Annotated in this window: 62 protein-coding genes (1 of these 62 running past the window's edge); 31 read left to right on the plus strand and 31 right to left on the minus strand. The window is 63.5% G+C overall.

Going from position 1 to position 53,283, the window contains the following annotated elements:
* On the minus strand, nt 1–50 hold the start of the coding sequence (locus ACVMIM_RS18365; RefSeq protein ID WP_476113718.1) for a GFA family protein. 391 nt of this gene lie to the left of the window's left edge; the window shows 50 of its 441 coding nt (coding positions 1–50); it begins with the start codon at nt 48–50; its stop codon lies off the left edge, out of view.
* Nucleotides 51–498: 448 nt separating this feature from the next.
* Nucleotides 499–660 carry a Thivi_2564 family membrane protein gene (locus ACVMIM_RS18370; RefSeq protein WP_278050620.1) on the minus strand — a complete coding sequence of 54 codons (162 nt, stop codon included), beginning with the start codon at nt 658–660 and terminating at the stop codon, nt 499–501.
* Nucleotides 661–801: 141 nt separating this feature from the next.
* Here ACVMIM_RS18370 and ACVMIM_RS18375 point away from each other — a divergent pair, with 141 nt between their 5' ends.
* The 3 genes from ACVMIM_RS18375 to ACVMIM_RS18385 all read left to right on the plus strand — a co-directional run bounded on the left by ACVMIM_RS18375 (nt 802) and on the right by ACVMIM_RS18385 (nt 3,036).
* Nucleotides 802–939 (plus strand): hypothetical protein, encoded by a 138-nt coding sequence (locus tag ACVMIM_RS18375; protein WP_278050619.1) that lies wholly within the window; start codon nt 802–804, stop codon nt 937–939.
* 94 nt (nt 940–1,033) lie between these two features.
* Complete coding sequence (locus ACVMIM_RS18380; protein ID WP_082045228.1) at nt 1,034–1,198, plus strand: DUF3309 family protein; 165 nt, start codon at nt 1,034–1,036, stop codon at nt 1,196–1,198.
* A 614-nt stretch (nt 1,199–1,812) separates the two neighbouring features.
* The gene (locus ACVMIM_RS18385) at nt 1,813–3,036 is read left to right on the plus strand and encodes an anion transporter (RefSeq protein ID WP_476113719.1); all 1,224 of its coding nucleotides are present in this window, start codon (nt 1,813–1,815) and stop codon (nt 3,034–3,036) included.
* Between the two features lie 47 nt (nt 3,037–3,083).
* On the opposite strand, the gene ACVMIM_RS18390 is transcribed toward ACVMIM_RS18385, so the two are convergent.
* The gene (locus tag ACVMIM_RS18390) at nt 3,084–3,674 is read right to left on the minus strand and encodes a TetR/AcrR family transcriptional regulator (protein ID WP_041002619.1); all 591 of its coding nucleotides are present in this window, start codon (nt 3,672–3,674) and stop codon (nt 3,084–3,086) included.
* Nucleotides 3,675–3,756: 82 nt separating this feature from the next.
* On the opposite strand from ACVMIM_RS18390, the gene ACVMIM_RS18395 reads away from it, so the two are divergent.
* A complete protein-coding gene (locus ACVMIM_RS18395; RefSeq protein ID WP_041001209.1) occupies nt 3,757–4,629 on the plus strand; it encodes a crotonase/enoyl-CoA hydratase family protein in 873 nt (290 codons plus the stop codon).
* An 11-nt stretch (nt 4,630–4,640) separates the two neighbouring features.
* Here the strand turns inward: ACVMIM_RS18395 and ACVMIM_RS18400 are convergent, their stop codons facing one another.
* The 5 genes from ACVMIM_RS18400 to ACVMIM_RS18420 all read right to left on the minus strand — a co-directional run bounded on the left by ACVMIM_RS18400 (nt 4,641) and on the right by ACVMIM_RS18420 (nt 8,991).
* A complete protein-coding gene (locus tag ACVMIM_RS18400) occupies nt 4,641–5,720 on the minus strand; it encodes an HPP family protein (RefSeq protein WP_476113721.1) in 1,080 nt (359 codons plus the stop codon).
* A gap of 320 nt (nt 5,721–6,040) precedes the next feature.
* Entirely contained in the window at nt 6,041–6,349 is a 309-nt protein-coding gene (locus tag ACVMIM_RS18405; protein WP_476113722.1) for a cupredoxin domain-containing protein, read from the minus strand.
* A complete protein-coding gene (locus ACVMIM_RS18410) occupies nt 6,346–6,870 on the minus strand; it encodes a DUF4142 domain-containing protein (protein ID WP_476113724.1) in 525 nt (174 codons plus the stop codon). Before ACVMIM_RS18410 ends, ACVMIM_RS18405 begins: the two co-directional genes overlap by 4 nt.
* A 108-nt stretch (nt 6,871–6,978) precedes the next feature.
* Complete coding sequence (locus ACVMIM_RS18415) at nt 6,979–7,677, minus strand: RNA polymerase sigma factor (protein WP_476113725.1); 699 nt, start codon at nt 7,675–7,677, stop codon at nt 6,979–6,981.
* Between the two features lie 141 nt (nt 7,678–7,818).
* Nucleotides 7,819–8,991 carry a cystathionine beta-lyase gene (locus ACVMIM_RS18420; protein ID WP_476113727.1) on the minus strand — a complete coding sequence of 391 codons (1,173 nt, stop codon included), beginning with the start codon at nt 8,989–8,991 and terminating at the stop codon, nt 7,819–7,821.
* 482 nt (nt 8,992–9,473) lie between these two features.
* Here ACVMIM_RS18420 and ACVMIM_RS18425 point away from each other — a divergent pair, with 482 nt between their 5' ends.
* From ACVMIM_RS18425 to ACVMIM_RS18445, 5 genes are all read left to right on the plus strand, one after another.
* Nucleotides 9,474–10,502 carry an amino acid ABC transporter substrate-binding protein gene (locus ACVMIM_RS18425; protein WP_041001199.1) on the plus strand — a complete coding sequence of 343 codons (1,029 nt, stop codon included), beginning with the start codon at nt 9,474–9,476 and terminating at the stop codon, nt 10,500–10,502.
* A 62-nt stretch (nt 10,503–10,564) separates the two neighbouring features.
* On the plus strand, nt 10,565–11,752 hold the full coding sequence (locus tag ACVMIM_RS18430; RefSeq protein ID WP_476113728.1) for an amino acid ABC transporter permease: 1,188 nt from the start codon (nt 10,565–10,567) through the stop codon (nt 11,750–11,752).
* Nucleotides 11,753–11,756: 4 nt separating this feature from the next.
* Complete coding sequence (locus tag ACVMIM_RS18435; RefSeq protein WP_476113729.1) at nt 11,757–12,914, plus strand: amino acid ABC transporter permease; 1,158 nt, start codon at nt 11,757–11,759, stop codon at nt 12,912–12,914.
* A 78-nt stretch (nt 12,915–12,992) separates the two neighbouring features.
* A complete protein-coding gene (locus ACVMIM_RS18440) occupies nt 12,993–13,796 on the plus strand; it encodes an amino acid ABC transporter ATP-binding protein (protein ID WP_052457670.1) in 804 nt (267 codons plus the stop codon).
* Between the two features lie 102 nt (nt 13,797–13,898).
* Nucleotides 13,899–14,564, plus strand: a complete 666-nt coding sequence (locus ACVMIM_RS18445) for a TIGR02117 family protein (RefSeq protein WP_041002615.1) — start codon at nt 13,899–13,901, stop codon at nt 14,562–14,564.
* Nucleotides 14,565–14,572: 8 nt separating this feature from the next.
* Here the strand turns inward: ACVMIM_RS18445 and ACVMIM_RS18450 are convergent, their stop codons facing one another.
* From ACVMIM_RS18450 to ACVMIM_RS18465, 4 genes are all read right to left on the minus strand, one after another.
* Entirely contained in the window at nt 14,573–14,896 is a 324-nt protein-coding gene (locus ACVMIM_RS18450; protein ID WP_476113732.1) for a BrnA antitoxin family protein, read from the minus strand.
* Complete coding sequence (locus ACVMIM_RS18455; RefSeq protein WP_082045227.1) at nt 14,874–15,173, minus strand: BrnT family toxin; 300 nt, start codon at nt 15,171–15,173, stop codon at nt 14,874–14,876. The genes ACVMIM_RS18450 and ACVMIM_RS18455 overlap by 23 nt, the downstream gene beginning before the upstream one ends.
* Nucleotides 15,174–15,236: 63 nt before the next feature.
* Entirely contained in the window at nt 15,237–16,469 is a 1,233-nt protein-coding gene (locus tag ACVMIM_RS18460; RefSeq protein WP_476113733.1) for an FAD-dependent monooxygenase, read from the minus strand.
* A gap of 15 nt (nt 16,470–16,484) precedes the next feature.
* Nucleotides 16,485–16,730 (minus strand): zinc-finger domain-containing protein, encoded by a 246-nt coding sequence (locus ACVMIM_RS18465; RefSeq protein ID WP_041002613.1) that lies wholly within the window; start codon nt 16,728–16,730, stop codon nt 16,485–16,487.
* Between the two features lie 248 nt (nt 16,731–16,978).
* Here ACVMIM_RS18465 and ACVMIM_RS18470 point away from each other — a divergent pair, with 248 nt between their 5' ends.
* Together ACVMIM_RS18470 and ppx are read left to right on the plus strand one after the other, a co-directional pair.
* Nucleotides 16,979–19,174: an RNA degradosome polyphosphate kinase gene (locus ACVMIM_RS18470; RefSeq protein WP_476113735.1), complete on the plus strand. Its 2,196-nt coding sequence runs from the start codon at nt 16,979–16,981 to the stop codon at nt 19,172–19,174.
* A complete protein-coding gene (gene ppx, locus ACVMIM_RS18475; RefSeq protein WP_476113737.1) occupies nt 19,171–20,706 on the plus strand; it encodes an exopolyphosphatase in 1,536 nt (511 codons plus the stop codon). Before ACVMIM_RS18470 ends, ppx begins: the two co-directional genes overlap by 4 nt.
* Here ppx and ACVMIM_RS18480 read toward each other — a convergent pair.
* The 3 genes from ACVMIM_RS18480 to fumC form a co-directional block, all read right to left on the minus strand.
* Nucleotides 20,699–21,154, minus strand: coding sequence for a DoxX family protein (locus tag ACVMIM_RS18480; protein ID WP_476113738.1), 456 nt, complete (start codon nt 21,152–21,154; stop codon nt 20,699–20,701). The two genes, ppx and ACVMIM_RS18480, sit on opposite strands and share 8 nt — an antisense overlap.
* A 195-nt stretch (nt 21,155–21,349) precedes the next feature.
* A complete protein-coding gene (locus ACVMIM_RS18485; protein ID WP_041001185.1) occupies nt 21,350–21,766 on the minus strand; it encodes a DoxX family protein in 417 nt (138 codons plus the stop codon).
* A 209-nt stretch (nt 21,767–21,975) separates the two neighbouring features.
* Nucleotides 21,976–23,373: a class II fumarate hydratase gene (gene fumC, locus ACVMIM_RS18490; protein ID WP_476113740.1), complete on the minus strand. Its 1,398-nt coding sequence runs from the start codon at nt 23,371–23,373 to the stop codon at nt 21,976–21,978.
* A gap of 286 nt (nt 23,374–23,659) precedes the next feature.
* Here fumC and ACVMIM_RS18495 point away from each other — a divergent pair, with 286 nt between their 5' ends.
* Entirely contained in the window at nt 23,660–23,815 is a 156-nt protein-coding gene (locus ACVMIM_RS18495) for a hypothetical protein (RefSeq protein WP_476113742.1), read from the plus strand.
* Between the two features lie 81 nt (nt 23,816–23,896).
* Here ACVMIM_RS18495 and ACVMIM_RS18500 read toward each other — a convergent pair whose 3' ends face one another.
* Nucleotides 23,897–24,118, minus strand: a complete 222-nt coding sequence (locus ACVMIM_RS18500; RefSeq protein WP_476113743.1) for a cupin domain-containing protein — start codon at nt 24,116–24,118, stop codon at nt 23,897–23,899.
* 103 nt (nt 24,119–24,221) lie between these two features.
* On the opposite strand from ACVMIM_RS18500, the gene ACVMIM_RS18505 reads away from it, so the two are divergent.
* Nucleotides 24,222–25,193, plus strand: coding sequence for a LysR family transcriptional regulator (locus ACVMIM_RS18505; protein ID WP_476113745.1), 972 nt, complete (start codon nt 24,222–24,224; stop codon nt 25,191–25,193).
* On the opposite strand, the gene ACVMIM_RS18510 is transcribed toward ACVMIM_RS18505, so the two are convergent.
* Complete coding sequence (locus tag ACVMIM_RS18510) at nt 25,178–25,951, minus strand: SDR family NAD(P)-dependent oxidoreductase (RefSeq protein WP_476117287.1); 774 nt, start codon at nt 25,949–25,951, stop codon at nt 25,178–25,180. The genes ACVMIM_RS18505 and ACVMIM_RS18510 overlap by 16 nt on opposite strands.
* 78 nt (nt 25,952–26,029) lie before the next feature.
* Nucleotides 26,030–26,680 carry a choline-binding transcriptional repressor BetI gene (gene betI, locus ACVMIM_RS18515; RefSeq protein ID WP_476113747.1) on the minus strand — a complete coding sequence of 217 codons (651 nt, stop codon included), beginning with the start codon at nt 26,678–26,680 and terminating at the stop codon, nt 26,030–26,032.
* Nucleotides 26,681–26,756: 76 nt separating this feature from the next.
* Between betI and choX the strand changes: the two genes are divergently transcribed.
* Both choX and ACVMIM_RS18525 read left to right on the plus strand, forming a co-directional pair.
* Nucleotides 26,757–27,695 carry a choline ABC transporter substrate-binding protein gene (gene choX / locus ACVMIM_RS18520; RefSeq protein WP_476113748.1) on the plus strand — a complete coding sequence of 313 codons (939 nt, stop codon included), beginning with the start codon at nt 26,757–26,759 and terminating at the stop codon, nt 27,693–27,695.
* Nucleotides 27,692–28,519, plus strand: a complete 828-nt coding sequence (locus ACVMIM_RS18525) for an alpha/beta fold hydrolase (protein WP_476113749.1) — start codon at nt 27,692–27,694, stop codon at nt 28,517–28,519. Before choX ends, ACVMIM_RS18525 begins: the two co-directional genes overlap by 4 nt.
* On the opposite strand, the gene ACVMIM_RS18530 is transcribed toward ACVMIM_RS18525, so the two are convergent.
* Nucleotides 28,520–29,278 (minus strand): NIPSNAP family protein, encoded by a 759-nt coding sequence (locus ACVMIM_RS18530; RefSeq protein ID WP_476113751.1) that lies wholly within the window; start codon nt 29,276–29,278, stop codon nt 28,520–28,522.
* A 272-nt stretch (nt 29,279–29,550) separates the two neighbouring features.
* Between ACVMIM_RS18530 and ACVMIM_RS18535 the strand changes: the two genes are divergently transcribed.
* Nucleotides 29,551–30,177 (plus strand): TetR/AcrR family transcriptional regulator, encoded by a 627-nt coding sequence (locus ACVMIM_RS18535; RefSeq protein ID WP_476117289.1) that lies wholly within the window; start codon nt 29,551–29,553, stop codon nt 30,175–30,177.
* Nucleotides 30,178–30,201: 24 nt separating this feature from the next.
* Here the strand turns inward: ACVMIM_RS18535 and ACVMIM_RS18540 are convergent, their stop codons facing one another.
* Complete coding sequence (locus tag ACVMIM_RS18540; RefSeq protein WP_476113752.1) at nt 30,202–30,789, minus strand: hypothetical protein; 588 nt, start codon at nt 30,787–30,789, stop codon at nt 30,202–30,204.
* A gap of 153 nt (nt 30,790–30,942) precedes the next feature.
* On the opposite strand from ACVMIM_RS18540, the gene ACVMIM_RS18545 reads away from it, so the two are divergent.
* Nucleotides 30,943–32,073, plus strand: coding sequence for a metallophosphoesterase (locus ACVMIM_RS18545; protein ID WP_476113754.1), 1,131 nt, complete (start codon nt 30,943–30,945; stop codon nt 32,071–32,073).
* 15 nt (nt 32,074–32,088) lie between these two features.
* Here the strand turns inward: ACVMIM_RS18545 and ACVMIM_RS18550 are convergent, their stop codons facing one another.
* Complete coding sequence (locus tag ACVMIM_RS18550) at nt 32,089–32,268, minus strand: CsbD family protein (RefSeq protein WP_041001166.1); 180 nt, start codon at nt 32,266–32,268, stop codon at nt 32,089–32,091.
* A gap of 476 nt (nt 32,269–32,744) precedes the next feature.
* Between ACVMIM_RS18550 and ACVMIM_RS18555 the strand changes: the two genes are divergently transcribed.
* The 5 genes from ACVMIM_RS18555 to ACVMIM_RS18575 all read left to right on the plus strand — a co-directional run bounded on the left by ACVMIM_RS18555 (nt 32,745) and on the right by ACVMIM_RS18575 (nt 36,210).
* Nucleotides 32,745–33,065 (plus strand): ArsR/SmtB family transcription factor, encoded by a 321-nt coding sequence (locus ACVMIM_RS18555; RefSeq protein ID WP_278050596.1) that lies wholly within the window; start codon nt 32,745–32,747, stop codon nt 33,063–33,065.
* Nucleotides 33,065–33,844 (plus strand): SRPBCC domain-containing protein, encoded by a 780-nt coding sequence (locus ACVMIM_RS18560; RefSeq protein WP_476113756.1) that lies wholly within the window; start codon nt 33,065–33,067, stop codon nt 33,842–33,844. Before ACVMIM_RS18555 ends, ACVMIM_RS18560 begins: the two co-directional genes overlap by 1 nt.
* A gap of 206 nt (nt 33,845–34,050) precedes the next feature.
* The gene (locus ACVMIM_RS18565; RefSeq protein WP_476113758.1) at nt 34,051–34,806 is read left to right on the plus strand and encodes an SDR family NAD(P)-dependent oxidoreductase; all 756 of its coding nucleotides are present in this window, start codon (nt 34,051–34,053) and stop codon (nt 34,804–34,806) included.
* 229 nt (nt 34,807–35,035) lie between these two features.
* Nucleotides 35,036–35,440: a YkgJ family cysteine cluster protein gene (locus ACVMIM_RS18570; RefSeq protein ID WP_476117291.1), complete on the plus strand. Its 405-nt coding sequence runs from the start codon at nt 35,036–35,038 to the stop codon at nt 35,438–35,440.
* Between the two features lie 158 nt (nt 35,441–35,598).
* Nucleotides 35,599–36,210 (plus strand): LysE family translocator, encoded by a 612-nt coding sequence (locus ACVMIM_RS18575; protein ID WP_041002601.1) that lies wholly within the window; start codon nt 35,599–35,601, stop codon nt 36,208–36,210.
* Here the strand turns inward: ACVMIM_RS18575 and ACVMIM_RS18580 are convergent.
* On the minus strand, nt 36,207–37,232 hold the full coding sequence (locus ACVMIM_RS18580; RefSeq protein WP_476113760.1) for an AraC family transcriptional regulator: 1,026 nt from the start codon (nt 37,230–37,232) through the stop codon (nt 36,207–36,209). The genes ACVMIM_RS18575 and ACVMIM_RS18580 overlap by 4 nt on opposite strands.
* Nucleotides 37,233–37,422: 190 nt before the next feature.
* Here ACVMIM_RS18580 and ACVMIM_RS18585 point away from each other — a divergent pair, with 190 nt between their 5' ends.
* Both ACVMIM_RS18585 and ACVMIM_RS18590 read left to right on the plus strand, forming a co-directional pair.
* Complete coding sequence (locus ACVMIM_RS18585) at nt 37,423–37,848, plus strand: GFA family protein (RefSeq protein ID WP_476113761.1); 426 nt, start codon at nt 37,423–37,425, stop codon at nt 37,846–37,848.
* Nucleotides 37,849–37,899: 51 nt separating this feature from the next.
* Nucleotides 37,900–38,415, plus strand: a complete 516-nt coding sequence (locus tag ACVMIM_RS18590) for an OsmC family protein (protein WP_476113763.1) — start codon at nt 37,900–37,902, stop codon at nt 38,413–38,415.
* A gap of 77 nt (nt 38,416–38,492) precedes the next feature.
* On the opposite strand, the gene ACVMIM_RS18595 is transcribed toward ACVMIM_RS18590, so the two are convergent.
* From ACVMIM_RS18595 to ACVMIM_RS18605, 3 genes are read right to left on the minus strand one after another with little or no spacing between them, the layout of a single operon-like run.
* Nucleotides 38,493–38,879 (minus strand): nuclear transport factor 2 family protein, encoded by a 387-nt coding sequence (locus tag ACVMIM_RS18595; protein WP_476113764.1) that lies wholly within the window; start codon nt 38,877–38,879, stop codon nt 38,493–38,495.
* Between the two features lie 17 nt (nt 38,880–38,896).
* On the minus strand, nt 38,897–39,331 hold the full coding sequence (locus ACVMIM_RS18600; RefSeq protein WP_476113766.1) for an OsmC family protein: 435 nt from the start codon (nt 39,329–39,331) through the stop codon (nt 38,897–38,899).
* A gap of 37 nt (nt 39,332–39,368) precedes the next feature.
* Nucleotides 39,369–40,379 carry a zinc-dependent alcohol dehydrogenase family protein gene (locus tag ACVMIM_RS18605; RefSeq protein ID WP_476113768.1) on the minus strand — a complete coding sequence of 337 codons (1,011 nt, stop codon included), beginning with the start codon at nt 40,377–40,379 and terminating at the stop codon, nt 39,369–39,371.
* A gap of 112 nt (nt 40,380–40,491) precedes the next feature.
* Between ACVMIM_RS18605 and ACVMIM_RS18610 the strand changes: the two genes are divergently transcribed.
* On the plus strand, nt 40,492–41,100 hold the full coding sequence (locus ACVMIM_RS18610) for a TetR/AcrR family transcriptional regulator (RefSeq protein ID WP_476113769.1): 609 nt from the start codon (nt 40,492–40,494) through the stop codon (nt 41,098–41,100).
* Between the two features lie 151 nt (nt 41,101–41,251).
* Here the strand turns inward: ACVMIM_RS18610 and groL are convergent, their stop codons facing one another.
* From groL to ACVMIM_RS18625, 3 genes are all read right to left on the minus strand, one after another.
* On the minus strand, nt 41,252–42,904 hold the full coding sequence (groL, locus tag ACVMIM_RS18615) for a chaperonin GroEL (protein ID WP_476113771.1): 1,653 nt from the start codon (nt 42,902–42,904) through the stop codon (nt 41,252–41,254).
* A 62-nt stretch (nt 42,905–42,966) separates the two neighbouring features.
* Nucleotides 42,967–43,263, minus strand: a complete 297-nt coding sequence (gene groES / locus ACVMIM_RS18620; protein WP_010915433.1) for a co-chaperone GroES — start codon at nt 43,261–43,263, stop codon at nt 42,967–42,969.
* Between the two features lie 220 nt (nt 43,264–43,483).
* Nucleotides 43,484–44,293 (minus strand): class I SAM-dependent methyltransferase, encoded by an 810-nt coding sequence (locus tag ACVMIM_RS18625; protein ID WP_476113773.1) that lies wholly within the window; start codon nt 44,291–44,293, stop codon nt 43,484–43,486.
* 77 nt (nt 44,294–44,370) lie between these two features.
* Between ACVMIM_RS18625 and ACVMIM_RS18630 the strand changes: the two genes are divergently transcribed.
* On the plus strand, nt 44,371–45,222 hold the full coding sequence (locus ACVMIM_RS18630; protein ID WP_476113774.1) for a hypothetical protein: 852 nt from the start codon (nt 44,371–44,373) through the stop codon (nt 45,220–45,222).
* Here the strand turns inward: ACVMIM_RS18630 and ACVMIM_RS18635 are convergent.
* Entirely contained in the window at nt 45,219–45,980 is a 762-nt protein-coding gene (locus ACVMIM_RS18635; protein WP_476113776.1) for an SDR family NAD(P)-dependent oxidoreductase, read from the minus strand. The genes ACVMIM_RS18630 and ACVMIM_RS18635 overlap by 4 nt on opposite strands.
* A 106-nt stretch (nt 45,981–46,086) precedes the next feature.
* Here ACVMIM_RS18635 and ACVMIM_RS18640 point away from each other — a divergent pair, with 106 nt between their 5' ends.
* Nucleotides 46,087–46,983: a LysR family transcriptional regulator gene (locus tag ACVMIM_RS18640; RefSeq protein WP_476113777.1), complete on the plus strand. Its 897-nt coding sequence runs from the start codon at nt 46,087–46,089 to the stop codon at nt 46,981–46,983.
* Nucleotides 46,984–46,989: 6 nt separating this feature from the next.
* Here the strand turns inward: ACVMIM_RS18640 and ACVMIM_RS18645 are convergent, their stop codons facing one another.
* Entirely contained in the window at nt 46,990–47,616 is a 627-nt protein-coding gene (locus ACVMIM_RS18645) for a TetR/AcrR family transcriptional regulator (RefSeq protein ID WP_476113779.1), read from the minus strand.
* 119 nt (nt 47,617–47,735) lie between these two features.
* Between ACVMIM_RS18645 and ACVMIM_RS18650 the strand changes: the two genes are divergently transcribed.
* From ACVMIM_RS18650 to ACVMIM_RS18665, 4 genes are all read left to right on the plus strand, one after another.
* Nucleotides 47,736–48,920 carry an MFS transporter gene (locus ACVMIM_RS18650; RefSeq protein WP_476113780.1) on the plus strand — a complete coding sequence of 395 codons (1,185 nt, stop codon included), beginning with the start codon at nt 47,736–47,738 and terminating at the stop codon, nt 48,918–48,920.
* 14 nt (nt 48,921–48,934) lie between these two features.
* Nucleotides 48,935–50,215: a D-arabinono-1,4-lactone oxidase gene (locus ACVMIM_RS18655; protein WP_476113781.1), complete on the plus strand. Its 1,281-nt coding sequence runs from the start codon at nt 48,935–48,937 to the stop codon at nt 50,213–50,215.
* Complete coding sequence (locus ACVMIM_RS18660) at nt 50,212–51,348, plus strand: alanine racemase (protein WP_476113783.1); 1,137 nt, start codon at nt 50,212–50,214, stop codon at nt 51,346–51,348. Before ACVMIM_RS18655 ends, ACVMIM_RS18660 begins: the two co-directional genes overlap by 4 nt.
* Before the next feature lie 125 nt (nt 51,349–51,473).
* A complete protein-coding gene (locus ACVMIM_RS18665; RefSeq protein WP_041001131.1) occupies nt 51,474–52,409 on the plus strand; it encodes a bifunctional helix-turn-helix transcriptional regulator/GNAT family N-acetyltransferase in 936 nt (311 codons plus the stop codon).
* Between the two features lie 32 nt (nt 52,410–52,441).
* Here ACVMIM_RS18665 and ACVMIM_RS18670 read toward each other — a convergent pair whose 3' ends face one another.
* A complete protein-coding gene (locus ACVMIM_RS18670) occupies nt 52,442–53,275 on the minus strand; it encodes an AraC family transcriptional regulator (RefSeq protein WP_041001129.1) in 834 nt (277 codons plus the stop codon).
* Nucleotides 53,276–53,283: the final 8 nt, after the last annotated feature.

Genomic DNA, 53,283 nt, shown 5'->3' on the forward strand with positions numbered 1-53,283 from the left:
AACTGCACGCCGCCACATAGGCAACTGCCGCTGCGCGCGATTTCAGGCATTGCCGTTCCTCCTGCGGTTATGCACGGGGCCAAGTGTCTCTCTCGCGCCCGGCAAGCCCCATTGCCGGCTGCTAAAACCCGCAAAAGGTTGCAATGGTTCCGCGCCGGCGCAAGAAGCAAGGGTCAGTCGGGAAGGTTGATCGGCTCTTCGCACGATAGACGCGGCACCCGCCGTCCTTGGTCGGAACCGTCGTCGAGACTGGCACTTCCGGCCAGTCGCACCCGTTGCCGAACTGCCGAACGAGCCGGTCATAGGTGTTCGGACCCGTGGTCAAGACAGCGGCATGATCGCTCTGATCAGCGCCTGCGTCTGCGCGCAGGTCATCGCGCGCGTGTCGGGCCGGGCCGTGGCGGCGCTCACGCTGCAGCCATTGTGCCGGCCAACGATATTTTGCCGGCAGTAAATGCGATCGACTGAGTTCTCATGGGCGTCGAATGTGGATCGCGGCTAGAACACTGCAAGATATTTGAGCAGCGAAACAATTCCGATGATGATGACGATGATCTGCGCGATCTGGCGCGCGCGGGCATCGAGCGGAAGGCGTTGCACGAGATACAGCACCAGGATCACAACCAGGAAGGTGATCAGTATGCCGATAAGAGCGCCCATATGCCTGCCTCCGTTTACCAAGGTTGCCCGGATCGGGCTGCCTCAAACGGGCGGGCGGGAGAATGGTTCCACGAAGGTAAAGTGGAACAGGAGACTTGGCGAACACGTTGTTCAGCATCTTTGAATATTAAGGATAGGAACATGAAGGACGTGTTCAGCACCGCTACTGTTATCGTCTCAATCGCTATCGCCATCGCGCTTATGTTTTTGGTCCCCATCAAACTTGAAGCCAACCCTGGACAGCCGATGGTGTCGTCTTACTCGGCCAGTCCCCAGTAGAATCGGCCCGGAAGTGAGCGGAACATGCGCGCCGCTTGCGAGTTGACTTGGTCATAACGGCGCCGGGGTAGCGCTTCAGAAAGAGGAAAAGGTCATGGGTCTCGGCACAATTCTTATTATCATTCTTATCCTTGCTCTGCTTGGCGGGTTTAGCGGCATAGGCGGTGGGCCGTTCTACGGCACTGGCTACTACGGCGGCGGTGGTTTGGGGCTGGTTCTTGTTATTGTCATCATTCTGGTTGTGCTCGGACGGATCTGATCGCCGCCCCGGCAATTAAGCCGACGCATGCTCAGCTTCGCTGCGAGTTGTTCCAGCGTGGACGGTTTTGGCGATGAACTGCACATAGTGGTCGAGCACGCGTTTTGGCGCTCGGAGCGCCCTGCGCCGTAGCAGCGCCCTGGGCGCGACGGCTGCGGCGCTTGGCAGCCCACCGGCACTGCACGGGTCTCGCTAACGCTCGCGCCCACTGCATTCGAGGCAGACGATGCTATGCCCCGGGCAGCTCAGCCGATGCGTGCCCTCCGGGCAGCAATGGCCGTTCGAGCTCAGCCAGCGCTCGCAAACGAAAACCTTCTTCGCCCCGTGGCAGCGGGAGCATTCCTGTGGACGCGTCGATCCTTCCCGCGACTCGACGCGATGTTCCACTTCAACGACCGTGTTCATCCGTCAGTCCCCCAACGCCTGGATTATCGGTCACATAGGTTAATTCACCGTTCTTTACATTAGTGTTTATGAATGTGAAGCCCACGAAAGCGTTATCGCGCTTCATGCGCTTGTGCGCTTTCCCTTTGCGCTGCCCTTGCTAAATGTGGGGCCGCTCCATGCGACGGCAGATTCTGCCGGGCAGGGCAGGCAACGGGGACCTTCTTGCAATGACATGGACCGGCGCGGGTGCGCTTTTCATCCTCGTAGCCACTTATGCCGGCGTCGCTGTCGGCCGCATCCCGGGTCTTCGCCTCGACCGCGCCGGCATCGCGCTGCTGGGGGGCGCCGCCATGATCGCCATCGGTGCGATCGGTATCGAGGACGCCTACAAAGCCATCAATTTCGACACCATCACTCTGCTGCTCGGCATGATGATTGTGGTCGCGCATCTGAAGGTGTCGGGCGCGTTTCGCGCGCTTGGCGGCTTTGCCATCGAGCATGCCCATGCGCCTTTCATGCTTTTGGTCATGGTGACTCTGTTGACCGGCGTGCTCTCTGCCTTTCTGGTCAACGACGCGATCTGCCTGGTGATGGCGCCGATCGTCGTCCACGTCACACGGGTGATCAATCGCAACCCGGTGCCTTACCTCATCGCCACCTGCACGGCCTCGAACTGCGGCAGCGTGGCCACCATCACCGGCAATCCGCAGAACATGGTGATAGGCGCGCTGTCGGGCATTTCCTATCCGGCCTTCACGCTGGCGCTCGCGCCGGTGGCGCTGTTCGGCCTGCTCTGCGTCATCGTTATCGTGCGTTACGTCTACCGCGCCGAATTCTCCCGCCCCGCCGAACTCAGCCCGGAAGTCTATCGCGGCCGCATGCTGCCTGGGCAGGTGCTGAAGGCCACCATCGTCTGCGTGCTGCTGGCGCTGGCTTTCTTTGCCGGCGTTCCCGTCGCCAAGGCGGCGCTGATCGCCGGCGCCTTCCTGCTGGTCACCCGGGCGATCAAGCCACGGCGCATCTACCGCGAGATCGATGGGCCGCTGCTCTTCATGTTCGCCGGCCTGTTCGTGGTGGTTGCGGGCGCCGAGCGCACGCTGCTCACCCCGGATATGGTCGCCTGGGCGAAGGACGTCGGCCTCAACGATGTCTGGCGGCTCTCCGGCTTCACCGCGGTGCTTTCCAACATCATGAGCAATGTACCGGCGGTGCTGGCGCTCCGACCCTTCATCCCCGGGTTGGAAAATCCGGAGCGCGCCTGGCTGGTGGTGGCGATGAGCTCGACGCTTGCCGGCAATTTCACGCTGCTCGGCTCGGTCGCCAATCTGATCGTCGCGGAGCAGGCAAAGGCGGCCGGCAAGGAGCTTTCCTTTTCCGCCTTCTTCAAGGTCGGCCTGCCGCTGACGCTGGTGACGCTTCTCGCCGGCACGGCTTGGTTGGCATGGTCCTGAGGGTGCTCTTCCCTGCCGGACCGCATCAATCGGGACGGCCCCGCCGGCTAGGCGGCGTCCTTACCGGCCATCCTCGCCCGTATCAGGGTCGCGGCGGCATGACCGGCGGCGTTAACGTAGTCGGGATTGTGGTGGATCAGCATGCTGGAAAAAGCACCGTCCATCAGAAGCACGATCTCGCGCGCCAACATCTTGGCCTGGCCGACATTGTGGTCTGAAAGTGCGCCGGCCAGCCATTTTTCGAAATTGGTCTTGTGGCGCGCTCCGGCCTTGACCGCCGGATGCCCGGGCATCGCCGCCAGCTCGGCCGCCGTGCGCAGGAAACCGCAGCCCTTCCATTTTGGGTGACGCGCCACCCTCGCCAGGTTGGTGAAGATTGCCTCGACCTTCTTGTCCGCGCCGCCCTCCGCCGCGTCGAACCAGCCGGCCATCTGCTCGAGATTGGGCTGGTCGCGCCCGTCGAGATAGGCAGCGATCAGATCGTCCTTGCTCTTGAAATGGTAGTAGAGCGTGCGCTTGGTGAGCCCGGCTTTCTCGGCCACGGCATCAACGCTGACGCGGCCGATGCCTTCGGCGTAAAAGAGCTTGGTCGCCGCGTCGACGAGGCGTTTTCGGGTCGGGTTGGCTTTCTCGTTCATCATATAAGTATACCGACTAGTGAATATACAAGCAATCGCAAGTCTGCTCCTTATCCGGCCGAACTGCCGGAAAGGAAAGGTCATGACCGAACTTGTGCTGAGCGAGACGCGCGACCGCGTCGCGATTCTCACCCTCAACCGCCCCGACAAGCTGAATGCGCTGAATTACGCGCTGATTGACCGACTGCTGTCGCTTCTCGACCGGATCGAGACGGACGACGGCGTGCGCGCCGTCATCCTTACCGGGGCAGGGGAGCGAGCGTTTTCCGCCGGCGCTGATATCCACGAATTCTCGTTGAGCGTGGCCGAAGGCACCGATGTCGCGCTACGCGATTTCGTGAGGCGCGGCCAGCGTCTGACGGCGCGGCTAGAAGCCTTTCGCAAGCCGGTCATCGCCGCCGTCAACGGGCTGGCTTTCGGCGGCGGTTGTGAGATCACCGAAGCGGTGCCGCTGGCGATCGCCAGCGATCGCGCGCTGTTCGCCAAACCGGAAATTAACCTCGCCATGCCGCCTACCTTCGGCGGCACGCAGCGCCTGCCGAGGCTTGCCGGGCGCAAGCAGGCGCTTGAACTGCTTTTGACAGGCGAGGCGTTTTCGCCGCACCGCGCCGCCGAGCTTGGGGTTGTCAACAAGGTCGTGCCACATGCCGAATTGATGCCGCAGGCGGAAGATCTCGCTCGACGCATCATTGGCCATTCGCCGGCTGCCGTCGCCGCTATCCTCACCTCGGTCGCCCGCGGCATTGATCACAGCATTGCCGAGGGCTTGCTCGTCGAGGCCGAGCAGTTCGCGCGCATGGCCCCCACGGCAGATCTGCGCGAAGGCCTGAGTGCCTGGATCGAGCGGCGCAAGCCGGTCTATGATGGCGCATGGACGCATGTCACCCGGCCAGCAGAGACAAGACGAGCGGCGCGGTGGCTTGATCGAATGGCGAGCGGGGATAGGCCCGGGTGATCGGTGTGGCTCTATGCTACCGCTTTGAGCGGCGGCGGTACCTGCACGCGCGCGGCCGCCGCCAGCAGGTCGGTCTGGGTGATCAGTCCGAGGATATGCCGCTCGCTATCGACGATCACCACGGCATGGCTGCGGCCGTCGGTCAGCACCGGCAACAGGCTCATCGCCGGCGTATCGGGCGAGGCTGTGCCGGCCTTCGACATCACCCCTTTCACGGTTTCGCTGGCTCGTGTCAGCTCGCGCAAGCCGACCGCGCCGGTGAGACGGCCGCTCGCGTCGATCACCGGCAGGGTGCGAATATTGTGGTCGATGAGCTGTTTACGCGCCTCGTCGGCAGAGGCAGATTCCATCACCGAGATCACATCGCGGGACATGATGTCCCGGCAAAGCAGCGTGCGCTGCGAACGCACCGTCGCCTGCAGTTCGACCTGCCGCAGCAGGCGCTCCAGGTCGTCACGGTCGATGTCGAAGGTCTCGTCGAGCGCCGAGAGCGCGGCGTCGACATCCTCGGGCCGGAAGCCCACGCGCTCGGCCGGCGGCCGGTCGGCAGTGCCGTGTCCGCTGGCGGCGGGCACATGCACATGCGGATAGTTGCGCCGAGACAGCTTATGGAAGAGGAAGCCGAGCGCGACCAGGATGGTCGAATTCAGCGCCACCGGCACGAAGGGGAACAGGAAGCCCGCGGCGGTAACCGCCGGCCCGCCGAGCACGCCGGTGAGTGCCGCGGCACCTCCCGGCGGATGCAATGAGCGCGTGAACGACATGGCGGCGATCGCCAGCGCTACCGCAAGGCCGGAGGCTATCACCGTGTCATGCACAAAATGCGCGACCGTCACGCCCACCAGCGCCGAAATCGTGTTGCCGCCGACAATCGACCAGGGCTGCGCCAGCGGGCTCGACGGAACGGCAAAGAGGAGCACGGCGGAAGCGCCCATCGGCGCCACCAGCATCGCCACAAGCGGGCCGCTGCCCATGGCAAGCCCGCTGATCATCCCGGTGAGCGCGATGCCAATGGTCGCGCCGATGCAAGCAAGCAGCCGTTCGCGAAGCGTCGCGCCGGCAAGGATCGGAACGAAAAGGCGAAATGCCATGGCCGGCCCTGTCAAACGGGGAATTCTGTGCAATGGGCAATGCCGCCAAAGGCGGAAATTGGAAAGCCAAACCGATCCGTTTCATCGGCGCTGAGGGGAATATTATTGCGCGATGCGGAACCTGTGGCAGGCCACCGACAGCCTCCACTTGGACAATCGCGTCAATCCTTTAGGAAGGTTTGCGGAATCGGTTCGGCAATTCGCCCGAATGTCATGGCCTTGGCGAGGAGTATGCCGGTGCGGGGTGCGCCAACCGGGCATGGGAGGATTGCTGCAAGGTTAGGCGAGGCGCGGATGCGCCTCGCTCTCCGGTAGGGTGATCAAGGGGCTACCTCGATATGGCCCTTCATGTTGGGATGGAAGCGGCAGAAATAGTCCACTGCCCCTGCCGCCTTGAGCGTAACCTTGCCCTTCGACTTCGCCGGGATCATCACATCCCAGCCGCCTTTGACCGTGGCGGTATGGGCGAGAATATCCATGTTCGTCCACTCGATCGTATCGCCGACCTTGGCCTGGACGCTTGCCGGCGAAAAGACCAACTTGTCGATCGTCACCTCGATGGTCGCCGCGAGCGCCGGCGACGCGATGAGCGCCGCCGCCAGCGCTGGCGCAAGAGCCAGCGGCCTCATTTCAGCATGCCGGCGACATGTTCGGCATGTTGCTCATGCCCCTGGAATATCTTGAGGCCGGTCTCCAGCAGGCTCTTCAGCTCGGCATTAGTGGCCGAGGGGATCAGCAAGGTTTCGAGCGCGCTGTCGACCTGCTTGTGATAGGCCACTTCGTTCTCGATATAGGCCTTGTCGAAGGCTGCCCCTTGCAGCTTTGCCAGCTTGGCGCGCTCCTCCTTCGCGGCCTTGGCCAGCGCCTTGCTGGTGTCGTTGTCCTCGGGCGTGACCTTCAGCTTCTTCACCAGGTCGAGCGCCTGCTTGTTCACCGCCGCATGGTCGCGCTCCATGTCCTTGGCGAAGTCGATGATCTCCTTGTTTTTCGACTTCTTGATCGCCAGCTTGGCCGCTTCGATGTCGATCGTGCCGGCCGTATAGGCGATATGGGCGATCTGCGGGTCGGTGGGCTTTTCGGCAGCTAGCGCCAGCGGCGCCGTACTGATCAAAAAAAGGGCGGCGAGGGCGGCAGTCGGTCGCATGAACATGGCATCTCCTTCGCCCGGCGGTTCTGGCCTCGGGCTTCATCTGGTGTTGACTGCCATTGGATGCGGGCAAGAACGAAACGTTCCCGGGAAAAGGGCGGGAGATCGAAATCAGGGCTCGAATCCCAACCTTCTCATCACCGCCTGCGTCAGCCGCTCGCAGCGCCGGCCGGCGAAGGGGAAGGCGTCGAGCAACACCGGGCCGATCTCGTCGTCCAGCGCCTTTCGCACCAGTGTTCGCGCCCGGTGCAGCCTGGTCTTCACCGTCTCGGGTTTCACGCCCAGCAGGTCGGCGGTCTCCTCGACGCTGAGGCCCTCGATGACACGGGCGACGAAGACGGTACGATAGACATCGGGAAGGCTGTCGGTCGCCCGTTCGACAAGCCCGAGGATCTGCCGCTGCGCCATAGTCCGCTCCGGATCGTCTCCTGGATTCAAGTCGTTTTGGTTCAAGGGAAACCGGATGATCTGCGCTTCCGGATTTCCGGGCATCGCAACGATCCGCTTGCGCTTGCGCAGCCGGCCGAGCGCTTCGTTGATGACGATGCGCGACAGCCAGGTCGAAAGCGAAGCCTCGCCGCGAAAAGCGCCGAGATTGGCGAAGGCGCGCATATAGGCCTCCTGCACGATATCCTCGGCCTCGGCGTCGTTGCGCACGACGCCACGCGCGATGCGGTAGAGTCGCTGGTTGTACGTCTTGATGATGGTGCGGAACGCGTCTGGATCGCGCGCAAGCGCCCGGCGCACCAGCGCCATGTCGCCGGCCTCGGCCGGGCCGACCTCGGCGGCTTCCATGGCACGCTTTCTCATCTCGCCCGATCTCCAGACAGTGTTACATCCGCACTGGATGCGCCCGCGGACAAAAGGTTCCCGCGTTAGTTGCGTGGGCCATGCTACAGCTTCGGCCGAGGCCTGTCTGCCGGTCTATGGGAGCTTTCGCCAATCAGCCTCTCATCCGGCGGCAGCCGCCGCGGCCAGGCCGCGGAGAATGTCGGCCTTGAGGTCCTCGACATCTTCCAGCCCGATCTGCAGGCGGATCAGCGAGCCGGCGTAAGCCCCCTTGGCGATGGTGCGGTCGCCGAGGAAGACCGGAACGGCAAGGCTCTCATAGCCGCCCCAGGAATAGCCGAGCCCGAAGATCTTGAGGGCATCGAGAAAAGCGTGCTGCGCCTTCTGCCCGCCGCCCTTGAGCACGACCGAGAAGACACCGCTCGAGCCGCAGAAATCGCGCTTCCAGAGCGCGTGGTCGGGATGGCTGTCCAGAGCCGGGTGCAGCACTTGCGCGACACCTGGCTGCTCCTCGAGCCACCGCGCGATATCGAGCGCGCTCTTGCGGTGCTGCTCGAGCCGCACCCCCATGGTGCGCAGGCCGCGCAGCACCTGATAGATGTCGTCGGGACCGGAGCAGCACCCGAGCGTGCAGAAGCCGTCATAGAGCTTCGTCCAGCAGCTCTCGTTGGCCGAAACCAGGCCGAGCAGCACATCGGAATGCCCGGCCGGATACTTCGTCGCCGCATGGATCGAGATATCGACGCCATGGTCGAGCGGCTTGAAGTAGAGCGGGGTCGCCCAGGTGTTGTCCATCATCACGATAGCGCCGGCAGCATGCGCTGCCTTGGCGATAGCCGGGATGTCCTGCACCTCATACGTGTTCGATCCCGGCGATTCGGTGAACACCACCTTGGTGTTGGGCCTGATCAGAGATGCGATCCCGGCGCCGACGCGCGGTTCGTAATATTCGACCTCGATGCCGAGCCGCTTCAGCATCGTATCGGCGAAGTGGCGCGTCGGGTGGTAGACGCTGTCGACGATCAGCAGGTGGTCGCCCGCGGCAAGGAAGGCGAGCAGCGGCACGGTCACGGCGGCGAGCCCCGAAGGAACGGCGACGGTTCCGGCCGAGCCTTCCAGCGCATCGACCGCGAGCGTGAGCGCATCCATCGTCGGCGTGCCGCGCGTGCCGTAAGTGTATTTCTGGCTGCGCCCGGCCATGGATGCCGCGTTTGGATAAAGCACCGTCGAGGCATGCACGACCGGCGGATTGACGAAACCGAAATAATCGCGCGGGTTGTTGCCGGAATGGGCAAGCAGCGTGTTGATGCCCATTTCTATATCGTCTTTAGCCATGGTTCGTCGCCAGCCAATTCATATAAGGGGTCGAATGATGTCAGGGGACCAGCCATAAAGCGGCGGCAAGGCCCGCGCAACCGCGCCTGGCCCGCCAAAAGCCGGTGTTCCGGTGGGCCAATCCAGCGGCGCACGCGCTCAATAACCTGCAGCTATTGCCGAAGCGGATTTCGTCGCCGGCGATCGATTCGGGACGACGCAACTTGACTGATTTGTTTGCACGGCCTGCCGGTTTCATGGTGCTCTTGTCCGCAATTCACGCATTTGCGGCAATTGGTTTTCAAGCGGGTCGCAATTCGGTCATTTCCCTTGACCTCACAGGAATAATCGCCTTCGATGCGTTTCGTGAATGGGAGGCAGGCATCGTAACCGATGCGGGTCCGGGAGTGGGCCTTAACGTGGGAGCTGCATTCACAAACGAAAAAAGATCAGTGTCGCCTGGCAGCAGGGGGCGCCTGTAACCAGAAAAGGGTCTGTGGGTCATGAAACACATTGCAATCGGCATCCTTGGCGCCGCCGCGCTCGGGTTCATGGCGTCCGCCGCTTCGGCCGGCACGCTCGACACCGTTAAGCAGAAGGGCTTTATCCAGTGCGGCGTCTCGACCGGCCTCGCCGGCTTCTCGGCACCGGACGACAAGGGTGAGTGGAAGGGCATCGACGCGGACTTCTGTCGCGCCGTGGCGGCCGCCGTCTTCGGTGACGGCTCCAAGGTTAAGTTCACGCCGCTCAGCGCCAAGGAGCGTTTCACCGCGCTCCAGTCGGGCGAGATCGACATCCTGTCGCGCAACACCACCTGGACCAGCAACCGCGACAGCGCGCTCGGCCTCGATTTCGTCGGCGTCACCTACTATGACGGCCAAGGCTTCATGATCAACGCCAAGAAGCTGCCGGGCGTGAACTCCGCGCTGCAGCTTTCGGGCGCCGCCGTCTGCGTGCAGAGCGGCACCACGACCGAGCTCAACCTCGCCGACTACTTCAAGAAGAACAAGATGGAATACAACCCCGTCGTGTTCGAGAAGCTGGAAGAGGTCAACGCAGCCTATGACGCAGGCCGCTGCGATGCTTACACCACCGACCAGTCCGGCCTTTACGGCATCCGCCTGACACTGTCCTCGCCGGCCGACCATGTCGTGCTGCCAGAGATCATCTCCAAGGAGCCGTTGGGCCCGGCCGTGCGCCAGGGCGACGACCAATGGGCGCATATCGCGCGCTGGACATATTTTGCGCTGCTCAACGCCGAAGAAGCCGGCATCACCCAGGCGAATGTCGACGAGATGAAGACGTCGACCGATCCGAACATCCAGCGTATCCTCGGCACCGAGCCCGACGGCAAGTACGGCGCCGATCTCGGCCTCTCCAACGATTGGGTCGTCAACATCGTCAAGGCCGTCGGCAACTACGGCGAAATGTTCGAGCGCAATGTCGGCTCGGGCAGCCCGCTCAAGATTGCGCGCGGCATCAACGCGCTGTGGACCAAGGGCGGCTTGCAATATGGCCCGCCGATCCGCTGATTGAAATGTGATCCGGGGGGCAGGTCGTCTGCCTCCCGGTTTCTCTTTTCAGGGGACGGTCCATGGCTTCGCAGGAAATACTTCGCGAGGAGCCGAGCCGCGGCTCCTTCATCAATGACCCGAGAATACGCAGCCTGTTCTTCCAGACGCTGGTTGTGATCCTGCTGTTCGGCTCGATCTGGTGGATCATCAACAACGTCATCGAGAACCTCCAGCGCCTGCACATCGCCTCTGGCTTTCAGTTCCTCAAGAGCAGGGCCGGCTTCGATATTTCCGACACGCCGATCGCCTACACTTCGGACGCGACCTACGGCCGCGCGCTGATCGTGGGCCTTCTCAACACCATCATCGTCGCCGTCGCCGGTATCGTCATCGCCACCATTGTCGGTTTCATCATCGGCATCGGCCGCCTGTCGCAGAACTGGCTGATCCGCAAGATCTGCACGGTCTATGTCGAAATCTTCCGCAACATCCCGCCGCTGCTGGTCATCTTCTTCTGGTATTCGGGCGTGCTCGCCGTGCTGCCGCCACCGCGCGAAAGCATCCACCTGCCGTTCGGCTCCTTCCTCAACCAGCGCGGCTTCTATTTCCCGCGCGCCATTTGGGGGGATGGTTCCTGGCTGATCGGCGTGGCATTGCTGCTCGCCATTGCCATGGCTTGGTTCGTCGCTCACAAGGCACGTCAGCGGCAGAGGGCGACCGGCCAGCAATTCCCGGTATTCTGGACCTCCCTGGCGCTTATTGTCGGCCTGCCGGTGCTCGCCTTCTTTCTCGGCGGTATGCCGCTCACCTTCGACTTCCCGAAGCAGTCGACCTTCAATCTCACCGGCGGCTTCTGGGTCAAGCCGGAATTCCTGTCGCTGTTGCTTGCGCTTTCCTTCTACACGGCCGCCTTCATCGCCGAGATCGTGCGCGCCGGCATCAGGGGCGTGAGCAAGGGCCAGAGCGAAGCGGCGGCTGCGCTCGGGCTGCGTTCCGGTCCGATCATGCGCCTCGTGGTGGTGCCGCAGGCAATGCGCATCGTCATCCCGCCGCTCACCAGCCAATATCTCAACCTCACCAAGAACTCCTCGCTGGCAATAGCCATCGGTTATCCCGATCTCACCGCCACCGCCGGCACGGTACTGAACCAGACCGGCCAGGCGGTCGAGGGCGTGTTCATCATGATGATCGCCTATCTGGTGCTGAGCTTGGTGACGTCCTTCGTCATGAATATCGTCAACGCCAGAATGGCGCTGGTGGAGAGGTAGGGCCATGCAGGAACACGATATGTCCTGGGTGCGCACCGAGATGGCGCTTGCTCAGCCGGCACCGCCTACTGAACATGGCGCCTATGCCTGGGTGCGCAAGAACCTGATCGGTTCGGTCGGCGACGCCATCCTCACCATACTCGGCATTGCCATTGTGCTCTGGATTCTGCCGCAGGTCATCAACTGGGCCTTCATCAATGCCGTTTGGAGCGGGCCGGACCGCACCGTCTGTGCTACCGTTTCGCAAGGTGGCGTCCAGCCCGACGGCTGGACTGGCGCCTGCTGGGCCTTCGTCAACGCCAAATTCGGCCAGTTGATGTTCGGCACCTATCCGATCGAGGAGCGCTGGCGGCCGATCCTGGTCGGCATCCTGTTCGTGCTGTTGCTGGTGCCGATGCTCATCCCGCGCGTGCCGCGCAAGGGGCTGAATGCAATCCTGCTCTTCGTGGCGTTGCCGATCGTCTCCTTCTTCCTGCTGGTCGGCGGCGTGTTCGGCCTGCCGCATGTCGAGACCCCGCGTTGGGGCGGGCTGCTCGTGACGCTCAGCCTCTCTTTCGTCGGCATTGCCGTGTCGCTGCCTTTGGGCATCATGCTGGCGCTCGGGCGCCGTTCGAAGATGCCGATCGTCAAATGGCTCTGCGTCGCCTTCATCGAGACGGTGCGCGGCATTCCATTGATCACGGTGCTGTTCTTCGCCAGCGTCATGCTGCCGCTGTTCCTGCCCGCGGGCGTCACCTTTGACAAATATCTGCGCGCGTTGATCGGCGTGTCGCTGTTTGCCGCCGCCTATATGGCCGAAGTGGTGCGCGGCGGCCTGCAGGCGATTCCCAGGGGCCAGTATGAGGGCGCCGATTCGCTCGGCCTCGGCTACTGGCAGAAGATGGGCCTGATCGTGCTGCCGCAGGCGCTGAAGCTGGTCATCCCAGGCATCGTCAACACCTTCATCGGTATGCTCAAGGACACCAGTCTGGTCCTGATCATCTCGATGTTCGACCTGCTCGGCGTGGTGAAGCAGAACTTTGCCGACCCGAACTGGGCGACGCCCCAGACTCCGAAGTCCGGCCTCATCTTTGCCGCCTTCGTTTTCTGGCTGTTGTGCTTCGGCATGTCGCGCTATTCAATGTACACCGAACGCCGGCTCGACACCGGCTACAGACGCTGATGCATGCCGCCCAAAAGTGTGTAGCGGTTTTGGGGATAACGACATGCATCAAACGCAACGATAAAAGGGGAATTGGCCATGGCCACCGAAAACGCCGTCAGCGCGGAAGACCTCAAGGTCAATGCCGGAAAGATGCATGTCTCGACCACCGATGTCGCCATCGACATCGTCGGCATGCACAAATGGTATGGCGAGTTCCACGTGCTGAAGGACATCAATCTGAAGGTGATGCGCGGCGAGCGCATCGTCATCTGCGGTCCGTCCGGCTCCGGCAAGTCGACCATGATCCGCTGCATCAACCGGCTGGAGGAGCACCAGAAGGGTAAGATCATCGTCGACGGCAAGGAGCTCACCAACGATCTGAAGAAGATCGATGAGGTGCGCCGGGAGGTCGGCATGGTGTTCCAGCACTTCAACCTTTTCCCGCATCTCACCATCCTGGAAAACTGCACGCTGGCGCCGATCTGGGTGCGCAAGATGCCGAAGAAGCAGGCCGAGGAAATCGCCATGCATTTCCTCAAGCGCGTCAAGATCCCGGAGCAGGCCAACAAATATCCGGGTCAGCTCTCCGGCGGCCAGCAGCAGCGCGTGGCGATTGCGCGCTCGCTGTGTATGAATCCGCGCATCATGCTGTTCGACGAGCCGACCTCGGCGCTCGATCCCGAAATGATCAAGGAAGTGCTGGAGACGATGGTTGGCCTTGCCGAGGAAGGCATGACCATGCTTTGCGTCACCCACGAAATGGGCTTTGCCCGCAAGGTCGCCAACCGGGTGATCTTCATGGATCAGGGCCAGATCGTCGAGCAGAACACGCCAGCCGAATTCTTCGATCATCCGCGCCATGAGCGCACGAAGCTCTTCTTGTCGCAGATCCTGCACTGAGCGATCCGACGCCAATTCAAAAAGCCCGGCCGTGAAACGGCCGGGCTTTTTTTGCTATCGGGGGCGGTAGTTGGCTCGATGGGCGGGACCGGTCGCACCTTGATGAGAAAGCTTTGGCGTTTCCTGGCCGTGCTGGTTGCCGCGGTGCTTGTTGCCGCCGCGCTCGGCACGGTGATACCGCGCCCGCTCTGGCCGGCCGCCGCAGAAGGTGAGGGCACGCGGCACATCCTTGTGCTAAAGAACCCGATCCACACCGACATCGCCGTGCCCCTCGATGACGGCGTGCGCCGGCGCTTCGCCTTCCTGGCCGGTGCCGGCCTGCCGATAGAGGCGCCGGGGGCGCGTTTCATTGTCTTCGGCTGGGGCGGCCGAGCCTTCTATCTGGAGACGCCGACTTGGTCGCAGCTGAAGGCCGCGCCGGTTCTGAAGGCGCTGACGCTCGACGCCTCGGTGATGCATGTCGATGTCGCGGGTGCGATCAAGGAGCAGCATCCAGACGTCGCTGGTTTTGATGTCGACGAGGCGCATTTTTCGGCGCTACTCGATTACATCGCCGTGAGTTTTCAGCAGGGGCCGGACGGGCCTGTTGTCATCGAGAACGCCGGCTATTCCAGCTTTGACCGTTTTTACGAGGCCAACGGGAATTTCAACGCTCTGGCCGGCTGCAACACCTGGACGGCGGCGGCACTGCGCATCGCCGGGCTGCGCACTGGCTGGTGGAACCCGCTGCCGGTATCGCTGGGATGGTCATTGAGCCTGTATAATTAGCCTCTGTATCAGCTGGCCTTGCGATCCTGCTTCGTAACATATTCGCGCAATGCCTTGTTGATCGCGCTTTGATAGCCACGACCTTCCGGCGTGTGCTGCTTGAACCAAGCAACGACATCGGAATCGAGACGTAGGGTCAGTTGCTGCTTGACCGGTTTGAAATACGGGTTTCGGGCAGCGCTCTGCCAGAATTCTTCGGTCAATTCGGGGATGTCAGTCGTATCGACATTATTCTCCGAACGCGCCTTCAGCGCAGCGATTTCCGCTTTCTGAGTTTCGGTCAGCGGGGGTGGGTTTGCAGGATCGAATTTATACCGAACGATTTTCCGCATAGCGTCTTCTTTCTCTCGTTGTTGCCCGCCGCGCTGAAATGATGCGGATCACGTCGAAGCCACCTTCTTCTCGATCGGCATGGGCAACCAACAAAACAAGCATGCCTTCGATCACACCTACGGTTTGCCAGCGATACTCATTGCCTTCCACCCTGTCTTGTTCAGTCAAGGCGAACGGATCAGAGAAAACGCGAATGGCTGTCTCAAAACTCACACCGTGCTTGCGCAAATTGGATCTGGCCTTTTCCAGATCCCATTCAAATCTCAATCCTTCCATATGCGTAACCACAAAAATGTAACTACAAATAGCCCCTGCGTCAAGTTGGCTGGTTGCAGTGATTCACCGCCTCATAACGGTCCGCTCCTCCCACCCGTAGAGCCAGTCCAGGTCGGCGGCGAGCTTCTCCGCCGGCCGCGTAGCAAGCACCAGATTGCGGGCAACCGCGACTGGCCCCCTGGCATGCCAGGCCAAGCGATTGAGGGCGCCGCGTTTCAGCACCTTTTCGACGCGCGGGCGCCTGAGATTCTCCCAGACAGTCAGGCTCTGCCTCGGATCACCCGGAAAATCGGCAACGAGATTGGCAAGCGTCGCGGCGTCCTCGATCGCCATGGCCGCCCCCTGCGCCGCGAACGGCGTCATGGCATGTGCGGCGTCGCCGATCAGCGCGATGCCCTCCTGCATCGTCCAGCGCCGCTGCGCGACCGTGTGGATGGGGAAGGCCGTCCACGGCCCGGCAAGCGCCGCCAGCTTCGCCAGCGTTGCCGCCGTGCCGCGCATGGCGGCCGAAAGGATGGCCGGGTCCGCATGGCCGGACCAGCCTTCGGCGATGCGCTCGCCCTTGGTGAAGGCCGCCAGATTGAAGGAGCTGCCCTTGCTCACCGGATAGGCGACCATGTGGAAGCCGGGGTGCAGGAAGATGGTGACGCAATCGGTCGCGCCGATTTGTATAAAGGTCTGGCCGGCGGCGCTTTCCGCCGGGACAGTCGCGCGCCAGGCGAGCTCGCCGGAAAAGCGGCTTGCCACAAAGCCGGCCGTCCGGGCAAGCCCGGCGCGAACCGAGGACCAGACGCCGTCAGCTGCGACCAGCAGGCCGCAAGCGACATCCGTCGCTTTGCCGTCGATCTCGACAGTGGCGGTGACGCCTTGAGGGCCGATGGCGATGTTGGTCACGCGCGCGCCGGTGAAAAGCTCGATGTCGGCCCGTTCCGCCACTGCCGCCATCAGCGCCGCCTGCAGGTCGGCGCGGTGCGCCACAAGATAGGGCGCACCCCAGCGCTTTTCTGCGGCTTCTCCAAGCGGCACGCGCGCAAGCTCGCGCAGGCTCCTTGCGTCCTTTAGCACCACCGCTTGCGGCCGGATCGCCTCGGGCAGCAGGCGACCGAGCACGCCGAGCCGGCGCAGGATGCGGGTTGCGTTGGGAGAAAGCTGGAGACCGGCGCCGGTCGCTTCGAGTTGCCTGGCCTGCTCGAACAATCTTACCGGGAAGCCACGCTCGGCAAAGGCAAGCGCCGCCGTCAGTCCGGCGATGCCAGCCCCGGCGATGACGATTTGCCGGGACCGTGTCTCAGTCATGGTGGCAAAGGACGATCAGGCGGCCTGGTCGACATAGAGGCAGCCGGCCGGCTGCGTTTCCGTCGCCTTCAGCGACTGCGAATAGCGGTAGAGTGTCGAGCAGTAGGGGCAGACCTTCTCGTTGTCGTCGCCCATGTCGAGGAACACATGCGGATGATCGAAAGGCGGGTTGGCGCCCGTGCACATGAATTCCTTGACGCCGATCTCGATAACCGGATGGCCCGCGTCGTTCTGGAAATGGGGAATGCTGCCGCCTGCCATCATCGTCTCCAATTGGGTTCGGCCAGTGGATGTGACCAGCCTGCATCTGGAGCATAACAGGCCAGTTTGCAAGATCGATGAAATCAAACTGTCGCAAAAGCCTGTCAGAGGATAAGTTGAGCCGGTTAAGCGCATAAGGCCGGGCGCGGAGCGATTCCGTGACGATCATGCGTCACAAAGAAGTGCTAGAGCGTCGCCGAACGGCAGTATGCGGCGCGCAGGGACGATTGCGGGCAAGAGCGGAAAACATGAACGAACTGAAGCCGGTGCAGAGCGAGTTCATCACTGTCGAGGCGGCAAGCCCGGAGGGCGGCAATCCCGACCGTTTCGTCAACCGCGAGTTCTCCTGGCTGCAATTCAACCGCCGCGTGCTGGAGGAATCGCTGAACGAGCATCATCCGCTGCTCGAACGCGTCCGCTTCCTGTCGATCTCGGCCGCCAATCTCGACGAGTTCTTCATGGTGCGCGTCGCCGGCCTTGCCGGCCAGGTGCGTGAGGGCATTGCTCTGAAGAGCCCGGACGGCCGCACGCCTGAGCAGCAGCTTGAGCAATTGCTGCGCGAGGTCGAGCGCCTGCAGGAGGACCAGCAGAAGAGCCTCTCGGCGCTGATGACCTTGCTCAACAAGGAAGGCATCGAAAGCATCACCCGCGATGCCCTCACCAAGGATGAGAAGGCCTGGCTGGAAGAGCATTTCCAGGAACAGGTCTTCCCAGTGCTGACGCCGCTGTCGATCGACCCGGCGCATCCGTTCCCGTTCATTCCCAATCTCGGCTTTTCCATCGCGCTGCAACTGCGCCATCGCAAGAACGGCGAGGAGATGAGCGCGCTCTTGCGCCTGCCGGTGGCGCTCAGGCGCTTCATCCGTCTTCCGGACCGCAAGCATCATGTCCGCTTCATCCCACTGGAGGAAGCGGTCGGCATCTATATCGGCAAGCTTTTCCCTGGCTACGAGGTCAAGGGTTCGGGCACGTTCCGCATCATCCGCGACAGCGATATCGAGGTCGAGGAAGAGTCGGAAGATCTCGTGCGCCTGTTCGAGACGGCGCTGAAGCGGCGCCGGCGCGGTTCGGTGATCCGGATCGAATTCGACACGCTGATGCCGGCGGAATTGCGCGATTTCGTCGCCGGCGAGCTCGGTGTCTCGGCGAGCCGCATCAGTGTTCTGACCGGCCCACTCGCGCTCAACCAGATTTCCGAGATCGTCGCCATTCCGCGCGACGACCTGAAGTTCACACCCTACAATCCGCGCTTCCCCGAGCGCATCCGCGAGCATGGCGGCGACTGCCTGGCCGCCATCCGCGAGAAGGACATCATCGTCCACCACCCTTACGAGTCCTTCGACGTGGTGGTGCAGTTCCTGCGCCAGGCCGCCGCCGATCCGGAAGTGGTGGCGATCAAGCAGACGCTCTACCGCACCTCGAATGACAGCCCGATCGTGCGCGCGCTGATCGACGCCGCCGAGGCCGGCAAGTCGGTGACGGCGTTGGTCGAGCTCAAGGCGCGCTTCGACGAGGAGGCCAACATCCGCTGGGCGCGCGACCTCGAACGCGCCGGCGTCCAGGTCGTGTTCGGCTTCCTGGAGCTGAAGACGCATGCCAAGATGTCCTTGATCGTGCGCCGCGAGGACGGAAGGCTGCGCAATTACGTCCATCTCGGCACCGGCAACTATCATCCGGTCACGGCCCGCATCTATACCGACCTGTCCTTCTTCACCACCGATCCGACCATCGCGCGCGATGTCGCCCAGATCTTCAACTTCATCACCGGCTATGCCGAACCGGCCGAGGAGATGCGGCTTGCCGTGTCGCCGTTCACGCTGCGCAAGCGCATCCTGAGGCACATCGCCGAGGAAGTCATCCATGCGCGCGAGGGACGGCCGGCCCGCATCTGGATGAAGATGAACGCGCTGGTCGACCCGATCGTCATCGATGCGCTCTACGACGCCAGCCGCGCCGGCGTCGAGATCGACCTCGTCGTGCGCGGCATCTGCTGCCTGAGGCCGCAGGTGCCGGGCCTTTCCGAGAACATAAGGGTGAAATCGATCGTCGGCCGTTTCCTCGAGCACAGCCGCATCTTCTGCTTCGGCAACGGCCATGGCCTGCCGTCGGACGAGGCGATCGTCTACATCTCGTCCGCCGACATGATGCCGCGCAATCTCGACCGCCGCGTCGAGACCCTGGTGCCCATCACCAATCCAACTGTGCATGAACAGGTGCTTGGCCAGATCATGCTGGGCAATGTCATGGACAATCAGCAAAGTTTCGACGTATTGGCTGACGGCACCTCCCGGCGCGTTGTGCTGGAAGAGGGCGAGGAACCGTTCAACGCGCAGGAATATTTCATGACCAATCCGAGCCTCTCCGGACGGGGCGACGCGCTGAAGTCACATGCGCCCAAGCGCATCGCCCAGTTCAAGCGCCGCAAGAAGAACGCCGCCGCGTGATTGCAGTCTCCCAGGGCCGGCTTCAGGACCGGCGGCCGCTATCGATCATCGACATTGGATCGAACTCGATCCGTCTTGTCGTCTATGAGGGGCTGGCGCGCTCGCCCACGCTTCTGTTCAACGAGAAGATGCTGGCCGGCCTCGGCCGCGGTATCGTTTCGACGGGCAAGCTCGACCCCGAGGCCGTGACGCGCTCGATGGAGGAATTCCGCCGGTTCCGCGCGCTGTCGGATCAGGCGGGCGCCGAGCACATCTATGTGCTGGCCACCGCCGCGGCGCGCGAGGCTGGCAACGGCCCCGATTTCATCCATCGCGCCGAGGACGTGCTGAAGACCGAGATCCGCGTGCTCACCGGCCGCCAGGAAGCTTATTATTCGGCGCTCGGCGTCATTTCCGGCTTCCATCCGGCCAACGGCATCGCCGGCGACCTTGGCGGCGGCAGCCTTGAGCTGATCGACATCAATCGCGAGGCGATCGGCGACGGCATTACACTGCCGCTCGGCGGCCTGCGCCTGCAGGACATGGCGAAGAACTCGCTCGTTCAGGCACAGAAGATCGCGCGTCAGGAACTGGCGCGGGCAAAGCTGCTCAAAGGCGGGCAGGGCAGGGTCTTCTATGCCGTCGGCGGCACATGGCGAAACCTCGCCAGGCTGCATATGGAGATGACCAACTATCCACTTGGCGTCATGCATCACTACGAGATTTCGGCCGACAGCGCGCAGGCTTTTCTGAAGCAGGTGGCCAAGGGCGAGGTCGAGAAGGTGCGCGGCATCGAGGGCGTTTCCAAGAACCGCCGCTCGCTGCTGCCCTACGGCGCGGTCGTGCTGCAGGAGATCATGGCGGCGATGCAGCCCTCGAAGATCGTCGTTTCGGCGCAGGGCGTGCGCGAGGGCTTTCTTTATTCGCTGCTCGACGCCGAGGAGCAGAAATCCGATCCGCTGATTTCGGCTGCCGAGGAACTGGCGCTGTTGCGCTCGCGCTCGGTGCACCACGCGTATGATCTGGTCGAGTGGACTGGCAAGGCGTTCAAGGCCTTCGGCATTGACGAGACCGAAGACGAGGCGCGCTACCGCCATGCAGCCTGCCTGCTTGCCGATATCGGCTGGCGCGCGCATCCTGAATACCGCGGCAGGCAGTCGCTCAACATCATCGCGCATGCCTCCTTCATCGGTGTCGACCATCCCGGCCGCGCCTATCTGGCTCTGGCCAACGCCTATCGCCATGACGGCATCTTCAACGACACCATCGCACCCGAGATTAAGGCGCTGGCGCCGCCGCGCCTGCTCGAGCGCGCCCGCGTGTTGGCCGCGATGATGCGGGTGGTCTACCTGCTGACGGCCGCAATGCCCGGCGTCATGCCGCGGCTGAAATGGGAAAGCCGCGGCAACGGCGCGCTGGCGCTGGTGCTGCCGGCCTCGCTCTCCGATCTCTATGGCGAGCGGCCTGCCGGCCGGCTGGCGCAGCTCGCGCGCATCACCAACCGCCGGCTCGTGCTGGCGGTCGACGGCGGCCCAAGCATTTCCGTCAAGTAGGGTTTTCTGCCGAATAGGTCCGGCTCAGGTCGCCTCGGCGCCGATCCCCGAAGCCACGCCCGTCGGCCGACCATGCGCCGGCGCCGGCCATGGCAAGCGCCAGGAAGCCACCGGCAAGGGCGATGTCCTTCATCAGCATTTGCTGGTGCAGGAAGGCAAGCGTCGCGTCGTCGCCGCCTTGGCCGTAATGGCCGATGAAGCTGGCCACGATGCAGAAGGCGGCAAGCAGAAGCGCCACGATCCGCGTCTGGAAGCCGACGAGGATCAAAAGCCCGGCAACCAGCTCGAACAGGCCGGTGCCCCAGGCGGCCAAGGTCGGCTGCGGCAGCCGGAGCCCGGCGAAATAATTGATCGTGCCGGCGATATTGGTGAGCGCCTGGAAACCCGACGGCACGAAGAGCGCGGCAAGAAGGAGCCGCGAGACCAGAAGCAACGCGTTGCGAAACATGGCACCTCCCTTGCCGGCGCATGACGCTGGCTGCCGGCGCAGTCTACGCCTGCAACGAAAAAGCGGCGCGGAAAATTCCGCCGCCGCTCGCGTTCAAGGCTTGGGAGGCCAAGCAATTCCAGGAAAAGTGTGAAGCGTTTAGGTTCGGCGACTTCGCCGTAACCTTCCGTTCGGAATTGCGTCAGACAAAAAACTTCAGGCGCGCTTGGCGTCGATCGAATAGGCGCCGGCGCCGGACGAGGCGAGCAGGATGAAGCCGCCGGTGATGGCGAGGTTCTTGAGGAACTGGATCATCTGCATCTGGTCGGCCCAGCCGGTATGCGCGACCAAGCCAGTGGCGATCGTGAAGATGGCGAGTACCCAGGCGGCGATGCGGGTCTGGAAGCCTAGGAGGATGGCAAGGCCGCCAAGCAGTTCGATCAGGCCGACGACAACGGCGGTGACGGTCGGCACCGGAAGGCCGAGAGCGCCGAAATAGCCGGCGGTGCCGGAAATGGCGGTGAGCTTGCCGAAGCCGGAAAGCAGGAAGATGACGGCAAGCAGGATGCGGCCGAGCAGGATCGTTACGGAACCATTGGGCGCGGTGCCGGCGACGGAAGAGTTGATGGACATGGCGGTTCTCCGAGTGGGTTGAATGGTCGTCAGATAAACGATGGAGACTGTTCACAAAAAGCCGCCTATGTGGCGACACATTGTTCACAGAACCTATGTCCTACTGGTCTGCGGTTTGCGCGAAATCCATGCCGCGGCAATGAGCGGCGGGAGCAAATTCTCCCACCGCAAAATGTCTCCTCGGCTCCACCCTGGATAGGAAGCGGCCCTCAGCCCGGATGCGTCATGTCCTCCGGCCGCACCAGCCGGTCGTAATCGGCTTCGCTGACCAGACCGGTAGCCAAGGCCTCCTCGCGCAAGGTCGTGCCGTTCTTGTGCGCGGCCTTGGCGATCTTGGCGGCGTTGTCATAACCGATGGTGGGCGCCAGCGCCGTCACCAGCATCAGCGAGCGCTCCAGCGCGGCCTTGATGTTGTCCTCACGCGCCTCGATGCCCACCACGCAATTGTCGGTGAAGGATACGGAGGCATCGGCCAGCAACTGCACCGACTGCAGGAAATTATAGGCCATCAGCGGGTTATAGACATTGAGCTCGAAATGGCCCTGGCTGCCGGCGAAGGTGAGTGCTGCATTGTTGCCGAACACCTGCACGCAAACCTGCGTCAGCGCCTCGCACTGGGTCGGATTGACCTTGCCCGGCATGATCGAGGAGCCCGGCTCGTTTTCCGGCAGCGAGAGCTCGCCCAGGCCCGAACGCGGGCCGGAGCCGAGCAGGCGGATGTCGTTGGCGATTTTGAACAGCGCCGCGGCGGCCGCGTTGATCGCGCCATGCGAGAACACCATGGAATCGTGCGCCGCGAGCGCCTCGAACTTGTTTGGCGCGGTCACGAAGGCGATGCCGGTGATGGCGGCTATACGGTCCGCTACCTTTTCCGCGAAGCCGACCGGCGCGTTAAGGCCCGTTCCGACGGCGGTGCCGCCTTGCGCCAGCTCCTGCAGGCCGGGCAGCGTCTGCTCGATGCGCTTGATCGACGAGGCGACCTGCGCGGCATAGCCGGAAAACTCCTGACCGAGCGTCAGCGGCGTGGCGTCCTGCGTGTGCGTGCGGCCGATCTTGATGATGTGGTTGAAGGCGCGGGCCTTGGCGTCGAGCGCCTTGTGCAGGTGATGCAAGGCAGGGATCAGGTGATGCACGACCCGCTCGGCACAGGCGATGTGCATGGCCGTCGGATAGGTGTCGTTGGACGACTGGCTCATATTGACGTGGTCGTTGGGATGCACCGGCTTCTTCGAACCCATCACGCCGCCGAGCATCTCGATCGCCCGGTTGGAGATCACCTCGTTGGCGTTCATGTTGGATTGCGTGCCGGAGCCTGTCTGCCACACCACCAGCGGAAAATGGTCGTGGAGCTTGCCGTCGATGACTTCCTGCGCCGCCTCGACGATCGCCTTGCCGATGGCGGGATCGAGCCGCTTCATCTCCATGTTTACCTCGGCCGCGGCGCGCTTGACGATGCCGAGCGCGCGCACGATCGAAGCCGGCTGCTTTTCCCAGCCGATCTTGAAATTGCCCAGCGAACGCTGCGCCTGCGCGCCCCAATATCGGTCGGCCGCCACCTCGATGGGGCCGAACGTATCGGTTTCGGTTCTGGTCTTTTCAGCGCTCACGGCAAGTCTCCGGTCTGTCGATTTGGGCAAGGGCGTATCGCGTTGCACAAACGGCATCAAGCGGAGATTCCGCGCAGGGAAGATGCAAATCGTTTGAAGGTAGCGCCGGCAAACTCCCCCGTGATGGGACCTCAAGGGAGAGATGTCGCCGAAGGCCACAGAGGGGTGGCGCCGCGCGTGAAGCGCCAACCTCTGTTCGCTTCCCAAGATATCGAGATGACCTCTCTGGCCTGCCGGCCATCTTCCGCTCGAGGGGGAGATTGCTCACGCCATCGGCGGTCCGAGAATGTCGATGCCGTTCTCTCCACATAGTCTCGTCAACGCCGCGACCATCTCAGGCGTCGGCTCCGCCGGCGGCGGCAGGCCCGGCCGCGCTGCCGGCCGGCTTGCCTGGCGAACCATGGTCTCGAAACCGGAGCCGCGCGTGATGGTAAGCGTGTGAGCGCCTTGCGGGGATTCGACCTTGAAAGTATGCGGCAGGCCCTTCGGCGCGATGACGGTCTCGCCTGCGCCGACGATCCGTTCATGGCCGTTGATCTGAAAACCGCATGCGTCCTTCGAGGATGTGGAACACCTCGTCCTCGTTCCGGTGCACATGCAGCGGCGGTGAATCGCCATGGGGCAGGCGGTGCTCGATGACGCATACGCCGTCCTCGCCGTCGGCCGACGAGACCTGGATAACGACGAGCGTGTTGTTGAACCAGAGGAGTTCCTTGCCTGCGATGGTCCTGTTGATCATTGTCATGATTGCTCTCCCTTCCGGTGCCGTCGAAACGGCCTCGGTGGCGACCTAACCCGGGGTGGGCGGATGATGGAAATCGAATGATCGTATGGGTTGAATTGATCCGATGAATTTGAACGCGCTCGATCTTAATCTGGTGAGGGTGCTCGATGCGCTTCTGCGCGAGAAGAGCGTGACGCGCGCGGGCGAGCAGATCGGCCTCAGCCAGCCGGCCGTGAGCGCAGCGCTCAACCGCTTGCGCCATGCTCTGAACGATCAGCTTTTTGTGCGCCGCGGCAACGACATGGTGCCGACGCCGCGCGCCGAAAGCCTGGCCGGGCCAGTGCGGGCGGCGCTGCGCGAGATCGAGCGTGCCTTTCAGCCAGCGACGGATTTCGATCCGGCAAGGTTGGAGCGGACCTTCACCTTCATGGGCGCTGATTTCTTCTCCACGCTCCTGATGCCGCCCTTTGCCGCCCGCATCGCCGCGGTGGCGCCCGGCATATCGTTCCGTTTCCTCGATAGCGCCATCGGCGACGTCTCGAAGCTGCTGCAGGAGGATCTGATCGACCTGGCGCTGGAGCGCCCGCTGGAGGTCGCGGAGTGGGTTTCGAGCGTGGCACTGTTCGACTCCCCTTTCGCCGTCATCGCGGCGAAAGCCAATGCTGCGCTCAGCAAGGCGGGAATCGCCGAAGGCGAGCAAGTGCCGCTCGACCTCTTTTGCGCGCTGCCGCATGCGCTGCGCTCCATCGACGGCTCGATGTCGGGCTTCACCGACGATGCGCTGGGCAGGATGGGCCGGACGCGCCGCGTCACGCTCGCTCTGCCGCACTTCCAGGCGGTCGCGCTGGCCGTAGCGAACGGACCATATCTGGCGGCGGTTCCAAGGCAGTTCGCTGCTGTCGCCGCGAAATCCTTGCCGCTCGGCATTTACCGGGCGCCGATTTCAATTCCCTCGCCGGCAGTCAGGATGTACTGGCACGCGCGCCGCGATGATGAGCCGCCGCATCGCTGGATCCGCGAGCAGATCCTCGATGAGGTGGGAAAGCTGGGCTTCAAGGACTGGGACGGCCCTGTCAGTGTTCACCCGGCGGTATAACCGCCATCCACCGCGAATATGCCGCCGCTGGTCCAGGCGGCCTCGTCGCTGGCGAGATGGACCGCCATGCCGGCAACATCCGAAGGTCGGCCGATGCGGCCGAGCGGATAGCTGCGCTCGACATAGGCATTGAGTTCGGCTTGCGCCTCGGCCGGCAGGTTGACGATCGACTTGCGCCGCATGGCGGTGTCGATTGTGCCGGGCGCGATGGCGTTGACGCGGATGCCGCGCGGGCCAAGCTCGAAAGCGAGCGATTTGGTCAGCGAGTTCAGCGCGCCCTTGGAGAGCGAATAAAGGCTCGACGGCCGCTTCGGGATCATCTTGTTGGCGAAGTAGGACGAAATGTTGATGATAGAGGCGCCGGCGCTCAGATGCGGCAACAGCCGCTGGGTGACGAAGAATGCCGCCGTCACGTTGAGCGCGAAGGAATTCTGGAACTGCTCCGCGCTCACCGTCTCGAACGGCACCAGATAGGCGACGCCGGCATTGTTGACGAGGATGTCCAGTGGCCGGTCCGATTGCTTGACACGGCTGCCTACAGCATCGATGCCGGCGCTGGTGGCGAGATCGGCCGACAGCGTTTCGATCGCGACACCCCTATCTTGCCGGGCCATCGTGCGACGCGCTGTTTCGAGCTTGCCTGCATCGCGTCCGACGATCAAAAGGTCGGCCCCCTCGCGCGCAAACGCTTCCGCAATCGCCAGGCCGATGCCGTCTGACCCGCCGGTGACCAGCGCCCGCTTGCCCTGAAGTCGAATCGCCATGCTCCTCCAATTGGAGCGGGAATGCAGCGCCGAGCAACGCGGAAGCGCGGGAGCTATCGACGGGTATGAACTTTATCCCGCCGAGGCCAGGCCGACGGACGCGGGCTGGCGAAGCGACAGCCGCCCCGCGACGAAATCCTTGACCTGGCGCACGGCCTGCTCGCGCGTGACGCTGCCCGGCTGCAGGCCGAGCCTGAGCCACAGCCCGTCAATCAAAGCGGTGACGCCGAGCACGATCTCTTCGGCCAGTTCGGGCGAAGCGAGGCCGCGCAGGCCCGACAAGAGGTTCGAGCGCATGCGTGCGTGGATCACCTTCTGGATGCGCGCCAGCTTCTCGTCGCGCGGCACCTCGGCGCAGAGCGAGAGCCAGGCGTGGCAGAGCGGCGGCAGAAACAGGTGCTCCTCGAAATTGCCCTCGATCACGGCGTCCAGCCGCTCCATCGGCGTCCGCGCCCGCTGAAGCCGGGCGACCACGGCATGACAGAGCACGGCGTTGGCTTCGCGCATGGCGTGCTCGAACAGCTCCTGCTTGTTGCGGAAATAATGCAGCACGATTCCCTTGGAGGCGCCGGCCTGGGCCGCGACCTTTTCCAGCGTCGCGCCGGCGATGCCTTCGCGCTCCAGGACGGTGAAGGCTGCCTGCCGCAACTCCTTGCGGCGAATGTCGCTGAGGCGCGTGAGCTTCACTGGACCGATCCATGCATGGCGAATCCATGTTGACATTTTCGTCCGCTCAGATCAACAATTGACCAATGGGACAATAAATCGACCAGAAGGTCAAAAAATGAGGAGAACCGGAATGTTGCGTATGCTCGCGAATGGCGTCTATGTCGCGGCCCTGATGGTGGCTTCCCATGCGGCCCGGGCCGCCGAGGCGGAGAGCTGCAAAACTGTCCGCATGGCCGAGCCCGGCTGGAACGACCTCGCCTTCACGACGGGCGTGGCCAAGGTGCTGCTCCAGGCGCTCGGCTACGAGCCGCAGAGCGAGGTGCTCGGCATCAACGTGATCTACGAAGGCATGAAGAACAAAGACCTCGACCTGTTCCTCGGCTACTGGGATCCGGCGATGGTCACTTATTACGAGCCCTATAAGAAGGACGGCTCGATCGAGAATGTCCGGGTCAATCTGGTCGGCGCCAAATACACCTTCGCCGTGCCGACCTATGTCTGGGACGCCGGCGTCAAGGACCTGTCCGATCTGCACAAATTCGCCGACAAGTTCGGCAAGAAGATGTACGGCATTGAACCTGGCTCCAACCAGCTGATGATGGACGCCATCGCCGATCCTCAGTTCCAGCTCGACGGCTGGCAGGTGGTCGAGTCGAGCGAGGCCGGCATGCTCTCGGAAGTTGGCTACCAGATCAAGGAGAAGCAGTTCATCGTCTTCCAGGGCTGGGCGCCGCACCCGATGAACACGATGTACGATTTCAAGTACCTGACCGGCGGCGACAAGTTCTTCGGCCCGAATTTCGGCGCCGCGACCGTGACCACTCAGGTGCGCAAGGGCTATCTGCAGGAATGCCCGAACGTGGCGCAGTTCCTCAAGAATCTCACCTTCGACATCGACATGGAAAATGTCGGCATGGGCTACCTCATCAATGAGGGCATGAAGCCGGAGGACGGGGCGCTGAAGTCGATCGCCTTGCACAAGGATCGCCTCGACGCGTGGCTCGCCGGCGTCACCACCTTCGACGGCAGGCCTGGCCTTGCCGCGGTCAAGGAAAAGCTCGGACTGTGAGGCTATCGGAGCCCGAGGATGAGGCCGAGCAGGCCGCATGGGCTGGGCGCAAGCGGATCGTCGATGTCGGCGGTCTCGAGCTTGCCTATGTCGAGATTGCCGGTTCGGAGCCGCCGCTGCTCTTGGTTCATGGCTTCACCGACACCAGCCGCAGCTTTTCGCTACTGGCGCCGCATCTTTCCGGGCGCCGGCTGATCCTGCCGGATCTGCGTGGTCACGGCGCCTCGCAGGCGGGTGAGGGCAACAGCGTCGCCGATTTCGCCGACGATATTGCCGGGCTGATCCGGCATTTGCGGCTAGACCGACCAATCGTCGTCGGGCATTCGCTGGGCGGCATGATATCGATCGCGCTGGCCGCACAATATCCGGAATTGGTCGGTGGGATGGTGATCCTGGCCAGCACGCTGAAGCCAGATTTCGGATCGGATCACCAGTTGATCGACGGCGTCGCGGCACTGAGGGATCCGATTTCGCCGTCCGACCCGTTCTATGACTGGTGGCACGCCTGCGGACCGGGCGTGCCAGGGGCTTTTCGCGCCGGTCTCGCGAAAGATGCGTCGGCAATCCCGGCGGCGCGCTGGCGCGCCATCCTCGACGAAGTCCGCCGCACCGATCTGACGACAGCGGCGCGGGCCGTGCAGGTCCCGACGGTGATCATCGCCGGCGGGTGCGATCCGCTTTTCGGCGAAGCGCACCAGCAAGCGATGACCCGGGCACTCCCCGGATCGCGTCTGGTATGGGCGTGGGGCTGCGGCCACAACCCGCATTGGGAAGACCCGGCTTTTGTCGCCAAGGCCATTGCCGGCATGCTGTCGGTCGGGTGACTACCTCAACAGCGATCGGGCCGTAGGCGCGAGGCGCAATGTCTCTGCCGGTTTCGTCGAAACGGTCTGCATGGTTTCGCGACCTGCTTGCCATGCCGGCGAAGCGGCGAGGGCAGCCAGATGGCTGGCATGGGCATCGCCATCGTCGAAACCGGTAATGGCGATAAAGACATTTTCGCCGGCCCGCACAGGCAAACGCGGAAACGTGTTTTCGGCATGCTCGCTGATGAAGGCGCCAAGCAGCCGGGCACCGTTTGCCGCAAGTTGCGGAACCGCCTCCGCCTGAAAGCGCTCGGCAAAGCCGACCTCCGTACCCACCTGTAAATGGTGAATCGAAATCTCAACAAACCCGGGCAAACGGCTACGATCGCTCATGGTTTCGGTCCCGGCGGCTGTCGGTCGCTGTAAGTCTGAAAGGTCGAACGCCCCGCCCGGCCATGCCGGTTTCAGCAGCAGCACGTCGTCGGAATCGACCATCGTCGCATTGGCGGCATCGCGATGCGCGGCCCAGACCGGCCCGCCATAGAAGGCGCTCAGCGCGTCTTTCCTTACCTCCATGTCCTCGAAGCCGCGCAGCCAGACGAACATGTCGGGGCGGTCGAGGTCGCGGAACTGGCCGATGACGGTCATGCCTGTCGCCTCCTGCGTTTCGACGAACTCCCGCTCGAACAGCGCGATCAGCGTTTCGCGCTGCCCCGGCTTCAGCGTGTATTGCCGGAGCTCGACGACAGGTGAGACGCGGCGGGAAGGTCGGGTCATGGCTAGGTTCTCAAAACAGGGTGATCATCCTGTTTATAAACAGACCGGTTGTCCTGTTTTGTCAATCTGCTATCGTGATTTTCCCCTTGCCCTTGTGGGAGAAGGTGGATCGGCGCGATAGCGCCGAGACGGATAAGGGGTGTTGGCCGGAGTGCTGTCGGCGCCAAGCTGGAGCACTCCTCATTCGCCTTCAATTGTTCGGGCACCTTCTCCCACAAGGGGAAAAGGAGGAGATGGCGATGCGCAAAAAGCGCACCAACGATCCGGAAGGCATGCGCCGACGCGTCCTCGACGTGGCGGAAGACTCCTTCCAGGCGCACGGCTATCACGCCTCGAGCCTCGGCGAACTGATGGCGGCGGCCGGTGTCACCGGCGGCGCGCTGCACCATCATTTCCCGACCAAGAAGGCGCTGGCGTTAGCTGTGATCGAGGAACGGGTAGCGGCAGCGGTCCGGGAGACCTGGATCGAGCCGGTGCTGGCGGCGGCTTCGGCGCGCGAAGGGGTGCGCACCGTCTTTGAGGCGGTGGCCGCTGAACTCGAACAGCAGGGTTATGTGCGCGGCTGCCCGCTCAACAACCTGGCGCATGAACTGTCCCTGGCCGACGATGAATTCCGCTCGGCGCTGGCCAGGATCTTTGCCAATTGGCGCCAGGCGATAGCCGATAAGATCCGGACCGACCAGCTGGGGGGCGCGGAGGGTGGGACCGATCCGGAACGTTTCGCGGCGCTGGTTGTGGCAGCCTATTCCGGCGCCATGTCGATGGCCAAAACTTCACAGGAAGCCGGGGTCTTGAGGGAGTGCCTAAGGGGGTTGGAAAATTTCGAACTGTCGCCATCGCAGGGGGGATCGAAGGTAAAACGGCGACGTCGCGTGTTGCTGCGGTCGAAGACCGGATAATGCTGGCGGAACGACAATTACGCCTCACTCCTTCAGCGGCTTGATCGTCTCGAACCCCACCTCGCTCTGCGCGCTCGTCCCTTCATCGTACCGCCGCGCCAGCACCGCCTCCAGGTCGGGCGAATAGAGCGCGGTGAAGGTGTCGATAACGTTGCCATTGTCGCCGGTGATCGTTTCGCCGACCACGAGCACGTTGTATTTGCAGTCGCCCAGCTTGTAGGTGTCCTTGCCCTTGACGGCTAAGGCCAGGGTTTCGGTGCCCTTCGGCGCCTTTTTCGAGGACAGCCGCACCAATTCGATCTTGCTCTTGGCGCCGGCCTTCAGCGGGAACAGCTTCTTCAAATCGCCGAGCGGGATCAACGACAGCCGTCCGGTGTCGCTGTCGCGGAACACTTCGATCAATCCGGCATAGAGATACTGCGTCTGCGGCGAGTCCGATTCGTACTTGTTGACGACCGCGACCATGCCGCCGGGCGCCGGCCGGAACTCACTGCGGATGCCGGGCTTTTCGAGCACGAAGCCGGCTTTCGCGGATTTGCCGTCGACGCAGTCGGCAGCCTGCGCGGCGCCGGCGAGCATGGCGAACGTCATGCCGATCGTGAGGGTCTTCATGCCTTCCTCTCCTGGGTGCATGTTCCAGAGCAATGACAGACCCCTGCCGCGCTGTCGACCCGAGAGGCTTTTCCTCCTTTGGCATGAAAGTCTCCGGCGCTGGCCGGGCATTCAACTGGACGAGACGGTTCGAGGGTGTTTAATCGAGTGACGATGAATCGCTCTACGCCAGCAGCCGTTTCACGCCGCACCTTCATGGCCAGGATGGGAGGTCTCGCTGCCGCCTGCGCCCTGTCGCGCACAGCGCGCGCCCAGACCGGCAAGCGCATCCAGCCGATCGACTCAACTTTCCTGTTCATCGCCGACATCCACGCCTGCCGCATGGCGAGCGGCCTCAGCCCCAATTGCCTGCAGGAGGGCAAGACGGACGCGGCACTTCTGCGCAACGTCGCGGCGCTGAACGCGATGGCGGACAAAAAATGGCCGGCCGAGATCAACGGCGTCGCCACCGGGCTGCATTCGGCCGGCGAGCGCATCGGCACGCCGCTCGGGATCGTCACCGGCGGCGACATCACGGACGATGGCGGCGGCCAGGTCACCGAGCCCAGCGAAGGCACGCAGCTTCTGCAGTTCTCGCAGCGCTATCAGCAGGGCATCGGGCCGGACCGCGTGCATATCCCGGTCTATGTCGGGCTCGGCAACCACGACCTCGACCAGAACGGCTCGCCGCCCCATGTCGACTGGTATCGCCGCGAGCTGCGCGACTATGTCGAGGTCAACCATCGCCCCGGCGTCTTCTTCAAGCCGCCGGTGCCGGCGACCGAATACGACGTCGATACCGATTGCTATTCCTGGGACTGGGGCGGCCTGCACCTCATCCAGACGCACCGCTTCGCAGGCGATACCGCGCATGGCGCAATCAGCAGCCTGCCTTGGCTGAAGCAGGATCTGGCGACCTATGCCGGCGACGGCCGTCCGGTGATCCTGTTCCAGCATTACGGCTGGGACAGTTTCTCGACCGAGCGCTGGGACCCGGTGAAGCGCACCTATGAAGACGATGGCGCCGGTCGCCCCCATTGGTGGGGCGAGGCCGACCGTCAGGCGCTGCTGGCCGCGATCAAGGGCTACAATGTCATCGCCGTCTTCCACGGTCACCAGCATGAAGTGCCGATGATCTATCGGCGCGATGGGCTCGACATCGTCAAGCCGAAGGCCGCCTACATGGGCGGCTTCGCGCTGGCGCGGGTGACGGCCGACAACATGGATGTGGTGCTGGGCGAGGCGGTCGGCGATCATGGCGAGATCGTCTTCACCAGCGCATTTGCGAAGGCGTTCGATACCTGACGCGAGGCCTGCCGGTCACATCGCCTTTTTGAGCATGGCTTTCATGTCGCCACAGGCCTTCTGAACCTGGCCTGCGGATTTTTCCGCCATGCCTCTGATCTGCATCGAGCGATTTCCGATGGCCTTGCCTATCGTTTGCCGGACCGAGCCTTTGATCTGCTTGGCCAGGCCCGCTATCTGATCCATGTTCATCATCTCCGCTTCTCCCGGAGATCAACGCGCGAGAGAAACGGGTTGGTGCGGTCGCGGTTCCGTTCGGCATAGCGGCCGGCCGGTCACCTCTGATGGCGGGGGGCAAGAATGTCTCCCGCGGCCTATGTGGGCCGGGCAGGGCGGTTGGAGAATCCCATGACATCCGCAAATTCCCCACTCGCCGGCACGGTCGCGCTCGTCACCGGCGCCTCGTCCGGCAACGGGAGGCGACAGCCGCCGCTCTTGCCGTCGAAGCCAAGGCTGGCGACGTCACAACCATGGAGGCGCTGACCGCCGAGGATATCGCCAATGCCATCCTCGCTGCCGTGAGGCTGCCGCCGCGAGCCAATGTCAACGAGATCCTGATCCGGCCGACCGACCAGGAACGCTGAGCCAGCAAGGAACAATGCGGCGCCGGTCGAGCAGAATTGACCGGCGCCGTTTTTCGGCATAAATACGTAACCGAATGGATACGCATTATGCCGCAAACTGAGCAGGACCGTTCCGTCTTCCGCGTCATTGCCGACCCGACGCGGCGCGCTATCCTTGACCGGCTGCGGCAAGGGCCGGCTCCGGTGAACGAACTGGCCTCGGCCTTCTCGCAAAGCCGGCCTGCCATCTCCAAGCATCTGAGAATCTTGCGCGAGATCAATGTCGTCTCCGAGCAGCGGCACGGCCGCGAGCGCGTCTACCGACTGGAGCCGGCGGAACTGAAGCACGTCGCCGACTGGATCCTGCCATACCGCGATTTCTGGCAGCAAAGCCTCGGCAATCTCAAAACCTATCTGGAGAACGAATAATGGCCACCAACAACGGACCGCGCGCGATTGCCGACATCTCCGCCGGGACAATCCTTGCCACGGTGACGATCGCCGTCCCGCCAGAGCGCGTCTTCCGCGCCCTCACCGCGCAGGACCAGATCCCGCTCTGGTGGGGTGCCGACGACATGTACCGGACGACCAGCCACGTGGCCGATGTGCGGCCGGGCGGGACCTGGCGGTCTGAAGGCAAGGGCGCGGACGGACAGGATTTCCATGTCGGTGGCGAGTATATCGAGGTCGAGCCGCCGCATCGCCTGGTGATGACCTGGAAAGCGCCTTGGGACGGGAACAACGTCACTACCGTCACCTACACGTTGGAGGCGGTGGAGAACGGCACGCGGCTGACGCTGCGCCACGAAGGCTTCGGACAGCGCCACGAATCCTGCCGCGATCACGGTTCCGGCTGGGAGCGAGTGCTGGGCTGGCTCGGCGATTTCCTGTCCGCGGAGAGCGGGGCCAGGCCGCCTTCGGCCTTTTATTGCCGGATGATCCCGCCTAGGCCGGACTTCGCCTTCACCCTGACGGAGGAGGAAAGGTCGCTGATGAACGCCCATGCGGACTATCTGCGCGGCCTGCTTCGCGAAGGCAGGATGATCATCGCCGGACCGGTCGCCGATCCCACCGGTCCTTGGGGGCTTCTGATCCTGCAGGCCGGTACGGAGGCTGAGGCCCAGGCCGTGACCGACAGCGATCCGCTGGCGCGTTCCGGTCGCGGCTTCCGCTATGAAATCCTGCCGATGTTGAGCGTGATCATGTAAGGCCCGATAGAAAACGCCTCTCGCATTTTTACCGCGGCCTTCCTGTTCGGCATTTCACCGCGATCAAGCCGCCAAGGAGTGTCGGCCGCGCGACCGGAACCAAAGCCGGGACGGGCCGGAAATCGCGTCAACTGATCCGATGGCGGGCCTTCAAGCTTCGGCCGCGCGGCCTATGTGAAGGGCGGGCCGGGCATCTGGAGATTCTCATGACATCCGCAAATTCGATACTCACGGGCAAGGTCGCGCTTGTCACCGGCGCTTCGTCCGGCATCGGCGAGGCTACCGCCGTGGCCCTTGCCGCGGCCGGCGCGAAAGTCGCGGTCGCAGCCCGTCGTGCCGATCGTCTCGAAGCACTGGTTGCCCGGATCGAGAAGGCGGGCGGCGTCGCTCTCGCCATTGAAGCCGATATTGCCAAGGCCGGCGACATTGTCGCGATGGTCGACAAGGTCGTATCCCAATGGGAGCGGCTCGACATCCTCGTCAACAATGCCGGCGTCATGCTGCTTGCCCCTGCGGCCGAAGCCGATCTCGACGACTGGCGGCGAATGATCGAACTCAACCTGATGGGCCTGATGGCGACCACCAAGGCGGCGCTGCCGCATCTCAAGGTTTCAAAGGGCCATATCGTCAATGTTTCCTCGGTGGCTGGCCGCGTGGCCAACCCGGGCGCAACCGGCTACGCGGCGACCAAGTTCGGCGTGGTCGCCTTCTCGGAATCGCTGCGCCGGGAGGTCTATGCCGACAAGGTGCGCGTCACCGTCATCGAGCCGGGCCTGGTGCGTACCGAGCTCGGCGATCACATCACCAACGCGGAATCGAAAGCCGGGCTCGAACACCGTCTCGCCACGATGGAAGCACTGACTGCCGAGGATATTGCGAACGCCGTCTTCTATGCCGTCAGCCAGCCGCCAAGGGTCAACGTCAACGAGATACTTATCCGTCCGACCGATCAGGAGCGCTGAACAACAAAAACGCCTCTCGCGCTGTTACGCGCGGGAGGCGTCTTGACGTCAACCTTTCTCGATCGCTCATGAACGGCTGACGACACCGACAAAACCCACAGCCGGCGAAAGAGTTCCCGGAAAAATGCGAAAAATAGCCGCCGGAAAATCTGCTGGGGATGGACGAACGTCCGGATCCTGCGTCAAGACAAGGCGCGCATGAGGAATTGCCTTGCCGCTCGACCCCGCCATCACCTTATCGCTTTCGCAAAGCGCCGGCTTCGACTGCCAGAGCTGCGGCGCCTGCTGCTCCTATGCGGCCGACTGGCCACGCTTTTCGACCGAGGCGGATGAGCAGCTCGACCGCATCCCGGCCGAGCTGGTCGCGGCCGACCAATCCGGCATGCGCTGCGAGGGCGCGCGGTGCTCGGCGCTCACCGGCGAGGTCGGCAAACATACGGCCTGCGGCATCTATGATCTGCGCCCCGATGTGTGCCGCGCCTGTATGCCAGGCGGCGACGACTGCCTGATGGCGAGGGCAGCGCATGGGCTGCAACTGCCAATCTCCCCCCTTGTGGGGGAGATGCCCGGCAGGGCAGAGGGGGGCGCTGTCCCGCCGGCGCCTCAGACGAGCTTCGATCGGACATCCGAGTAGATTTCAAAAAGAGAAAACTGAGAGGCCGCATTCCTTCGCGCCCCCCTCTGGCCTGCCGGCCATCCCCCCACAAGGGGGGAGATCACGCTCTCCCCCGCTTGCCTCAACCCAGGCCTCCCGATACCTTCCCCGGCCGGGCAGGGCAGCGGAGCAAATCCATGAGCATCGAATTCCTGTTGACGTCGCTGATCATCGTGGCCTCGCCCGGCACCGGCGTTCTCTACACGCTGAGTGCCGGTCTTTCGCGCGGCGCGCGCGCCGCCGTCATTGCCGCTTTCGCCTGCACGCTGGGCATCATCCCGCATATGGCGGCCGCCATCACCGGCCTCGCCGCTGTGCTGCACACAAGTGCCGTCGCCTTCGAGACGCTGAAATATCTCGGTGTCGCCTATCTGCTCTACATGGCCTGGAACACGCTGAAGGAGAAGGGCGGCCTCAGCATCGACGAGAACGCCGCGCCACGCTCGACCGCCAGAACGATCACCACAGGCATCCTGGTCAACGTGCTGAACCCGAAACTGTCGATCTTCTTCTTCGCCTTCCTGCCGCAATTCGTCAGCACCACCGAGCCGCATGCGCTGCCCAAGATGCTGGAGCTCTCAGGCGTCTTCATGCTGATGACCTTCGTCTGCTTCGCCATCTATGGCGTGTTCGCGGCATCGGTGCGCAGCCATATCGTGTCGCGGCCGAAGGTGCTGACCTGGATGCGCCGCAGCTTCGCTGCCGCCTTCGTCATGCTCGGTGCCAAGCTTGCGCTGGCCGATCGCTAGCTCTCTGATCCGTTCCCGGTTTCGAACGCCTCGTCGCCTCCTGAGCCAGCCGCAGCCCGAACGCCAAGGCGCCAGGCCGAAGGCGGGACGCCGATCATCTTCTTGAAGGCGCGGCTGAACGCGGCTTCGGATTCGTAGCCGATCTCTGCCGCGATGCTGGCGACGTTGCTGTTGCCGGCGCTGAGCAGTTCCGAGGCGATCTGCATGCGCCATTTGGCGAGATAGTGCATCGGCGGCATTCCGACGATTTTGGTGAATCGCTCCGCCAGCACAGTGCGCGAGAGCGCGGACTCCTTCGCCAGCGCCTCCACCGTCCAATTGTGAGCTGGACGGTCGTGGATCAGCGCCAGCGCCTTCGCCAGATGCGGATCGCGCAGGCCCGCCAGCCACCCCGTTTGCTGCGGCGGCAGTGACTCCACATAGCGGCGCAGCACGTCGACGAACATCAGTTCGCTGAGCTTGGTAAGCACTGTTTCGCTCCCGGCCCGCTTCTCGGCGACTTCCGAGACCGCAAGCTTGATGAATTGGCCGAGCCAGCCACCATCGCCTTCGACGTCTCCGGCCTTGATGACGGGCGGCAGGGCTTCGAGCAGCGGATTGAAGGGCAGGGCATGGCAGGCAAGATAGCCGCAGACCAGCCGCGCCGACAGCGATCCGTCCTTGACGTAGTTGATCGGGAAGGGCGTCTGGCTTGCAGCCGCGATCTCCAGCACATCCGCGGTCGGCGGTTCGGCCCGGAGATCGGGCGTGCTCGACATGATATGCGGATCGCTGTGGGTGAAGACCACGACCTCGCCGGCTTCCACCGGGATAGCCTCCTGGCCGACGATGCGGGCAAAGCAACGGCCGGACGTCAGCACGTGATAGGAAATCAGGTGATCGGCGCCCGGCAGTATCCTTGGCAATATCGAGGCGGGCGCCGGCGAGCAGACCGCCCACGGATCCTGGGCCTCGATGTCGAAAAACGTCGCCCCGGTGAGGCGCACCGTTTTCAAAAGATCCGATAGAGCATCCCCGGCCATTCCACCCCTGTCTCTAGCTTCGCGGCGATCCGGCGCGACATCCCTTTCCAGTTCCGGACGCGCTGTCAACTAACGCGGACGCCCCGTCATTCCGTCCACGACCGGAAGCTTTAAACCCCAACTGGCGCCAAGAGCCGTCTTCAGTTGGACGCTAAGCGCAATCGAACGCAACGAAAGAAGGACGAAAGTCATGACGGTACATAAGGGCGGGTGTTTTTGCGGCGCCGTGGAAATCGAAGTCCACGGGACCGCCGAGGCGATGGGCTACTGCCATTGCAGTTCCTGCCGTTCGTGGTCGGCGTCTCCGGTGAACGCCTTCACGCTGTGGAAGCCCGGGAACGTCAAGGTCACCAAGGGCGCGGAGTTTCTATCCGGATTCGAGAAATCCGCCATGAGCGACCGCAGGTTCTGCACCAAATGCGGCGGCCATCTGATGACGGATCATCCGCCGCTCGGGCTGGTCGACGTCTATGCTGCCACCATACCGACGATCGAATTCACGCCGGGAGTCCACGTCAACTACGCCGAGACGGTCCTGCCGATGAAGGACGGATTGCCGAAGCTGAAGGATTTTCCCGCCGAGCTCGGCGGCTCCGGCATCGCCATCCCGGAATAGGCCGATGGATGACGATTTCAAAAAACCGCAATTCACGACAGGAGAACTTGAATGGATATCGCGACGTTTCGCGCCACGCAGGAGCCGATCAAGGATCTTTATCGCAAGGACGCGCGGGCAGCGCTTCTTACCCTGAAGGCCAAGGGCAGTGCCGACGATTCCAAGGTGACCTGCAAGGTTGAGACCGGACGCGGGCTTGCGCTCGCCGGCATCCACCCGAAGGCCGGCGGAAGCGGGCAGGAGCTTTGTTCCGGCGACATGCTGCTGGAAGCGCTGATCGCCTGCGCCGGCGTCTCGATGCGGGCGGCTGCTGCCGTGCTCGATATCCCGATCAAGTCGGCGGAGATCTCCGCCGAAGGCGATGTCGACCTTCGCGGCACGCTCGGCGTCGCGGAAGGCGTGCCGGTCGGCTTCAAGGAAATCCGCCTGCGTTTCGACATCGAGTCGAATGTCGAGCAAAGTCGGCTGACCGAACTCATGGAGCTGACCGATCGCTACTGCGTGATCTTCCAGACGATCCAGCGCAGCCCCAAGACCTTCGTGAAACTCAACAGAGTGGTCTCCTAGGCCGCGACTTGCCCGGAATCCAAATCCTGGCGGGGCGGATTCGGGCTGGGCCTGGCGCGGCTCTTCCGCGCCAGGTCCTATCCTTTGACGTAGCCCATCGCCTCGACGATTTTGCCATCGGCGACGCGCATCAGATTGACGCCGCGCAGCGAATTGCCGTCGGACATCCAGAAGCGCCACCGGATCGTGGCGCGGTCTCCGGCGATGAATGTTTCTTCGAGATCGAAGCGCGTTCCGGGTCCGGTGGCGATCGCCGACCACAGTTCGACGCAGGCGGCCTTGCCGACGCGGCGGGCGCCGTCAGGCGCCGGCGTGGTGTTCTCGATCACGCAGTCCTGCGCCACCAGCTCGTCCAGTGCCGACGGATCGTGACGCTGGAAGACGTCGTTGTAGCGCCGCATGATTTCCGCGGTCTCGGCGGAGCGCTTGGCCGTGGCGATGTCGATGATCAATTCCTGGGTCATTGGATTCTCCTGTCATTTCATTGAGCTGCGAGGCTCGCCTTAAGCGTGATGGTCGCGACGCCGGCCAGCGCCCGCGAGACGAGGCACGCCGCCTTAGCCTTCTGCGCCAGCCGCTCGAAATCCTCGGTCGAGATACCGGCGACGCGCGCCTCCGTTTCGAGCTCGATGCGGGTGAGCGTCGGTCCGGCCGTGGTCGCGCCGAGATGCACCTTGGCGATCGTATGGATGTTCTCGGCGGTATGGCCTTCGGCGCCGAGTATGGCGGTGAGCGCCATTGAGAAGCAGCCGGCATGCGCGGCCGCGATCAGTTCTTCCGGATTGGTGCCCGGACCGCTCTCGAAGCGGGACGGGAAGGAATAGGCGCCTTCGAACACGCCGCTGCCCAGCCGCAGCCGGCCGGATCCTTCCTTCAGCGTGCCCTGCCATTGGGCTGAGGCTTCACGGATTGCCATGGCTGATCTCCTCTCTGTTTGCGGGAAAGTGTGATGGTCAGGCGCCGTCGATGACGACCTTGCCGAAGACATCGCCCTGGTCGAAATGGCGGTAGGCTGCGCGCGCCTCGGCGAAGGGGAAGATCTTGTCGATGATCGGCTTCAGCCGGTGCGTGGCGACGGCGGCAAGCATTGCCTCCAGCCCGTTGCGGCTGCCGACGAACAGGCGGCCGATGGTGACGAGGCTGCGCTGGTAGACGGCGCCCGGAATCTCGACCGACTTGCCGCTCTTGTCCTGCATGGTGAGCAGCACGATGCGTCCGTAAAGCGTGCTCGCGATCAGCGACTGCCGAAAGGTCGCCGGACCGCCAGTCTCGACGATCAAGTCGATGCCGCCGGTCGCCTCGCGCAATTTCATGCCCCATTCCGGTGTTTCGACCGAAGCGATGACGAGGTCGGCGCCGAGCGCGAGCAGCCTGTCGGCCTTTTCGGCGCGCGAGGTGACGGCCGCCACGCGGCAGCCCATGAGCTTGGCGAACTGCAAGGCAAACAGCGCGACGCCGCCTGAGCCGATCACCAGAACCCATTGTCCTGGCTTCGGAACCTCGGCTCCAGTCAGCGCGCTCCAGGCGGTCAGCCCGGCGCAGGTGAAGGTCGCCGCCTCCTGCCATGAGAGATGGTCGGGCAGTCGCACCGCCCATTGCTCATCGAGAAGCGCATATTCGCTAAGCATGCCGTCCAGCGTGCAGCCGAGTTGATCGACGATGCCCGGATGCGTGCGGCCGTCGATCCAGCGTGCGAAATAGCTGCCGGTCACGCGGTCGCCGACGGCAAAGCGCCTTACACCGTCGCCGACGGCCACCACTTCGCCGGCGCCGTCGCTCAGCGGCACGATGCCGACGCGTGGCGTGAGCGGATAGGTGCCGTTGAGGATCATCGTGTCGCGGCGGTTGAGCGAGGTGGCGCGCACGCGCACCAGGATCTGGTTCGCCCCTGGCTCGGGCATTGATACCTCGCGCACCGCCAGCTTCTCGATGTCACCGAATTCCTCGAGCCAATAAGTCCGCATCACCGCCTCCGAAATATGTAGACCGATTTACATATTATGTAGACCGATTGTCATAATATGGGCAAGCCCTATAATGCGCGCTCCTGACAGAGGTTGACATCGAGAGGTCGAGGTGGCGACAGACACACGGACCCGCATGATCGAGGCGACGGCGCTGCTCATCCGGCAGCGCGGCTATCACGGCACGTCGCTGAACGACATCTTGAGCGCCAGCGGCGCGCCGCGCGGCTCGCTCTATTTCCATTTCCCGGGTGGCAAGGATCAGCTTGTCATCGAGGTGACGCGCGCCAGCGTGGCCGATGTGACCGAGCGGCTGGGTGCGGCGCTGTCGGAGGAAAGCGATCCCGCCGTCGCCGTCCACCACATCTACCAGTCGGTCGCCCGTATGCTGGAGGAGAACGAGTTCTCGCTCGGCTGCCCGGTCGCGCCGGTCGTGCTCGATGGGACCAACGATGTGCCTGACCTGACTGAAATCTGCCGCTCGGCCTTCGAGCAGTGGATCGGATTGCTGCGCCAGGCATTCGTCAGGGCAGGGGTGCCGGAGCGGCGCGCGCAGGCGCTGGCGCTGCTGGTCGAATCCTCGCTCGAAGGTCTGATGGTGATCGCCCGCGCCACTCGCGACCGTGCCCCGGTCAGCGTTGTCGCCGATGAGGTGGCGGCGCTTGTCGAGCAGGCCGTGCTCGCCGGCAAGGTGGCGCAGCGAGCGGAGAGCGCCGCGTAGCGCCGGTTCTCAAATGCTAAACAAAAAGGGCGCCTTTCGGCGCCCTTTCCGTATCAGTGATGGGTCCGGACTTCTTAGAAGTCCATGCCGCCACTCAAGCCCGCTTGCGGGCTTGAGCAATGTTAGTTGATGGGCGTGCTTTATGGACTTCTTAGAAGTCCATGCCGCCCATGCCACCCATGCCGCCGCCGGGCATGCCGCCCGGCATACCGCCGGCAGCTTCCTTTTTCGGAGCTTCGGCGATCATGGCTTCGGTGGTGACGAGCAGGCCGGCGACCGAGGCCGCGTCCTGGAGAGCGGTGCGCACGACCTTGACCGGGTCGACGATGCCCATGGCGATCATGTCGCCATAGTCGCCGGTCTGGGCGTTGTAGCCGTAGGTCAGAGCCTTGTTCTCAAGGATCTTGCCGGCAACGATCGAGGCTTCCGCGCCGGCGTTGGCCGCGATCTGGCGGGCCGGAGCCTGCAGGGCGCGACGAACGATCGCGATGCCCGCGGCCTGGTCGGCATTGGCGCCGGTGGCCTTGACGGCGTTCGAGGCGCGCAGCAGCGCCACGCCACCGCCGGCGACGATGCCTTCTTCCACGGCCGCGCGGGTCGCGTTCAGAGCGTCGTCAACGCGGTCCTTCTTTTCCTTCACTTCCACTTCGGTCGCACCGCCGACGCGGATCACGGCAACGCCGCCGGCGAGCTTCGCCAGACGTTCCTGCAGCTTCTCCTTGTCGTAGTCCGAGGTGGTTTCCTCGATCTGCTGCTTGATCTGGGCGACGCGGCCCTGGATCTCGGCCTTCTTGCCGGCGCCGTCGACGATGGTGGTGTTCTCCTTGGAGATCGACACCTTCTTGGCGCGGCCGAGCATGTTGAGGCCGACATTCTCGAGCTTGATGCCGAGGTCTTCCGAGATGACCTGGCCACCGGTCAGGATGGCGATGTCTTCCAGCATGGCCTTGCGGCGGTCACCGAAGCCCGGAGCCTTGACGGCGGCGATCTTCAGGCCACCGCGAAGCTTGTTGACGACCAGCGTGGCCAGAGCCTCGCCTTCGACGTCTTCCGAGATGATGAGCAGCGGCTTCGAGGTCTGAACGACAGCTTCCAGGACCGGCAGCATGGCCTGCAGGTTGGAGAGCTTCTTCTCGTGCAGCAGGATGTAGGCGTCTTCCAGATCGGCGACCATCTTGTCGGCGTTGGTGACGAAGTAGGGCGAGAGATACCCGCGGTCGAACTGCATGCCTTCGACGACTTCCAGCTCGGTCTCGGCGGTCTTGGCTTCCTCGACGGTGATGACGCCTTCGTTGCCGACCTTCTGCATCGCTTCCGCGATCATCTTGCCGACGGACTCGTCGCCATTGGCCGAGATCGTGCCGACCTGGGCAACTTCCTCGGAGGTCTTGATCTTCTTGGCAGCCTTGCCGAGAGCGGCGACGACTTCACCGACGGCGAGGTCGATGCCGCGCTTGAGGTCCATCGGGTTCATGCCGGCGGCAACGGCCTTGTTGCCTTCCTGCACGATCGCCTGAGCCAGAACGGTCGCGGTGGTCGTGCCGTCGCCGGCGATGTCGTTGGTCTTCGAAGCGACTTCGCGCACCATCTGGGCGCCCATGTTCTCGAACTTGTCCTCGAGCTCGATCTCCTTGGCGACGGTGACGCCGTCCTTGGTGATGCGCGGGGCGCCGAACGACTTGTCGATGACGACGTTGCGGCCCTTGGGACCGAGGGTGACCTTCACCGCGTCGGCGAGGATGTTGACGCCGCGCAGCATGCGCTCACGGGCATCGCGGGAGAATTTTACGTCTTTTGCAGCCATTGTTAGCTCCTGACAGAGGCTCGGGAAGAGCCCGAAAATTCAATTAATGGAGAGACCGATATTCAGCCGATGATGCCCATGATGTCGGATTCCTTCATGATCAGAAGGTCTTCGCCATTGAGCTTGACTTCAGTGCCAGACCACTTGCCGAAGAGGATGCGGTCACCAGCCTTGACATCCAGCGGGACGAGCTTGCCGCTTTCGTCGCGAGCGCCGGAGCCGACGGCAATGATCTCGCCTTCCTGCGGCTTCTCCTTCGCCGTATCCGGGATGATGATCCCGCCGGCGGTCTTGGATTCGGATTCGACCCGGCGAACGACCACGCGGTCATGAAGCGGGCGGAACTTGGACTTTGCCATGTTGTCTTCCTCGAATGAGAACGGTGAGAACTGTTCCTCCATCCGGCGAGGCCGCCGGACATCAGTTAGCACTCACTAGAGGCGAGTGCTAACGTGGCGCTGAAATAAGCTGGCGAGGTGAGAGAGTCAAGGCGCGCGCAACGGCCTGGCGGCGCGAAATTGTTCTCGGGTGGAGCCCTGGGCGAAAATGCTATGGCCGCCGCAAAGCGTGGACGAGCAATCAGCCCGTTATTTGGGCCTTGGGCGAGCGCAGCACCAGCATCGGGCAGCGTTCGGCGAGTCCGTATGTGCCGGTTGAAGCCAGCCGGACATCATCGAAGAAGGTCCGGGCTTCCTCGATGAGCGACGCCGCGGGCGCAAAACTGTAGACGACGGAAGAGCTCCGGTAGACGTCGATGGTTCCGATGACCGGCAGTTCCCATCCTGTCCTAGCCGATAGCTCCTCGCGGTCGGGAAACATCCTGTCGAATTGTTCGAGGATGCCTGTAACCGGTATCGTGTAATCAGGCCCGCCGGCAATCGCAGTCATGGCCACCCGCCATTTGAGGTCGTGGAAGGTCGAGACGCCGCCGGCCAAGGCCAGGTCGCGCACTTCCCTCGGATCGTCGCGTGTTTTTTCGGGGCAGGCATAGAGCCTGATACCGGCGCGGCCGCCGGCTTTCAGCACGCGTGCGACGGCTGAAAACAGCGCTTGCCTCGCATCGGCGCCGCCGATGACCGTAAGGCATCCGTCGCCGATCAGCGCATCGACGCTTGCGTCCGGCATCGGCGGATCGAACCAGTCGCCGCGCACCGCTTTGCGCAAATCCGTGTCGCCCGGCCAGATGCCCGCGATCATGTCGCTGGATTCGTCCACCGCCGTCATACTCGCGCCGAGACCGGCAAGTTCCGGTGTCACGCCGAACATGACGACATGCGATCGAGCAAGCCCGAGCTCACGATCGTAAGCCTCGACGACTTCCGGCGGCGGCCGCAGCGGCGGCCCGAGCAACTGCCAATGCCTGCGAATTGCGTTCCAATGCTCTGTCATACAAACCCCGACCCTGGTAGCGCATTGTATTCGAACGCATAATCGAGGACGCTGAATAAGCCAAGCATGGAACACAAATGGCACGTATCGCAGTCATCACGCATGAACACGACCGCTTCCAAGTCCGCAGCGGATGGCTGCTGCGGCGAGATAGCCGTTTCATGCTGTTCGATCTGTTGGAGGAGCTGAAACGGCGTGGCCATTCGGTTCGCGTTCTGAGCGGCACCTCGGCAACGCCGGAGGCGGATATCGCGGTGCTGCATGTCGACGCGACCGTGACGCCCGCGGAGTATGTCGAATACGGGCGGCTTTTCCCGTTTTGCCTCAATATCGGCGCCGCCGACATCACCAAGCGCCGAGTCAGTACCGCTCTGATCGGGCGCGATGACGCCTGGAAGGGCGAGGTCGTCGTCAAGAGCAACCTCAACCATTGGGGCGCGCCGGAAAAGCAGCTGAACCGGCAGTCGCGCCGCGCCGGCAAGCCCGAGCCGTTTCCGGATGCGGTGCCGTTCGAGCGCTACCAGGTCTATGCTTCGCTAGCCGACGTTCCGCCCGCGGTCTTCGATCGTGAGGATATCGTGGTGGAGAAATTCGTTCCCGAACCGGATCCGGACGGGTTCGCCGCGCGCTTCTGGTTTTTCTGTGGCGAGCGCGAGCGCTGCACGCGCCATGTCTCGCCGCAGAAATTCGTCAAGGGCGAGGACACCATTCGCCGTGAGCCGGTCCCCGTGCCCGATGAACTGCGTGCGCTGCGCCGCAAGCTCGGCTTCGATTACGGGAAATTCGATTTCGTCATGCATGAGGGCAGGGCGCTGCTGCTCGATGCCAACAAGACCCCCGGGCGAGCCAGGAACCTTTCGAGCTTCATCGCCGCCGGCAATGCCAATCTCGCCGACGGCTTCGAAGGACTGATCCGGCAGGTCGCCTAGATATTCATGCCGCCAGATACTTCGATGCGCTGGGCGTTGACCCAGCGATTGTCGTCGGAGAGCAGCGAGGCGATCATCGGCCCGATATCGTCGGCGACGCCGGCGCGGCCAAGCGCGGTCATCCCTGCCACGACGCGGTTGATCTCGGCGTCGTCGCGCACATGGCCGCCGTTGAAGTCGGTGGCGATCGCGCCGGGCGCCACGGTATTGGCGGTGATGCGGCGGCCGGCAAGCTCCTTGGCGAGATAGCGCGTGAACACCTCGACGCCGCCCTTCATCATCGCATAGGCGGACGAGCCCGGCACCGAGAAGCGCGCCAGCCCGCTCGACACGTTGATGATGCGGCCGCCGTCCTCGATCAGCGGCAGCAGCGCCTGGGTGAGGAAGAACACGCCCTTGAGATGGATGTTCATCAGCGTGTCGAATTCCTCTTCCGTCGTGTCGGCGATCGGCTTGCGCAGCCCGGTGCCGGCATTGTTGACGAGATAATCGAAGTGATCGCGCTGCCAGGTCTCCTTGAGCTTCTTCTTCAGCGCCGCGACGAAAGCGGGAAAGGTGGCGACGGCGCCGGTGTCGAGCTCGATCGCGGCGGCGCGGCCGCCGGCCGCTTCGACCTCTGCGACGGCTGCCTTCGCCTCGTCGGCGCGCGAGCGATAGGTGAGGATGACGTCGACGCCTCTGCGGGCGAGGTGGAGCGCGGTATTGCGGCCGAGGCCGCGGCTGCCGCCGGTGATGAGGGCAATGGGACGAGTGGTCATGGCGAAATCTCCTTCTGTGCGGATGGAGATGCATATACTCGCCTGATCGACCGAAATAATCGGACATGGATTGCCAACACTATTCAGTCTGTGCGAACAATCAGCGATGGACCGGTTCGACAGCATGCGGTTATTCACCCGCGTCGTGGAGCGGCGCAGCTTCACCGCGGCCGCCGCCGATCTTGGCCTGCCGCGCTCCAGCGCCACCGCCGCGATCAAGCAGCTCGAAGAGCGGCTCGGTGTGCAACTGCTGAGGCGCACAACGCGGCACGTGACGACGACGCTCGACGGCGAAGCCTATTACCAGCGCTGCATCGCCATCCTCGCCGACATCGAGGATGCGGAAGGCGGTTTCGGCGCCCACGAGGTGCACGGACGCCTCAGTGTCGACGTCAATGGCCACATGGCGCGCACATTCCTCTTGCCGGAACTGCCGGCGCTGCTTGCCAGATATCCAGGCCTGTCGGTGCATATCGGCGAGGGGGACCGCCTTGTCGATCTGGTGCGCGAAGGCGTCGACTGCGTGATCCGGGCGGGCGTGCTTCCCGACAGCGAGCTGATCGTGCGGCGTCTCGGCATCGCGCGCGAGATCACCGTCGCGAGTCCCGACTATCTCGAACGCCACGGTGTACCGCGCACGTTGGATGATCTTGCCGGCCACATGATGATCGGCTTCGTATCGTCGCGCACGAGGCAGGTGATGCCGCTGGAATTCACCGTCGACGGCAAAGTTCGTGAAGTGGTCCTGCCGTCTCGAGTCACCGTCGCCAATTCAGACACAAGTGCCGCGCTGGTTCGGCTGGGCTTCGGGCTGTTCCAGGCGCCAAAGCTCCGCTACGCCGACGACATCGAAGCCGGCCGGCTGGTCGAGGTGCTGCCGGACCATCCGCCGACTCCGACTCCGATCTCGGTGCTTTATCCGCCGAGCCGCCAGCTTTCGCCAAGGGTGAGGGTGTTTGTGGATTGGCTGGTGGAGATTCTCGGGCCGAAGCTGGATTCCTGATCACGCTCAGAGAAACAGCCGCAGCTGCGCGTGGATGATCGAGCGGTAGTCGTCGATCGTGCGCCGACCTTCTTCTTTATCTTGCGTCAGCGCCAGCCGCACGACGCCGCCGGCGAGCTGGAAGATCAGGAACACCACGCGCCCGAACGCCTCGCGCTGCTCGGACTTGAGCATCGGCCCGACGTGGTCGCAGAACATCTTGGCCTGCTGCCGTGTTTCGGCGATGTCGAGATGCTGCAGCGCCTTATCGGCCTGGATGGCGTTCTGCAGGTCCTGGATGGCCGGGTCGGCGGCGACGCGGTCATAGTAATCGTCGAGCAGGCGATCGGCCGCAGCGGTCACGTCGTCCAGCCCGCCTATCCCGGCGATAATCGCGCCGAACCTTGCACGGCTTTCCTCGGAAAAGCGTTCGTAGAGCATCGCCAGGATCGCCGACTTGCTCGGGAAATAATGATAGACGGTGGCGATCGGACCGCCGGCCAGCGCGCCCACCTCCTTCATCGTCACCGCGTCGATGCCCTTTTCGCCGATCAGCCGCATGGTCGTGGCGAGGATTGCGTCGATGCGCTCGCGGCTGCGCTCCTGCTTGGGCCTGCGCCGCGGTTCAGTCGCCGTTCGCCTAGTCTGCGTCATGCGCCAATCTCTCACGAGAGTGCGAATTCGCGGTTGACAAAAAATATGATCAAGCATCAGTTTCGCCAAATGCTGACAACTTGTCAGCTTTCTGACCGGGCTGCAAGGGAGGGCGCCTCGTGACCGCATCGCAAGCCGTGCAAGCGGAAAATGGCGATTGGCTTGTCGGCAACCCGACCGGCCTGCAACTGGCCTCGGCGCTTTGGATCGGCTCTGTCGGCCTGCTGATCCTCGGCTTGCAGCCGGTGCTGCTCGGCGCGCTCTACAGCGAAGGTCATGTCACCGGTGACGAGCTGGCGCTGGTCGCAACCGCCGAGATGATCGCGATCGCCATCGGGTCGGGCGTCGTGGCGATGCTGCTCCCTGCCAGGAACATGCGCTGGAAGAGCGCGGCGCTGCTCGTCCTGCTCGCGCTCGCCAACGTCTGGACCGCTTATGCCGGCAGCCCCAATGCGCTGATCGGTGCGCGCACGCTGGCGGGCCTCGCGGAGGGCGGGCTGGTCGCCGTCGCGACGGAGCTGATCGCCCGCTCGCGCCGAGCGGAGCGCATCGGTGGCTATTTCGTCACGCTGCAGACCTTGGCGCAATGCGCTCTGGCGCTGATCCTCGCGCTCTATGCCGTGCCGCGAGCCGGCTCGGCCGGCGGCTTCATCGCGCTCGGCATCGTCTGCCTGTTGTCGCTGGTTGTCGCCTGGACCGTGCCGGACGACTATGCCGACCTTCCCAAGGAAGAACAGTTCGCCAATATGGCGACGGTGCCGGCAATCACCGCGCTTTTGTCGATCTTCTGCTATTTCATGTTCTTCGGCGCCGTCTGGGCTTTCCTCGAGCCGATCGGCACGCAGTTCGGCATCGACGGCCGCACTGTTGGCCTGATCGTTTCGGCAAGCCTTGCCGCGCAAGTGATCGGCGCCATGACCGCGACGGTCTTCGAGGCTCGCATCGACTATCGTTTCGCCATCACCGTCATTGGGATTATCGCGGCGATCAGCTCGTTGCTGCTTGCATCCGGCCCGGGCCTTCCAGTGTTCTGGGCGGTGGCGCTGCTGATGGGCTTCATCCTGCTTTTCATCGTGCCTTACCAGATCCGCCTCGCCATCACCGCCGACGAGACGCGCACCGCCGCGCTTCTGGTGCCGGCTGCGCAACTCTTCGGCCTTGCCATCGGTCCGATCGCCGCCTCGCTTCTGATCGACGGTGCGAACTTCAGGCCGGTGCCGGAATTCGCCGCCGCCACCGCTTTGGCGAGCGTGCTTTTGCTCGGCGCCTTCGTGCTGGTCGCCCGCCGCCGCGGCCAGCCCTGAGCGGGAGGATCATGATGGCAAACGCCTGGAGCAACTGGTCCGGCCTCGTCACGGCTTCCCCGAAGCAGATCGCGACACCGGCCGATGCCGGCGAGTTGGCCGCGCTGGTGCGCACGGCGCCCGGACCGCTGCGCGTTGCCGGTGCAGGCCATTCCTTCACGCCGCTGGTGCGGTCCGAAGGCACCATCGTCTCGCTAGAGAAGATCGAAGGCCTGGTCTCACATGATGCCGCGAGCAACCGGGCGCGGGTGAGGGCGGGAACCAGGCTCGGCGCCCTGATGCGCATCCTGCAGGACATCGGCCAGGGCCTGCCCAATATGGGCGACATCGACAAGCAGGCGATCGGCGGCGCGCTGGGCACGGCGACGCACGGCTCCGGCCCGACGCTCGGCGCCTATCACACCCAGCTCGAGGCGCTGCAGCTCGTCGATGGGCAAGGCAAGCTGCGTGAATATAGCCGGGCGGGCGATCAGGACATGATCCACGCCACGGGCGTTACATTGGGCAGCTTCGGCGTGCTCACCGAAGTGACGATGAACAACATCGCGACCTACCGGCTGCGCCGCCGCAAATGGGTGCTGCCGATTGGCGACATGCTCAAGAACTTCGAGACGATGATGGCCGCGCATCGCTCGGCCGAGTTCTACTACATCCCGTTTTCCGGCTACGCCCAGTTCATCGCCAGCGATTTCAGCGACGCGCCGATCACGCCGCGGCCGACCGAGGACGACGAGGAAGGGCTGGCGACTTTGCGCAAGCTGCGCACGGCGCTGCGCTGGCTGCCCTCGCTGCGCCGCGCGCTGATCAAGAGCGCAGTGAGGAAAGTCCCTGCGGAAGACTATGTGCAGGACTGGCTCAATGTCTACGCCAGCGACCGTCGCACCAAATTCAACGAGATGGAGTACCACCTGCCTTACGAGGAAGGTCCAAAGGCATTGGCCGAGATCATCGCGCTGACGGAGAAGCACTTCCCGGAAGTCTATTTCCCGATGGAGGTGCGTTCGGTGGCGCCCGACGAATTCTGGCTTTCGCCTTTTTACAAAAGGCTGACCTGCTCGATCGCCATCCACCATGATGCGGCGAACGACCCGCTGCCTTTCATGCGCGCCACCGAGCCTATTTTCCGCAAATATGGCGGCAGGCCGCATTGGGGCAAGATGCACAGCCTGAAGGCGGCGGATTTCAAGAAGCTTTATCCGCGCTGGGACGATGCTCTTGCCGTGCGGCGTGACATCGATCCGCAGAACCGCTTCGTCTCGCCCTATATGGCCAGCCTGTTCGGCATCCAACAATGAGCGCCTATTTCGCTGCCCTGTCCGACGCATTGAGGGCCGCCGAGATTTTCCGGCCCTGCCTTGTTCTCGACCGCGACCGATTGGACGGCAACATCGCGCTGGTGAAGGACAGGCTGGCGCCGGGCTTGGCGGTCCGGCTGGTCGACAAGTCGCTGCCTTGCATGCCGCTGCTCTTGCATGTCGCGCGAGCACTCGAAACCAATCGCTTCATGACCTTCCATCCGCCGGTGACGCAAGCCGTGCTCGACGCCTTTCCCGAGGGCGATCTGCTCTACGGCAAGCCGATGCCGGTGGGCGCCGCCAGGGCCGCGCTGACCAGAGGCGGCGCCGGCTGGTGGTCGCGCGTCTGCTGGCTGATCGACACGCCGGAGCGGCTGGCCGACTATGGCGCCTTGGCCGCCGCGCTCAACACCGAATTGCGCTTCGCCTTCGAGGTGGATGTCGGCTTGCATCGCGGCGGCTTTTCCAACCCCGCCGAGATCAAGGGGCTGACGATACCGGACAGCCTGCGCTGCGAAGGCATCATGGCCTATGAAGCGCATGCGCCGGAGATTCCAGGCCTGTTCGGCGGCGCGGCCAGGGCACTGAAGCAGGCCTCTACCAGCGCTGCCGAATTTGCCGCTGCGCTTGACCCGGACCAGCGCCGCATCCTCAACATCGGCGGCTCGAAGACCGCGCTGCTGCATGGCGACGGTGTCGCCAACGAAGTGTCGATCGGCTCGGCCTTCGTGCTTCCGGGGGATTTCGACACGCCCGGCCTCGACGGTTTCCAACCGGCGGCCTTCATCGCCACGCCGATCCTGAAGGTGCTCGATCCAATTCTGCCCGGTCCGCCGGCGGTTTCCTGGGTGCTGCAGGCGCTCGGCCTCTTTCCGAAGAAAGGCTGCTATCTCTATGGTGGCAAGTGGATGGCCGAGCCGGTGTTACCCGAGGGTATGAAGCCGAACGGACTGATCGGGCTGTCCTCCAACCAGCAGTTCATGGGTTTGCCCCACGGGGCGAACGTGAAGCCCGGCGACTATGCCTTCCTGCGGCCGACGCAGAGCGAGGCCGTGCTGCAGCATTTCGGTGCGATTGCGGTGTTTTCCGGCGGGCGGATCGTGGGGTTCTGGCCAGTGCTGCCGATGGGGTGAGGCGTTCAGCGCTCGCAGTGGCGCCTGATCCGCCGCAACCGTCCATACATGACGAAGCTGTGACAACCAATTTATTGACTCAGTCAACTAAATGATTGATCCTGTCCAGGACAGGAGGACTTCCCATGACCATCCACGACCATCCCGGAAAGGATTGCATCGATACGGTGCGCGCCTTCAACCGTTTCTACACCCGCCAGATCGGACTGCTCGACGAAGGCTTGCTGAAGAGCCCGTTCTCGCTGACCGAGGCCCGGGTACTTTACGAGCTTGCCCATCGCGACGGGCTCGTCGCCAGCGACCTGGTGCGCGATCTCGGCCTCGATCCCGGCTATGTCAGCCGCCTGTTGAAGAAATTCGAGGAGCGCGGCCTGGTCGAGCGCGAGGCAACGGAGGCGGACGCGCGCCGCGCCTCGATTGCGCTAACGCCGGCTGGCAGGGAGGCCTTCGCGCCGCTTAATAAGGACTCGCACGACCAAGTGCGGGCGCTGCTCGATCGTCTGGCCCCCGCCGATCAGGAGCGGCTGGTTAAGGCCATGCGCACCGTGCAGGACCTGCTCGGCGACAAGCCCGAACCCAAGGTGCCCTATATCCTGCGGCCGCTGCAGGTCGGCGACATCGGCTGGATCACGCACCGCCAGGGCCTGATCTACGCGCAGGACTATGGCTGGGACGAAACCTACGAGGCCCTGGTCGCCGAGATCCTCGGCGAGTTCGTCAAGAACTTCGTCCCGCAATGGGAGCGCAGCTGGATCGCCGAGCGCGAAGGCGAGGTGGTCGGCTCGGTCTTCGTCATGCGCAAATCGCCAAAGGTCGCGAAGCTCAGGCTGCTCTATGTCGAACCGTCGGCGCGCGGCCTTGGCATTGGCCGACGGCTGGTTGACGAGTGCATCACCTTCGCTCGGGCCAAGGGCTATAAGACGCTGACGCTATGGACCAACGACATTCTTGGCTCGGCCCGCCGCATCTACCAGGCCGCGGGCTTCAAGCTGGTCGACGAGGAGCGCCATCATTCCTTCGGCAAGGATCTGATGGGGCAGACTTGGAATTTGGAGCTTTAACTCTCCCCCTGCTCCTTGTGGAAAAAGGCGCCTCAACCCCTCACCGGCACCCAAATCTCCAGCCCACCATTGCCGGTGTGCGCGTCGAATTCGGGGCCGTAACGCTCGAAATCCGGGGCGTCGGCGATCTCATGTCCGGATGCAGGGAGCCACTTATTCCAGATGGTGTTGACCGTGCGTCGTATGGTCGAGATGTGCTCGCGATGCGCAAACACCGCGTATTTCTGCGCCGGCACTCGAACCCGGTAGAAATCCTTCGGCAGATCGGAGAAATCCGACACCTCGACGCCGGCGACATAGTCGAAATTGCCGGCATCGTCGCCATTGACGCAGACGCCATAAGCGACATCGCCGATCTCGCCGGGGATGTTGCCGATATAAGGGCCGAAGCGCTGCCACAGCATCGGGATACCAGCGCTGGTCTCGCAACTGTACCGTTCGCCGAGGCCGGCGATCAGGAAGGGGCGGCTGATCTCGAAGCGCGGCGGCTCGAGTGTGGTGAGAAGCGAACTGTCCATCATTATAGGCTCCACAAGGTCGAGATTTTCGGTCGAGCCTTGCGCGCGCACCAGCTCCGGCGTGGTGCCGAATTGCTCGCGAAAAGCCCGCGTGAACGCCTCATGCGAGCCGTAGCCGGCATCGAGCGCGACCGAAAGAATGTCGCGCGCACCGCCGGCCAGCTTGCGCGCCGCTTCGCTCAAGCGGCGCGCTCGCATGTAACCCATCACCGACCGCCCCGTAACCGCGCCGAAGGCGCGCGTCATGTGGAAGCGCGACACGCCGCTGCTCGCCGCTATTTCGTCAAGGCTGATGGCGTCGGGCAGATGGCTTTCGACAAACCACAGCGCCTTCTCGGTCGGGTTCATGGCTCCTC

This window comes from Mesorhizobium sp. USDA 4413, from assembly GCF_056280365.1.

Excerpts from the sequence above, each read along its gene's own strand:
- ACVMIM_RS18370 (WP_278050620.1), bottom strand. The coding sequence starts at position 660 with ATGGGCGCTCTTATCGGCATACTGATCACCTTCCTGGTTGTGATCCTG.
- ACVMIM_RS18375 (WP_278050619.1), top strand. The coding sequence starts at position 802 with ATGAAGGACGTGTTCAGCACCGCTACTGTTATCGTCTCAATCGCTATC.
- ACVMIM_RS18380 (WP_082045228.1), top strand. The coding sequence starts at position 1,034 with ATGGGTCTCGGCACAATTCTTATTATCATTCTTATCCTTGCTCTGCTT.
- ACVMIM_RS18385 (WP_476113719.1), top strand. The coding sequence starts at position 1,813 with ATGACATGGACCGGCGCGGGTGCGCTTTTCATCCTCGTAGCCACTTAT.
- ACVMIM_RS18390 (WP_041002619.1), bottom strand. The coding sequence starts at position 3,674 with ATGAACGAGAAAGCCAACCCGACCCGAAAACGCCTCGTCGACGCGGCG.
- ACVMIM_RS18395 (WP_041001209.1), top strand. The coding sequence starts at position 3,757 with ATGACCGAACTTGTGCTGAGCGAGACGCGCGACCGCGTCGCGATTCTC.
- ACVMIM_RS18400 (WP_476113721.1), bottom strand. The coding sequence starts at position 5,720 with ATGGCATTTCGCCTTTTCGTTCCGATCCTTGCCGGCGCGACGCTTCGC.
- ACVMIM_RS18405 (WP_476113722.1), bottom strand. The coding sequence starts at position 6,349 with ATGAGGCCGCTGGCTCTTGCGCCAGCGCTGGCGGCGGCGCTCATCGCG.
- ACVMIM_RS18410 (WP_476113724.1), bottom strand. The coding sequence starts at position 6,870 with ATGTTCATGCGACCGACTGCCGCCCTCGCCGCCCTTTTTTTGATCAGT.
- ACVMIM_RS18415 (WP_476113725.1), bottom strand. The coding sequence starts at position 7,677 with ATGAGAAAGCGTGCCATGGAAGCCGCCGAGGTCGGCCCGGCCGAGGCC.
- ACVMIM_RS18420 (WP_476113727.1), bottom strand. The coding sequence starts at position 8,991 with ATGGCTAAAGACGATATAGAAATGGGCATCAACACGCTGCTTGCCCAT.
- ACVMIM_RS18425 (WP_041001199.1), top strand. The coding sequence starts at position 9,474 with ATGAAACACATTGCAATCGGCATCCTTGGCGCCGCCGCGCTCGGGTTC.
- ACVMIM_RS18430 (WP_476113728.1), top strand. The coding sequence starts at position 10,565 with ATGGCTTCGCAGGAAATACTTCGCGAGGAGCCGAGCCGCGGCTCCTTC.
- ACVMIM_RS18435 (WP_476113729.1), top strand. The coding sequence starts at position 11,757 with ATGCAGGAACACGATATGTCCTGGGTGCGCACCGAGATGGCGCTTGCT.
- ACVMIM_RS18440 (WP_052457670.1), top strand. The coding sequence starts at position 12,993 with ATGGCCACCGAAAACGCCGTCAGCGCGGAAGACCTCAAGGTCAATGCC.
- ACVMIM_RS18445 (WP_041002615.1), top strand. The coding sequence starts at position 13,899 with ATGAGAAAGCTTTGGCGTTTCCTGGCCGTGCTGGTTGCCGCGGTGCTT.
- ACVMIM_RS18450 (WP_476113732.1), bottom strand. The coding sequence starts at position 14,896 with ATGCGGAAAATCGTTCGGTATAAATTCGATCCTGCAAACCCACCCCCG.
- ACVMIM_RS18455 (WP_082045227.1), bottom strand. The coding sequence starts at position 15,173 with ATGGAAGGATTGAGATTTGAATGGGATCTGGAAAAGGCCAGATCCAAT.
- ACVMIM_RS18460 (WP_476113733.1), bottom strand. The coding sequence starts at position 16,469 with ATGACTGAGACACGGTCCCGGCAAATCGTCATCGCCGGGGCTGGCATC.
- ACVMIM_RS18465 (WP_041002613.1), bottom strand. The coding sequence starts at position 16,730 with ATGGCAGGCGGCAGCATTCCCCATTTCCAGAACGACGCGGGCCATCCG.
- ACVMIM_RS18470 (WP_476113735.1), top strand. The coding sequence starts at position 16,979 with ATGAACGAACTGAAGCCGGTGCAGAGCGAGTTCATCACTGTCGAGGCG.
- ACVMIM_RS18480 (WP_476113738.1), bottom strand. The coding sequence starts at position 21,154 with ATGTTTCGCAACGCGTTGCTTCTGGTCTCGCGGCTCCTTCTTGCCGCG.
- ACVMIM_RS18485 (WP_041001185.1), bottom strand. The coding sequence starts at position 21,766 with ATGTCCATCAACTCTTCCGTCGCCGGCACCGCGCCCAATGGTTCCGTA.
- ACVMIM_RS18495 (WP_476113742.1), top strand. The coding sequence starts at position 23,660 with ATGTCGATGCCGTTCTCTCCACATAGTCTCGTCAACGCCGCGACCATC.
- ACVMIM_RS18500 (WP_476113743.1), bottom strand. The coding sequence starts at position 24,118 with ATGACAATGATCAACAGGACCATCGCAGGCAAGGAACTCCTCTGGTTC.
- ACVMIM_RS18505 (WP_476113745.1), top strand. The coding sequence starts at position 24,222 with ATGAATTTGAACGCGCTCGATCTTAATCTGGTGAGGGTGCTCGATGCG.
- betI (WP_476113747.1), bottom strand. The coding sequence starts at position 26,680 with ATGTCAACATGGATTCGCCATGCATGGATCGGTCCAGTGAAGCTCACG.
- choX (WP_476113748.1), top strand. The coding sequence starts at position 26,757 with ATGTTGCGTATGCTCGCGAATGGCGTCTATGTCGCGGCCCTGATGGTG.
- ACVMIM_RS18530 (WP_476113751.1), bottom strand. The coding sequence starts at position 29,278 with ATGACCCGACCTTCCCGCCGCGTCTCACCTGTCGTCGAGCTCCGGCAA.
- ACVMIM_RS18535 (WP_476117289.1), top strand. The coding sequence starts at position 29,551 with ATGCGCCGACGCGTCCTCGACGTGGCGGAAGACTCCTTCCAGGCGCAC.
- ACVMIM_RS18540 (WP_476113752.1), bottom strand. The coding sequence starts at position 30,789 with ATGAAGACCCTCACGATCGGCATGACGTTCGCCATGCTCGCCGGCGCC.
- ACVMIM_RS18545 (WP_476113754.1), top strand. The coding sequence starts at position 30,943 with ATGAATCGCTCTACGCCAGCAGCCGTTTCACGCCGCACCTTCATGGCC.
- ACVMIM_RS18550 (WP_041001166.1), bottom strand. The coding sequence starts at position 32,268 with ATGATGAACATGGATCAGATAGCGGGCCTGGCCAAGCAGATCAAAGGC.
- ACVMIM_RS18555 (WP_278050596.1), top strand. The coding sequence starts at position 32,745 with ATGCCGCAAACTGAGCAGGACCGTTCCGTCTTCCGCGTCATTGCCGAC.
- ACVMIM_RS18560 (WP_476113756.1), top strand. The coding sequence starts at position 33,065 with ATGGCCACCAACAACGGACCGCGCGCGATTGCCGACATCTCCGCCGGG.
- ACVMIM_RS18565 (WP_476113758.1), top strand. The coding sequence starts at position 34,051 with ATGACATCCGCAAATTCGATACTCACGGGCAAGGTCGCGCTTGTCACC.
- ACVMIM_RS18575 (WP_041002601.1), top strand. The coding sequence starts at position 35,599 with ATGAGCATCGAATTCCTGTTGACGTCGCTGATCATCGTGGCCTCGCCC.
- ACVMIM_RS18580 (WP_476113760.1), bottom strand. The coding sequence starts at position 37,232 with ATGGCCGGGGATGCTCTATCGGATCTTTTGAAAACGGTGCGCCTCACC.
- ACVMIM_RS18585 (WP_476113761.1), top strand. The coding sequence starts at position 37,423 with ATGACGGTACATAAGGGCGGGTGTTTTTGCGGCGCCGTGGAAATCGAA.
- ACVMIM_RS18590 (WP_476113763.1), top strand. The coding sequence starts at position 37,900 with ATGGATATCGCGACGTTTCGCGCCACGCAGGAGCCGATCAAGGATCTT.
- ACVMIM_RS18595 (WP_476113764.1), bottom strand. The coding sequence starts at position 38,879 with ATGACCCAGGAATTGATCATCGACATCGCCACGGCCAAGCGCTCCGCC.
- ACVMIM_RS18600 (WP_476113766.1), bottom strand. The coding sequence starts at position 39,331 with ATGGCAATCCGTGAAGCCTCAGCCCAATGGCAGGGCACGCTGAAGGAA.
- ACVMIM_RS18605 (WP_476113768.1), bottom strand. The coding sequence starts at position 40,379 with ATGCGGACTTATTGGCTCGAGGAATTCGGTGACATCGAGAAGCTGGCG.
- groL (WP_476113771.1), bottom strand. The coding sequence starts at position 42,904 with ATGGCTGCAAAAGACGTAAAATTCTCCCGCGATGCCCGTGAGCGCATG.
- groES (WP_010915433.1), bottom strand. The coding sequence starts at position 43,263 with ATGGCAAAGTCCAAGTTCCGCCCGCTTCATGACCGCGTGGTCGTTCGC.
- ACVMIM_RS18625 (WP_476113773.1), bottom strand. The coding sequence starts at position 44,293 with ATGACAGAGCATTGGAACGCAATTCGCAGGCATTGGCAGTTGCTCGGG.
- ACVMIM_RS18630 (WP_476113774.1), top strand. The coding sequence starts at position 44,371 with ATGGCACGTATCGCAGTCATCACGCATGAACACGACCGCTTCCAAGTC.
- ACVMIM_RS18635 (WP_476113776.1), bottom strand. The coding sequence starts at position 45,980 with ATGACCACTCGTCCCATTGCCCTCATCACCGGCGGCAGCCGCGGCCTC.
- ACVMIM_RS18640 (WP_476113777.1), top strand. The coding sequence starts at position 46,087 with ATGGACCGGTTCGACAGCATGCGGTTATTCACCCGCGTCGTGGAGCGG.
- ACVMIM_RS18645 (WP_476113779.1), bottom strand. The coding sequence starts at position 47,616 with ATGACGCAGACTAGGCGAACGGCGACTGAACCGCGGCGCAGGCCCAAG.
- ACVMIM_RS18655 (WP_476113781.1), top strand. The coding sequence starts at position 48,935 with ATGGCAAACGCCTGGAGCAACTGGTCCGGCCTCGTCACGGCTTCCCCG.
- ACVMIM_RS18660 (WP_476113783.1), top strand. The coding sequence starts at position 50,212 with ATGAGCGCCTATTTCGCTGCCCTGTCCGACGCATTGAGGGCCGCCGAG.
- ACVMIM_RS18665 (WP_041001131.1), top strand. The coding sequence starts at position 51,474 with ATGACCATCCACGACCATCCCGGAAAGGATTGCATCGATACGGTGCGC.
- ACVMIM_RS18670 (WP_041001129.1), bottom strand. The coding sequence starts at position 53,275 with ATGAACCCGACCGAGAAGGCGCTGTGGTTTGTCGAAAGCCATCTGCCC.